At 71.0% G+C, this 57,453-nt stretch carries 40 protein-coding genes and 12 tRNA genes (1 of these 52 running past the window's edge); 16 read left to right on the top strand and 36 right to left on the bottom strand.

The window, feature by feature from the left end; translation table 11 throughout:
- Together OV090_RS20885 and OV090_RS20880 are read right to left on the bottom strand one after the other, a co-directional pair.
- A protein-coding gene (locus OV090_RS20885) for an ATP-dependent 6-phosphofructokinase (protein WP_267705697.1) crosses the window boundary here: on the bottom strand, positions 1–1,043 show its 5' portion. The gene continues 58 nt to the left of window position 1, outside the view; 1,043 of the gene's 1,101 nt are visible here — the first part of the coding sequence; its start codon is at positions 1,041–1,043; the stop codon falls past the left edge of the window.
- 7 nt (positions 1,044–1,050) lie between these two features.
- A complete protein-coding gene (locus OV090_RS20880; RefSeq protein ID WP_267705695.1) occupies positions 1,051–2,082 on the bottom strand; it encodes an aspartate-semialdehyde dehydrogenase in 1,032 nt (343 codons plus the stop codon).
- Positions 2,083–2,276: 194 nt separating this feature from the next.
- Between OV090_RS20880 and OV090_RS20875 the strand changes: the two genes are divergently transcribed.
- The 3 genes from OV090_RS20875 to OV090_RS20865 all read left to right on the top strand — a co-directional run bounded on the left by OV090_RS20875 (position 2,277) and on the right by OV090_RS20865 (position 8,151).
- Positions 2,277–6,686 (top strand): protein kinase, encoded by a 4,410-nt coding sequence (locus OV090_RS20875; RefSeq protein WP_267705693.1) that lies wholly within the window; start codon positions 2,277–2,279, stop codon positions 6,684–6,686.
- Positions 6,687–6,749: 63 nt separating this feature from the next.
- Positions 6,750–7,256, top strand: coding sequence for a GNAT family N-acetyltransferase (locus tag OV090_RS20870; RefSeq protein ID WP_267705692.1), 507 nt, complete (start codon positions 6,750–6,752; stop codon positions 7,254–7,256).
- A 58-nt stretch (positions 7,257–7,314) separates the two neighbouring features.
- Positions 7,315–8,151, top strand: a complete 837-nt coding sequence (locus tag OV090_RS20865; protein ID WP_267705690.1) for a hypothetical protein — start codon at positions 7,315–7,317, stop codon at positions 8,149–8,151.
- 7 nt (positions 8,152–8,158) lie between these two features.
- On the opposite strand, the gene OV090_RS20860 is transcribed toward OV090_RS20865, so the two are convergent.
- The 3 genes from OV090_RS20860 to OV090_RS20850 form a co-directional block, all read right to left on the bottom strand.
- Positions 8,159–9,010, bottom strand: a complete 852-nt coding sequence (locus OV090_RS20860; RefSeq protein WP_267705688.1) for an MBL fold metallo-hydrolase — start codon at positions 9,008–9,010, stop codon at positions 8,159–8,161.
- 209 nt (positions 9,011–9,219) lie between these two features.
- Positions 9,220–10,155, bottom strand: coding sequence for a nucleoside hydrolase (locus OV090_RS20855; protein WP_267705686.1), 936 nt, complete (start codon positions 10,153–10,155; stop codon positions 9,220–9,222).
- Between the two features lie 197 nt (positions 10,156–10,352).
- Complete coding sequence (locus OV090_RS20850) at positions 10,353–10,583, bottom strand: hypothetical protein (RefSeq protein WP_267705683.1); 231 nt, start codon at positions 10,581–10,583, stop codon at positions 10,353–10,355.
- Here OV090_RS20850 and OV090_RS20845 point away from each other — a divergent pair.
- Positions 10,582–11,655: an ADP-ribosylglycohydrolase family protein gene (locus OV090_RS20845; protein WP_267705681.1), complete on the top strand. Its 1,074-nt coding sequence runs from the start codon at positions 10,582–10,584 to the stop codon at positions 11,653–11,655. The two genes, OV090_RS20850 and OV090_RS20845, sit on opposite strands and share 2 nt — an antisense overlap.
- Before the next feature lie 159 nt (positions 11,656–11,814).
- Entirely contained in the window at positions 11,815–12,249 is a 435-nt protein-coding gene (locus OV090_RS20840) for a hypothetical protein (RefSeq protein ID WP_267705679.1), read from the top strand.
- A 71-nt stretch (positions 12,250–12,320) separates the two neighbouring features.
- Here the strand turns inward: OV090_RS20840 and OV090_RS20835 are convergent, their stop codons facing one another.
- The 4 genes from OV090_RS20835 to OV090_RS20820 form a co-directional block, all read right to left on the bottom strand.
- The gene (locus OV090_RS20835) at positions 12,321–13,685 is read right to left on the bottom strand and encodes a HAMP domain-containing sensor histidine kinase (protein ID WP_267705678.1); all 1,365 of its coding nucleotides are present in this window, start codon (positions 13,683–13,685) and stop codon (positions 12,321–12,323) included.
- Positions 13,682–14,347, bottom strand: a complete 666-nt coding sequence (locus OV090_RS20830; RefSeq protein ID WP_267705676.1) for a response regulator transcription factor — start codon at positions 14,345–14,347, stop codon at positions 13,682–13,684. The genes OV090_RS20835 and OV090_RS20830 overlap by 4 nt, the downstream gene beginning before the upstream one ends.
- Positions 14,348–14,385: 38 nt before the next feature.
- On the bottom strand, positions 14,386–17,478 hold the full coding sequence (locus OV090_RS20825) for a CusA/CzcA family heavy metal efflux RND transporter (RefSeq protein WP_267705674.1): 3,093 nt from the start codon (positions 17,476–17,478) through the stop codon (positions 14,386–14,388).
- A gap of 81 nt (positions 17,479–17,559) precedes the next feature.
- Complete coding sequence (locus OV090_RS20820) at positions 17,560–18,984, bottom strand: HTTM domain-containing protein (RefSeq protein ID WP_267705672.1); 1,425 nt, start codon at positions 18,982–18,984, stop codon at positions 17,560–17,562.
- Positions 18,985–19,565: 581 nt separating this feature from the next.
- Between OV090_RS20820 and OV090_RS20815 the strand changes: the two genes are divergently transcribed.
- The gene (locus tag OV090_RS20815) at positions 19,566–20,537 is read left to right on the top strand and encodes a PQQ-binding-like beta-propeller repeat protein (RefSeq protein WP_267705670.1); all 972 of its coding nucleotides are present in this window, start codon (positions 19,566–19,568) and stop codon (positions 20,535–20,537) included.
- A gap of 28 nt (positions 20,538–20,565) precedes the next feature.
- Here the strand turns inward: OV090_RS20815 and OV090_RS20810 are convergent, their stop codons facing one another.
- A complete protein-coding gene (locus tag OV090_RS20810; RefSeq protein WP_267705667.1) occupies positions 20,566–22,011 on the bottom strand; it encodes a pyridoxal-dependent decarboxylase in 1,446 nt (481 codons plus the stop codon).
- A gap of 96 nt (positions 22,012–22,107) precedes the next feature.
- Here OV090_RS20810 and OV090_RS20805 point away from each other — a divergent pair, with 96 nt between their 5' ends.
- The gene (locus OV090_RS20805) at positions 22,108–22,440 is read left to right on the top strand and encodes a PepSY domain-containing protein (protein ID WP_267705665.1); all 333 of its coding nucleotides are present in this window, start codon (positions 22,108–22,110) and stop codon (positions 22,438–22,440) included.
- Between the two features lie 88 nt (positions 22,441–22,528).
- On the top strand, positions 22,529–23,629 hold the full coding sequence (locus OV090_RS20800) for a TauD/TfdA family dioxygenase (protein ID WP_267705663.1): 1,101 nt from the start codon (positions 22,529–22,531) through the stop codon (positions 23,627–23,629).
- Here OV090_RS20800 and OV090_RS20795 read toward each other — a convergent pair.
- Together OV090_RS20795 and OV090_RS20790 are read right to left on the bottom strand one after the other, a co-directional pair.
- Positions 23,626–25,074, bottom strand: coding sequence for an aspartate aminotransferase family protein (locus tag OV090_RS20795; protein WP_267705661.1), 1,449 nt, complete (start codon positions 25,072–25,074; stop codon positions 23,626–23,628). The two genes, OV090_RS20800 and OV090_RS20795, sit on opposite strands and share 4 nt — an antisense overlap.
- Before the next feature lie 2 nt (positions 25,075–25,076).
- On the bottom strand, positions 25,077–26,402 hold the full coding sequence (locus OV090_RS20790; protein ID WP_267705660.1) for an MFS transporter: 1,326 nt from the start codon (positions 26,400–26,402) through the stop codon (positions 25,077–25,079).
- A 57-nt stretch (positions 26,403–26,459) separates the two neighbouring features.
- Here OV090_RS20790 and OV090_RS20785 point away from each other — a divergent pair, with 57 nt between their 5' ends.
- A complete protein-coding gene (locus OV090_RS20785) occupies positions 26,460–27,818 on the top strand; it encodes a BamA/TamA family outer membrane protein (RefSeq protein ID WP_267705658.1) in 1,359 nt (452 codons plus the stop codon).
- Positions 27,819–27,829: 11 nt separating this feature from the next.
- Here the strand turns inward: OV090_RS20785 and OV090_RS20780 are convergent, their stop codons facing one another.
- The gene (locus OV090_RS20780) at positions 27,830–28,303 is read right to left on the bottom strand and encodes a biopolymer transporter ExbD (RefSeq protein ID WP_267705657.1); all 474 of its coding nucleotides are present in this window, start codon (positions 28,301–28,303) and stop codon (positions 27,830–27,832) included.
- Positions 28,304–28,395: 92 nt separating this feature from the next.
- The gene (locus OV090_RS20775) at positions 28,396–29,217 is read right to left on the bottom strand and encodes an alpha/beta hydrolase (RefSeq protein ID WP_267705656.1); all 822 of its coding nucleotides are present in this window, start codon (positions 29,215–29,217) and stop codon (positions 28,396–28,398) included.
- Between the two features lie 216 nt (positions 29,218–29,433).
- Here OV090_RS20775 and OV090_RS20770 point away from each other — a divergent pair, with 216 nt between their 5' ends.
- From OV090_RS20770 to OV090_RS20750, 5 genes are all read left to right on the top strand, one after another.
- The gene (locus OV090_RS20770) at positions 29,434–32,133 is read left to right on the top strand and encodes a PAS domain-containing protein (RefSeq protein ID WP_267705655.1); all 2,700 of its coding nucleotides are present in this window, start codon (positions 29,434–29,436) and stop codon (positions 32,131–32,133) included.
- Between the two features lie 100 nt (positions 32,134–32,233).
- Positions 32,234–33,709: a catalase gene (locus tag OV090_RS20765; protein WP_276599928.1), complete on the top strand. Its 1,476-nt coding sequence runs from the start codon at positions 32,234–32,236 to the stop codon at positions 33,707–33,709.
- Between the two features lie 6 nt (positions 33,710–33,715).
- The gene (locus tag OV090_RS20760) at positions 33,716–34,549 is read left to right on the top strand and encodes an alpha/beta hydrolase (RefSeq protein ID WP_267705653.1); all 834 of its coding nucleotides are present in this window, start codon (positions 33,716–33,718) and stop codon (positions 34,547–34,549) included.
- 19 nt (positions 34,550–34,568) lie between these two features.
- Positions 34,569–35,411 carry an MBL fold metallo-hydrolase gene (locus tag OV090_RS20755; RefSeq protein WP_267705652.1) on the top strand — a complete coding sequence of 281 codons (843 nt, stop codon included), beginning with the start codon at positions 34,569–34,571 and terminating at the stop codon, positions 35,409–35,411.
- 113 nt (positions 35,412–35,524) lie between these two features.
- Positions 35,525–35,920 (top strand): hypothetical protein, encoded by a 396-nt coding sequence (locus OV090_RS20750; RefSeq protein ID WP_267705651.1) that lies wholly within the window; start codon positions 35,525–35,527, stop codon positions 35,918–35,920.
- A 272-nt stretch (positions 35,921–36,192) separates the two neighbouring features.
- On the opposite strand, the gene OV090_RS20745 is transcribed toward OV090_RS20750, so the two are convergent.
- The 21 genes from OV090_RS20745 to OV090_RS20645 form a co-directional block, all read right to left on the bottom strand.
- Positions 36,193–36,265: transfer RNA gene (locus tag OV090_RS20745), tRNA-Pro, on the bottom strand.
- 7 nt (positions 36,266–36,272) lie between these two features.
- A tRNA-Glu gene (locus tag OV090_RS20740) sits at positions 36,273–36,343 on the bottom strand.
- A 26-nt stretch (positions 36,344–36,369) separates the two neighbouring features.
- Positions 36,370–36,441 (bottom strand) — tRNA-Val (locus OV090_RS20735).
- Between the two features lie 109 nt (positions 36,442–36,550).
- A tRNA-Trp gene (locus OV090_RS20730) sits at positions 36,551–36,622 on the bottom strand.
- Positions 36,623–36,643: 21 nt separating this feature from the next.
- Positions 36,644–36,716 (bottom strand) — tRNA-Arg (locus OV090_RS20725).
- Positions 36,717–36,806: 90 nt separating this feature from the next.
- Positions 36,807–36,878, bottom strand: a tRNA-Arg gene (locus tag OV090_RS20720).
- Between the two features lie 107 nt (positions 36,879–36,985).
- Positions 36,986–37,057 (bottom strand) — tRNA-Val (locus OV090_RS20715).
- A 16-nt stretch (positions 37,058–37,073) separates the two neighbouring features.
- Positions 37,074–37,146, bottom strand: a tRNA-Thr gene (locus OV090_RS20710).
- Between the two features lie 216 nt (positions 37,147–37,362).
- Positions 37,363–37,433: transfer RNA gene (locus OV090_RS20705), tRNA-Gly, on the bottom strand.
- A 130-nt stretch (positions 37,434–37,563) separates the two neighbouring features.
- A tRNA-Asp gene (locus OV090_RS20700) sits at positions 37,564–37,637 on the bottom strand.
- Positions 37,638–37,893: 256 nt separating this feature from the next.
- Positions 37,894–37,980: transfer RNA gene (locus OV090_RS20695), tRNA-Asn, on the bottom strand.
- Between the two features lie 174 nt (positions 37,981–38,154).
- A tRNA-Met gene (locus tag OV090_RS20690) sits at positions 38,155–38,225 on the bottom strand.
- Positions 38,226–39,778: 1,553 nt separating this feature from the next.
- Complete coding sequence (locus OV090_RS20685) at positions 39,779–40,195, bottom strand: hypothetical protein (RefSeq protein ID WP_267705650.1); 417 nt, start codon at positions 40,193–40,195, stop codon at positions 39,779–39,781.
- Between the two features lie 7 nt (positions 40,196–40,202).
- Positions 40,203–44,909 (bottom strand): RHS repeat-associated core domain-containing protein, encoded by a 4,707-nt coding sequence (locus tag OV090_RS20680; RefSeq protein WP_267705649.1) that lies wholly within the window; start codon positions 44,907–44,909, stop codon positions 40,203–40,205.
- Entirely contained in the window at positions 44,903–46,135 is a 1,233-nt protein-coding gene (locus tag OV090_RS20675) for a hypothetical protein (protein ID WP_267705648.1), read from the bottom strand. The genes OV090_RS20680 and OV090_RS20675 overlap by 7 nt, the downstream gene beginning before the upstream one ends.
- A gap of 8 nt (positions 46,136–46,143) precedes the next feature.
- Positions 46,144–48,393: a type VI secretion system tip protein TssI/VgrG gene (tssI, locus tag OV090_RS20670; protein WP_267705647.1), complete on the bottom strand. Its 2,250-nt coding sequence runs from the start codon at positions 48,391–48,393 to the stop codon at positions 46,144–46,146.
- Positions 48,394–48,701: 308 nt separating this feature from the next.
- Positions 48,702–49,730 carry a fibro-slime domain-containing protein gene (locus OV090_RS20665; protein ID WP_267705646.1) on the bottom strand — a complete coding sequence of 343 codons (1,029 nt, stop codon included), beginning with the start codon at positions 49,728–49,730 and terminating at the stop codon, positions 48,702–48,704.
- Between the two features lie 165 nt (positions 49,731–49,895).
- Positions 49,896–51,146, bottom strand: coding sequence for a DUF4785 domain-containing protein (locus OV090_RS20660; protein WP_267705644.1), 1,251 nt, complete (start codon positions 51,144–51,146; stop codon positions 49,896–49,898).
- 47 nt (positions 51,147–51,193) lie between these two features.
- Positions 51,194–52,024 (bottom strand): hypothetical protein, encoded by an 831-nt coding sequence (locus OV090_RS20655; protein WP_346660393.1) that lies wholly within the window; start codon positions 52,022–52,024, stop codon positions 51,194–51,196.
- A 204-nt stretch (positions 52,025–52,228) separates the two neighbouring features.
- Entirely contained in the window at positions 52,229–53,884 is a 1,656-nt protein-coding gene (locus OV090_RS20650; RefSeq protein WP_267705642.1) for a glycosyltransferase family 39 protein, read from the bottom strand.
- Positions 53,885–53,890: 6 nt separating this feature from the next.
- Positions 53,891–54,364, bottom strand: coding sequence for a hypothetical protein (locus OV090_RS20645; RefSeq protein ID WP_267705640.1), 474 nt, complete (start codon positions 54,362–54,364; stop codon positions 53,891–53,893).
- Positions 54,365–54,577: 213 nt separating this feature from the next.
- Between OV090_RS20645 and OV090_RS20640 the strand changes: the two genes are divergently transcribed.
- Positions 54,578–56,149, top strand: coding sequence for an alkaline phosphatase PhoX (locus tag OV090_RS20640; RefSeq protein ID WP_267705638.1), 1,572 nt, complete (start codon positions 54,578–54,580; stop codon positions 56,147–56,149).
- 42 nt (positions 56,150–56,191) lie between these two features.
- Positions 56,192–56,572, top strand: coding sequence for a hypothetical protein (locus OV090_RS20635; RefSeq protein ID WP_267705635.1), 381 nt, complete (start codon positions 56,192–56,194; stop codon positions 56,570–56,572).
- Positions 56,573–56,628: 56 nt separating this feature from the next.
- On the opposite strand, the gene OV090_RS20630 is transcribed toward OV090_RS20635, so the two are convergent.
- Positions 56,629–57,390 carry a hypothetical protein gene (locus tag OV090_RS20630; RefSeq protein WP_267705633.1) on the bottom strand — a complete coding sequence of 254 codons (762 nt, stop codon included), beginning with the start codon at positions 57,388–57,390 and terminating at the stop codon, positions 56,629–56,631.
- Positions 57,391–57,453: the final 63 nt, after the last annotated feature.

The following is a 57,453-nucleotide window of genomic DNA, read 5'->3' as shown; positions in this document are numbered from 1 at the left end:
GGGTCGACTGCCCGCATCTTCTTGACGGCGAGCTCGAGCGGCACGGTGCGGATGTCGGGCGGCTGCGACGAGACGAGCACGCTCCGCTCGCCGCGCAAGGCGGCCTCGACGGCCTCGACGCCGAGGCGGCTGGCGAGCAGGCGATCGTAGGCGGTGGGCGTGCCGCCGCGCTGGATGTGACCCAGCGCGGTGACGCGGAGCTCGAGCTCGGGGACGATGGCGGCGATCTCCTCGGCCACGCGCTGGCCGGCGCCGCCGAGGATCGACGACGGGCCGAGGCGACCGGAGGCGACCGGGCGCTGCGTGACCTCGCCGCCGATGCAGGCGCAGCCCTCGGCGACGACGACGAGGGCGAAGTGGCGGCCGCTGGCGAGGGTGCGCTGGAGGTCGCGGGCGACGTGAGCGGGCGCGTAGGGGAGCTCGGGAATGAGGATGACGTCGGCGCCGCCGGCGATCCCGCTGTGCAGGGCGATCCACCCGGCGTGGCGGCCCATGACCTCGAGGATCATGGTGCGGTCGTGCGACTCGGCGGTGGTGCGCAGGCGGTCGAGCGCGTCGGTGACGACTTGTACCGCAGTGCCGAAGCCGAACGTCTCGACGGTGGCGTCGAGGTCGTTGTCGATCGTCTTCGGCACGCCGATGACCGTCAGGCCGCGGCGCGTCAGCTCGAGCGAGATCGCCTGCGAGCCGTCGCCGCCGACGTTGATCAGGACGTCGATGCCGAGCGCCTGGGCCCGCGCCAGCAGCTCGTCGCCGCGGTCGCGCGTGGAGCCGTCGGGGTCGCGCCAGGCGAACGGGCTGCAGCGGTTGGTGGTGCCGAGCACGGTGCCGCCGCGGCCGAGGATCGGCGCGACCTCGACGGGGGTCAGCGCGCGCACCGTGGCACCTGTCCCTTCGAGCAGGCCGTTGAGGCCGTCCTCGACGCCGAGCACCTCGAGGCCGGCGGCGTGGGCCCGCAGGACGACGGCGCGGATCACCGCGTTGAGGCCGGGGCAGTCGCCGCCCCCGGTCGCGATCGCCAGCTTGCGCGGAGTGGTCGTCATCTGTCCTTCAGGGCAGGTTGCCCGGGGCCTGCAGGGTGGGGTCGACGGCGGGGAACCAGCGGGCGGCGATCCGCACCGCGTTGGTGGCGGCGCCGAGGCGCAGGTTGTCGGCGGCGACGGTGAAGCAGACGGTGGTCGGGTCGTGCGGGACGACGCGGACGCGGCCGACCAGAGCGAGGTCGCGCTCGTGCACGGTGGCGAGCGCGGACAGGCCGGCGCCGTCGGCGGTGGGCACGACGCGGAGGAAGGCGCCGCCGGCCCACGCGGTGGCCACGGCGTCGAGCGTGACGGGCCGCTCGCAGGTCAGCCAGACCTGCTCGTAGTGGCCGACGGCGACGGGGACGCGGCAGGCCTGGGCGGAGATCGGTAGGTCGGCGAAGGCGAGGATCTTGCTGCTCTCGATCATGAGCTTGCGCTCCTCGGCGGAGAAGCCGCTGTCGTCGGTCTTGCCGTTGTGCGGGACCGTGTTGCCTGCGTACCCCGAGGGCGAGAAGGCGGCACCCAGGCGGTTGTGCGCGGCGTAGCCGACCTGGGCGTCGAGCAGGAACTGGTCGAGGGCGGCGATGCCGGCCCCGCTGATGGCCTGGTAGGTGGAGACCGCGAGCCCGCGGATGCCGAAGTGGCGGCGCAGCGGGGCGAGCGCGAGCGTCAGCGGGATGGTGGTGCAGTTGGGGTTGGCGACCAGTCGGACCTCGTCGGCGACGAGTCCGTCGTTGACGCCGGCGGCCACCAGCGGGACGGCCGGGTCGCCGCGGTAGGCGTTGGACTTGTCGATCACCCGATAACCGAGGGCCAGGAGCCGCGGCACGTAGCGGGCGCTGTGCTCGTCGTCGAGCGCGACGAACGCCAGCTCGCCGCCGGTCGCGTCGACCGCGTCGAGGTGGTTCGCCGCCTTGACCTCGAAGCGGCGGCCGTCGACCTCGAGCTCCTGGTCGCGGCTGGCGTGGAGGGCGAGCTGCGCGCCCGGCCAGGCGCGCGGGATGAGGTGGAGCAGCTCGCGGCCGACGAGGCCGGTGGCGCCGAGGATGCAGACCCGCATTGTGCGCGGCAGTGTAACACGGGTCGCCCACCCGCGCGCGCTCCGCGGGGAACGGCCCGCCGAGGCCGTGCGGACGGTCGTCGGACATGTGACCCGAAAGACATGTCGAAAAAGACATATTGAGGGCGCCCGCCCGGCGCCCGCCCGAGAGCTCCGACTTTCAGCGCGTCGCCGTGGACGGGCATACTCGCCGGGTGAGCGAGCGGGTGAGTGACACCGCCGAGGCCCGGCCGGCCTCGGGAGAGCCGTCGCGTATCAGCCAGGCCGATACGCTGACGAGCGAGGGCTCGCCGAAGCCGGGCAACGCGACGCACGACGAGCTGCCCGCCGACATCCGCCTCGGTCGCTTCACCCTGCTGCGCGTGCTCGGCCGCGGCGGGATGGGCGTGGTCTACACCGCCTACGACGAGCTGCTCGACCGCATCGTCGCCATCAAGATGGTCCGCAGCGACCGCGACGACGCCCACCTGCTGGCGCGAGTGCTGCGCGAGGCCAAGGCGCTGGCCAAGCTGTCGCACCCCAACGTGGTGCAGATCCACGACGTCGGCGAGAGCGACGGCCAGGTCTTCATCGCCATGGAGTACGTCGACGGGCCGACGCTGCGCGCGTGGATCGAGGCGCGGCGCGAGGCGGGGGCGCGCTGGCACGAGCTGCTGCCGGCGCTGATCGACGCCGGCCGCGGGCTGCAGGCGGCGCACTCGGCCGGCCTTGTCCACCGCGACTTCAAGCCCGACAACGTGCTGGTCGGCGCCGACGGCCGCGCGCGCGTGCTGGACTTCGGTCTGGTGGCCGCGCGCGGCGAGCCGCCGCCGACGCGGCCGGGGACGCCGCTCAGCAGCACGGAGCAGCTGCTGACGCGCACGGGGGCGATCCTCGGCACGCCGGCGTACATGTCGCCCGAGCAGTGGCTGGGTCGCCAGGCCGACGCGCGCTCCGACCAGTACAGCTTCTGCGCCGCGGTCTACGAGGCGCTGCACGCGGTGCGACCGTTCTCCGGCGGCCACGCGACCGAGGTGCTGGCGGCCATCTCGCACGCGACGCTCGAGTCGAGCCCCCGGGCGCTGGCGGTCCCGGCCACGATCTCCGCGGCGCTGCGGCGCGGCCTGTCCTTTCGGCCAGAAGCGCGGTTCCCCGACATGGCGGCGCTGCTGGCCGCGCTCGACCACGACCCGGGGGCGACGCGGCGACGCGGGCTGCGGGTGGTCGCGGTCGTGGCGGTGACCGCGGCGGTGGTGATCGCGGGCGCGCTGCTGTGGCAGGGGCTGCAGCAACGCTGGCGCCGCGAGCAACGCGAGGAGGACGCGGCGGCGGCGCTGGCCGAGCTCGAGGCGCGCATCGCCGAGGCGCGGGCGGACCACGACCGCGCGGCGGCCGAGCGGCTGTTCGCCGGCTTCCTCGAGGAACCTGTCCACAAGGACACACGGGCGATCGCCCGCGCGTGGCTGGCCGAGGCGGCCCGCCGCAGCGAGGACGGCGACCCGCGGGCGGCGATCTCGGCCCACGCGCGCGCGTTCACGCTGGCACATGACCCAAAGGACAGCCGCGAGGCGCTGCTCGGGCTGGTCGGGCTGTTCCGCGCCGAGCTGGCGTGGGACGGCCTGGCGCAGGTGCTGGCGCTGCTCGACGAGCGCCACCCGGAGGCCGCGGGCGACCTGACCCTGGCGTCGGTGCGCGGCGACGTCGCGCTCGCACGCCGCGACTTCGCCGCGGCCGCGAGCCGGCTGGTCGGGCCCAAAGCGGCGCTGGCGGAGGCGTTGGCGACGGCCCATCACACCGCGTTCACCGACGTGCGGCAGGTGTTCGGGCGCGTCGGTGACGAGGTGTGGCTGCTCGCGCAGGGGGCCGGCGCGCCGGTGCTGCACGCGGCGACCGCCGACGCCGCGCTGACGCCGAAGTGGCAGCACGCGTTCCCGGACGGGACGAACCGCGTCGAGGTGGTCGACCCGCTGGCCGGCCAGGCGATCGCGTGGGAGGACGGCCTGGCGCTGTACACCGCGAAGCCGGGCGGTGGGCTCGAGCGGGTCTTCACCTGGCCCGAAGACCAGATGTTCTCCGCGGCGGCGGCCGACCTCGACGGCGACGGCGTCCGCGAACTGTACGTCGGGACAGGTACTTCGTGCCAGATCTCCAGCCTCGTTCCTGATGGAGGCGGCGGCTTCACTCACCGCGTCGTGTACGACGTCGGCGACAGCGTCGAGTCGGTCGTCAACTCGATGCTCGTCGCCGACCTCGACGGCGATGGGCGCGACGAGTTGGTGGCGGCGTTCGGCGGCTGGCGGGCCTACGACGTGCGCGTGCTCCGGCTGGCGCCGGGGACCGGCGAATTGGTGACGGTGGCGCGCGACAAGATCGGCCAGGTGTTCGGGCTGGGGGCGCTGCGCACGGGCCAGGGCGAGGCGCGGGTGGTCGCCGAGGTGTTCCACCGCGAGCCCAACCCGCTGGTGTTCCCCGCCGACGAGCCGCATGGCGCACCGACGGGGACGTACCTGCTTGCGCTGGCCGGCGACGGGCTGGTGCGCCGCGCTCACGTGCCGTTCGTGCGCGCGCACGAGGGCGCGCGGGCCGACGGGGTCCACGGCCAGCCGCTGGCCGGCGACGTCGACGGCGACGGCCGCGGCGACTTCGTCAATCACTACTACGAGCGCGGGTCCTTCCACTCGGTGATCCAGCTGCAGGACGAGCGCGGCGGGTTCGTGCCGGCGGTGCTCGACGGGATCGAGGTGCTGCGGCTGGCGCAGCTCGACGACGACCGCGCGGAGGAGCTGCTGGCGCGAGTGCAGGCGCCGACCGGGGCGGCCGAGCTGTGGCTGCTCGGGGCCGGCGAGGAGCGCCTGGCAATGCGTGGGCCTGTCTTGGAGGACATGTCCGATCGATCATCCGTGAGCGACGCTGCGCTGCGGCGGGCGTTCGCCGGGGCCGACGATCTACGCCGGCTGGGTCTGCTGGCCGAGGCCGCCGAGGCCTACGAGGCGCTGGCGCGACGCAGCCCGCCGGGGGAGCTGCGCGAGCGGGCGCTGCTCGACGCGGCGAGCCTGCGCGAGCGCCTCGGCGACGACGGGGCCGCGCTGTCGCTGTACGACGAGGCAGGCGAGGGGACGGACGCGACCGCGGCGCTGCAGGGGGCGTTCCGCTCGCACCTGCGGCTCGGCGAGTACGACCGGGCCCTGCGGACGCTCGAGTCGTTGCGCACGCGGCCGGGGCTGGCCGCGAGCGAGGCGGCCGAGCTGCTGGGGCAGCGCGAGCGGCTGGTGCGGGCGACCTACGAGCACCCGCCGATCGACATCGGCTTCGACCGGCCGCTGGCGCCGGCGTGGACGATCGGCGATCCGCTGGCGCTGCGCCGGAGGCCGCTCGAGCAGGCGCTGGAGATCCGCACCGCCAGCGCGGGGGTGCTGGCCGAGCTGCCGCTCGAGTGGGACGGCGAGACGATCGATCTGAGCATCGATCTCACTGTCGAGCACAGCGAGTGGAGCTCGCACCTGGTGCTCGAGCTGGCGCCCGAGGCCGAGCCGGACCGGCCGGTGCTGCGGCTCGGGGTGTCGACCCACGGGACCAGCCGCGGCGGTCAGCCGACGCTGCGCGAGTACAAGTGCCAGGCGGGCGGGCAGGTGCACTACGTCAATCACACGCCGTCGCTGCTGAGCCCGAACCCGGCGGTGCGCTCGCGGGCGCGGCTGCGGGCGTTCGCGGTGGCGCCGCTGGGCGAGTTCGGCTGCGCGCTGACGGACCTCGAGCGCGACGAGTCGCGGACGCTGCGAGAGCCGCTGCCGACGCGGCTGGGGCCGCCGGGGCGCTATCGGCTGCGCCTGCGCGCCGGGGCCGACGTGCCGGCGTGGTTGGCGGCGCAGGTGCATCACGTGGCGATCCGCGGGGCGCGGATCGTCGAGCCGGCCGCGGGCGATCCGGAGCGCGCGCGATTGCTGGCGGCGGCGGTCGAGGGCGACGCGGTGGCGGCGCTGACCGCTGCCGGGCCGGCCGGGCCGCGCGAGCAGGCGCTGCAGGCGTTGCTGCTGGTCCGCACCGGACGCGCCGGTGAGGCGCTGCCGCTGTGGCAGGCGCTGCTCGACAGCGAGGACGCGGCGGCCCGCGCGTCGCTGCACACGCTGCTGCGCGGCTACCACGCGGAGGTCGGACCTGTCCTTCGGGCCATCTCGGAGCCGCGCTACCTCGACCTGCTGGCCGAGGCGTGGCGCAACACCGCGGTCAATCACGAGGGCGACCCGCGGGTGGCACCTGGCTTTTTGGACATGCTGTCAGGCCTGGCGGCGGAGCGGCTGGCGCCGGTCGGCAGCGGGGCTGCGGCGATGACCCGCGCGGGCGACCTGCTGAGCTGGCGGGCCCGCCTGCAACGCCGCGCGGGCCGTCCGGCCGCGGCGCGCGAGGACTTCAGCCGCGCGCTCGAGCTGTACCGCCGCGCCGACCTGGCAGTGTCGCTGCGCGCGAGCATGCTGCTGCTCGACCTGGCGTCGCTGGCGGCCGAGGAGGGCAATCGCACGGGCGCGGCGGAGCACGTCGCGGCGGCGCGAGCGGCGTCGGACATGCCGCTGCTGGTCGAAGACATCGTCCGCGCCCGACCCGAGCTGGCCGCGCTCGTGGGACTGTAAGAGCGAGGCGGCCGGTGCTTCGGTGGATCCCGAACCCCAGTCCCTGATACGAGAGACGTGAATATGACCTACGCGATCCGCCCCGTCCGCCTCGCCGAGATCGAGGCGGTCCGCGCCATCGAACGCGCGTCGGCCCGGCGCTTCGTCGGCATCATGGACGAGCTGGTGGACGACGAGCCCTCGCCCGCGGCAGTGCTGGCGGCGCGGATCGCCAGCGGCGGGCTGCTGGTGGCCGAGTGCGAGGGCGCTCCGGTGGCGTTCGTGATGTTCCGGCCCGTCGAGGACGGCCTCTACATCGAGCAGATCGATGTCCTGCCGGCGTTCGAGCGTCGGCGAATCGGCGCGGCGCTGCTAAACGCGGCCGCCGAACAGGCGCGTCTGATCGGCCTGGTTCGCCTGACGCTGTCGACGTTCCGCGACGTGCCATGGAACGCGCCGTACTACCGGCGCCTGGGCTTCGTGGACATCGCCGACGCTGCGCTGACCGAGGGTCTCGCGGAGATCCGGCAAGAGCATGTGGCCCGCGGGCTCGACGAGAGCCGGCGGACGTTCATGGCCCGACCGGTCTGAGCTCGCGCGGCCTGGGCTCGTGGCCAGCGATGACATCGGATATCTTTTAAAAACGAATATGCGCTTACGTCTGACTTTGCTCGTGATGTCTCTGGTCGGGATCGGGCTGGCGATCTTCTTCGCCGGCGGAGCACCGTCGACGGCCGATGGCTCGACGACCGAGGGCGCGGGCCCGCGAGCCGAGACCGAATCACACTCGGCGCATGGCACGGTGACGGAGGCCGGGGATGTCTCCCCATTATTGAATCGCAGGCTGGCTGGCTTTACGGAGGGGCTCGTCGAGCTGCTGTCGCAGGTGCCGCAGCCGCCGAGTCACGAGCAGGCGCAGGTGGCGGGGCAGGTGATCGCGCTGTTCAACGAGTTCGACCTCGACGCGGCCGCGGGTCTCTTCGAAAGACCGTCGGCAGGCCTGGAGGAGTGGGTGCAGTGGTTGCGGGCCCGCGTGGGCGAGTGCGGGGCCGGCGAGCCGATGATGGTGAAGGACGACGCGGTGCGCTACCGCTACACGTGCGAGCACGGACAGCTCGAGGCGCAGTTCTCCCTGTCGCCGGAGACCGGCAAGATCCCCGGCCTCATGATGGCCGCGCGGGGCATCGAGCTGGCCGAGCCGGTGCGCGAGGCCGCCGAGACGGTGATGCGGCTGTACGACCAGTGGGACCCGGCGCTGTTTCGCCGCAGCTTCAGCGAGAAGTTCGAGGAGGAGAAGATCCGCCGGTTCCTGCTCGACGTGCGCTCGAAGCACGGCGACTGCTCGCTCGGCGAGCCCGACCTCGTCAGCGTGCGCGGCACGTTCATCCACCTGAACTGCGAGCGGTCGGTGCGGCTGATGAAGGTCGAGCTGATGCAGGAGGACGACCGGATCCAGATCCTGTCGATCCGCGACCCGCGGCGGTGAGCGAAGCTCACGGCGGAGTGACGGGCAGGCCGCGGTTCGGGCGGAGGATCGAGCGCACGAAGCCGGCGCGGGAGATCTCGCCGCCGGAGCCGAGGTCGGCGATGTCGGGCCCGAGGCCTTCGTAGAGGGCGGCGGCGAGGGCCCGCGGGTCGCGGGTGTCGAGGCGGTCGGCGGCCTCGCGGACCCGCTCGGCCTCGCGCTCGATCCACTCGGCCATGTCCGAAAGGACACGTGCGCCGTCGGGCTTGATCCTGCCGTGGGTCGGCAACACGACGAGGTCGGGGGCGCGGGCGGCGATGCGGCGCAGGGAGGCGACCATGTCGTCGGCGGCCGACTCGAACCAGCCCTCGAGCGGGCGCGAGGTGTAGAGGTCGGCGGTGAGGGCGTAGGTGGCGGCGCCGTCGCGGGCGACGAAGGTGATGTGATGGGGGGTGTGGCCGGGGGTGAGGACCGCCTCGAGGGCGACGGAGCTGTCCTCGAAGACGGCCCCGGGGTCGTACGGCTCGACGGGGCCGCTGGGCTCGGGGTGGCCCCAGAAGATGGCGCGGTACTCGGGGATCCGCGCGGTCGTGGTGACGATCGGGACGTGATGGCGCGGGACGAACACCGGCAGGTCGCCGAAGGCGCGGCGGATCGCGGCGATGTTGCCGACGTGATCCTCGTGCTGGTGAGTGCAGACGATCCGCCGCGGCGGTCGTCCGCGCAGGAGCGCGAGCAGCTCTGCCGTGGCGACCGTGCCTCCCGCGTCGATCAAGGTGTCGCCGAGGCGGTAGACGGAGTGCTGGCTGCGACCGGTCGGCGTGTCGAAGGCGAACGACAGCCGCTCGAAGGGCCCGTGTGTGGTGCGCGCGACCTCCACGCTGCTGGCGTTGTAGCACGCCAGGCCGCGCGAGGGTCACGCGAGGCCGGGCGCGAAGGGGCGGTGACGGCGGGAGGAGGAGGTGGGGGCGAGGTTGCGGCCTATCGCGAGGTCGTCGGCCCGGCGTGTGAGGTCAGGTCATCTCGCGCGGTCGTCGGCCCGTGAGCGTGACACGGAGGAGAGCGCGCGAGGATCGGCGACCTGTCCTTTCAGACAGCAGGCTCGGCGCCCGCGGCCAGCAGCGTGCGCACGAAGCGGTCGTGGTCGTAGCCGGTGATGATCCACGTGTTCGAGCCCGGGCTCGGGCGTGAGCCCCAGCCGCCGCGGGCCCGGAACAGCTCGACCTCGGCCCACTCGCCGATCGCCTCGTCGATCGCGCAGCAGGCCGCGAGCGGATCGTGGAACTTCTTACCCTCGGGCGACTTGTCGAGGTAGACCTCCATGCCCTGCCAGATCCGCTGCAGCGACGGGCTGCGGTGCTTCACCGCGGCCACGGCGGAGTGCATGTCGGCGTCGTAGTACACGCCGTGGCACACGTTCTTGGAGACGAAGCGGCGCACGCCGATGCCCGGGTGGACGAGCGCGGCCTCGGCCGAGCGCGGGTCGCCGTTGAGGTTGTAGGTCGGGCAGGTGACGAGGCCGCGGAACTTGTCGAGCTGGCGCTCGGGCGGGACCACGCCCTCGCCGGCGAAGCCGCCCTGGACGACGAGGCGCCCGACGCGGAAGTTCGGCAGGCGCATGGCTGCGCCGAGGTTCTTGAGCGGCGCGCCGGTGACGAGGGTGGTCGATTCGTCGCAGTGCGCGTGCAGGACCTCGCCGCCGGGCGCTGCGTCGCGCGACGACGGGATGTCGCCGTAGGCCTTGTAGTGCCACGAGGACACGCACACGCCGCGCGGACCGTGCCGGCCCTCGCCGGGGTCGCCCTGCTCGCGGACCGAGCGCGGCTGATGATCGAGGTTGTGCGCGCCGACCGGGATGTCGCGGCCGAACCATTCGAGCGCGCGGCGGACGACGCCGACCTGATCGGGCGTACCGGGCGTGACCGCGACGGCCTTGAGGTTGACCTGCGGGTGACCGAGCAGCAGCAGCAGCGTGAGGAAGTCGTCCGGATCTCCGGTCTCCATGTCCCAAACCACGTCGATCATCGGGCCTCGCTTTCGCGGCCGAGGATGATGCCGGTGCGGGCTCAGAAGCGCAACGTGAGGCCGCCGGGCGCGAGCGTGAACCGCCTGGGGACCGGGCGATCGAGCGCGGGTGACGTCCGCGGTGCGGGTGATCGGGCTCGGGTCACTCGGTCGCGGGACAAGTTGCGCTGGCTCGGGTCATCGATTTCGACGAATTGTCAGGCGGGTCTGCGCGACGAATTGTCAGCGGCCGCGAGCGTCGGCGCGACGAGGAAAGAGGGCGCCGCGATGATGGGTATGCGGCCGAGGCCCGGATGGTCGCGGCGCTGCGCCGCGTCACGATGGCACGCGGCGGCGGCGATGCGCGTGAGCTCGTGACGTCCTGTCCACGAGCGGTCGCGCGAGGACGTGGCTCGCGAATTGCTGTGGAGCGAGCCGGAGGTGCGCATGGAGTTGAGAGACGCGATCGTCGGCTGCCTGCTCGGGGGTGCGGTGGGGGACGCGATCGGCCTGCCGTGGGAAGGTCTGTCGCGGGCGCGGGTCGGCGCGGCGGTCGGCGCGGGGCCGCTGCGACACGCGCTGATCGGCGCGCGGGGGATGATCAGCGACGACACCGAGCACGCGTGCATGACTGGGCAGGCGCTGCTGGCCGCGCCGGACGACTCCCGCGCGTTCGCCCGCTCGCTCGCGTGGCGGCTGCGCGGGTGGTTGCTCGGCCTGCCTGCCAGCGTCGGCTGGGGCACGCTGCGCGCGCTGGTGCGGCTGTGGCTCGGGTGGTCGCCGGAGCGCAGCGGGGTCGACTCGGCGGGCAACGGGCCGGCGATGCGGGCCGCGATCCTCGGCGTGTGTGTGGGCGACGACCCGGTGCGGCTCGAGATGTTCGTGGCCCGCTCGACGCGCATGACCCACGCCGATCCGCGGGCGCTCGCCGGGGCGCTGGCGGTCGCGCGCGCGGCCGCGGCGATCGTGTACGACGACGCGGCCGACGACCCCGCGGGCCTGTTGTCGGCGCTGGCGGAGGCGACCGACGACCGCGAGCTGGCGACCGCGCTGGCGCTGGCGGCGGCGCACCTGGAGCGCGGCGAGACGGCGGAGGCGTTCGCCTGCTCTTTGGGACAGGTGCACGGCGTGTCGGGCTACATCCACCACACGGTGCCGGTGGCGCTGTACTGCTGGGCGAGCGCGCCGCGCGACGTGGGCGCTGCGGTCGAGCTGGCGGTGCGCCTCGGCGGGGACACCGACACAGTGGCGGCGATCGTCGGCGGGCTGGCGGGCGCGGCCGGCGGTCCCGGGTCGATCCCGGCGCCGTGGCTGTCGGGGCTGCACGAGGCGCCGCGCTCGGTCGCGTGGATCTCCCGGCTTGGCGACCGCCTGGCCCGCTGCTTCGGCCAGCGCCCTGCCCGCAGCGACGAGGGGCCGCTGCCGATCTCCTGGCCGGCCCTGCTGCTGCGCAGCGTGAAGTTCACTGCGATCGTGCTGACCCACGGGGTCCTTCGCGTGCTGCGACCGCGTGGGGCGTGATGGAGCGGCGATGACATGTCTTTCGAGGCATGTCCCCCGGGCCATGGGGCGGGCGAGGCGCCGCGAGGGGCGCAGACTTCCCCATGAAAAAATCTTGCGGGCCGATGTCGATTTGGCCGGTCCGGCTTCGACGTGGAGGTGACGGACAGGAGAACGGCCATGGAAGACCACGGAATGTCACGGATCACGGAGTCGGGCCCGGTCGCGGCGGTGCTGCGGCGGGTCGGGCCGGTGCTGGCGGGGCTGCTGACCACGGTGGTGCTGTCGGTGGCGACCGACGCCTTCATGCACTCGAGCGGGATCTTCCCGCCGCTGGGGCAGCCGATGCACGCGGCGCTGTTCCTGCTGGCGCTGGCCTATCGCTCGGCCTTCGGGGTGCTCGGCGGGTTCTTGACCGGCCGGCTGGCGCGGCACCGGCCGATGCGCCACGTGGCGGTGCTGGGGAGCATCGGCGTGGTGCTCAGCACGCTGGGGGCGATCGCCACCTGGGACGCCGGGCCGGAGTTCGGACCCAAGTGGTACCCGGTGGCGGTGGTGCTGACCGCGTTCCCGACGACCTGGTGGGGCGGCCTGCTCGGCGCGCGCCGCCGGTGACTCAGGACATGCCCTTCCGGACATGCTCTTAGCAACATGCCCTTGCGGGCATGTTGATTTTTAAAAATGTCTCAGGGGGCGCGCTGGAGCGTGACCGCGAACACCGCGCCGGGGCCGTCCTCGGCGACGACGACGACCTGGCCCCCGTAGGCGTGGGCGATCTCGCGAGCGATGGTGAGGCCGAGGCCGGTGCCGCCGTCGTTGGCGCCGCGCTCGCGCGTGCCCCGGTAAAAGGCCTCGAAGATCTGCTCGCGCTCGGCTGCGGGGACGCCGGGGCCCTCGTCGCGCACGCGCAGCTCGACGCGGGTGGGGCCGGGGCGGCAGCGGACGCTGACCTTGCCGCCCGGCGGGGTGTGGCGGACTGCGTTCTCGAGCAGGTTGCGGATCAGCCGTACCAGGTCGTGGGCGCGGCCGACGACGCGCGCGCCGGGGCCGTCCCACTCGATGGTCACGCCCTTGGCGTCGCTCTCGTGGCGGACCAGAGCGATCGCCTCCTGGCCGAGCTCGGCGATGTCGACCGGCTCGCCGACCTCGTCGCCAGCGGCGCCCATGCGGGCCACCGCCAGCAGGTCCTCAGTGAGGCGGCGCAGGCGCGAGGTGCTCTCGAGCGCCTCGCGGATGGCCCGCTCGTACTCGCTGGCGTCGCGCGAGCGGCGGAGCGCGTGCGACAGCTCGCCGTAGAGGGTGGTGAGCGGCGAGCGCAGCTCGTGGGCGGCGTTGGCGACGAAGCGCTGCTGCAGGCCGAGCAGCAGGCCGAGGCGCTCGATCATCGCGTCGATGTCGCGGGCCAGCTGGACGATCTCGCGATCGCCGTGCTGGAGGTCGATGCGGGCGGCGAGGTCGCCGGCGGCCACGCGGCGGGCGACCTCGGCGATGGTGCGGTGGTCGCGGGTGAGGCGGTGGACGACGGCGAGCGCGACGAGGACGGTCCACACCAGCGCGACCGCGAAGCCGGTGGCCATGGCGCGCTCGAGGAAGCGGGCGTCGCCGTCGAGGTCGGCGCGCGGGGCGGCGAGCAGCAGCGAGGAGCCCTCGTGCGAGGGCAGGTCGACGTGGACGGCGCGCAGGTGCTCGTGCGCCGACCACAGGTCGAAGCAGTTGCCGTCGGGCGGCGGCAGCTCGGACAGCGCCGGCGGGTCGCGCTGCCACGACAGGGTCTGGGCGATGACGCGGTCGCCGGGGCCGTAGATGACCGCGTACTTGGTGAGCGGGCCGACGTCGTTGGCGAACGGGCCGGGGCGGTTGGAGATGGCGAGCTCGTCGCCGCCGAGCTTGTCGGCCTCGGCGGCCTCCTCGCGGGCCTCACGGACGAGGGCGAGGTCGAGCTGGTGCTCCTGGCTGGCGTTGACTGCGAGGGTGACTGCGATCGACGCGGCGCCGAGCGTGACCAGGGTGATGGCCGAGGTCGCGACGACGTAGCGGACGCGGAGGCTCATGGAGGATCGCGCCGCAGACGGTAGCCCTTGCCGCGCACGGTGTCGATCATCCACGCGTGGTCGCCGAGCTTGTCGCGCAGGCGGCTGATCTGGACGTCGATGAGGTTCGAGCCGGGGTCGAAGTGCGTGGCCCACACCTGGGTCAGCAGCTCCGAGCGAGCGACCACGCGGCCCTCCTGGCTCGCCAGGCACAGCAGCAGCGCGTACTCGCGGCCGGTCAGGTCGACCGGCTTGTTGTCGAGGGTGACGACGCGGCGCAGGCGATCGATCTCGAGGGCGCCGACCTGCAGCCGGCCGAAGCCCTGGGTGCGCCGCAGCAGCGCGTTGATCCGCGCCAGCAGCTCGTCGATCTCGAACGGCTTGACCACGTAGTCGTCGGCGCCGGCCTCGAGCCCGAGCACGCGCTCCGAGACCTCGCCGCGCGCGGTCAACATGATGATCGGGGCGACCGAGCCGGCCCGCCGCAGCTCGCGGCACACGGCCAGGCCGTCGATGTCGGGCAGCATCCAGTCGAGCAGGACGATGTCGTACTCGACCGAGCGAGCCTGGCGCACCGCGTCGGCGCCGTGGGTGCACTGGTCGGTGACCCAGCCCTCCTCCGAGAGGACGCGGGCGATGAACAGCGCGACCTTGACGTCGTCCTCGACGATCAGCGCCTTCATGGGTCTGGAAGCATACACGGCGGCTTTTTCTTCTGACATTACAGCTTCGTCATGTTCTCGCTGGCCCGGCGCTCGCGGCGAAGCACCAGCCGCAGCAGCGCGGGCAGCAGGAAGAGGGTGAGGATCGTCGAGGCGCCGATGCCGAACACGACAGTCGTCGCAAGCGGCCGCTGCACTTCGGAGCCGGCGCCGGTGGCCAGAGCCATCGGCAGGAAGCCCAGCGCTGCGACCGCGCCGGTGGTGAGGACGGCCCGCATGGTGTGCGAGGAGCCCTTGAGCAGCGCCTCGTCGAAGGGGTGGCCCTCGTCGAGGGCGCCCCGGACCTCGGAGGCGAGGACGACGCCGTTGAGCACCGCGACGCCGGCGAGGGCGATGAAGCCCACGGCCGCCGGGATGCTGAACGACATGTCGCGGAGGATGAGGCCGGCGAGGCCGCCGATGAGGGCGAACGGGACCAGAGCGAACACGGCGGCGGCGTAGCGCACGTCGCGGAAGTTCCAGAGCAGCATGCCGAAGATCAGCGTCAGGCAGATCGGCACGACCACCGCGAGGCGCTGGCTGGCGCGCTGGAAGTTCTCGAACTGGCCGCTCCAGGTGACCTTGTACGGCGGGGTCAGCGGCACGCTCTCCTTGACGGCGGCCATGGCGTCGCCCACCCACGAGACGAGGTCGCGGCCGCGCAGGTTGACCTCGACGCGGACGACGCGGACGCGGTCCTGACGGCGGATCTGCGCCGGACCCTCGGTCTCCTCGATCGTGGCGACCTCGGACAGCGGCACGCGGTGACCGTCGACCGTCTCGACGAACAGGTCGCCGAGCGCCTCGGGCCGGGGCTCGCGCGGCGGCACCAGCAGGCGGGCGTCGAAGCGGCGCTGGCCCTCGTAGACCAGGCCGATCGGCAGGCCGACGCGGGCGGCCTCGACCGCGAGCAGGGCGTCCTCAAGGGCGACGCCGTAGCGGGCCAGGCGGGCGCGGTCGGGCTTGACGGTCAGCTCGGGCATGCCGAGCACCTGCTCGACGCGGAGGTCGCCGGTGCCGTCGATCGGGCGGATGGCGCTGGCGATCGAGTCGGCGATCCGCTTGAGCTCGAGCAGGTCGGGGCCCAGCACCATGATCTGGATGTCGGCGCGCGAGCCCGAGATGATCTCGTTGTTGCGGTCCTCGATCGGCTGCGAGATCGACACGAAGGTGCTCGGCACCTGCGACTCGATCGCGTCCTTGAACACGACGCTGAGCGCGTCGAGGTCGTGAGCGGTGACCCACTCCTCCTTGGGCTTGAGCGGCACGACGATGTCGGTCTTGTCCTTGCCGGCGGGGTCGATCGCGACCTCGGCGCGGCCGGTGAACGCGAGCGTGGCGTCGACCTCGGGGAAGCCGAGCAGGACCTTCTGCACCTCGAGGTCGAGGCGCTTGGCCTCGGTGAGGTTGATCGAGGGCGGGCGGCGCAGGCTGACCACCATGTCGCCCTCGTCGATGCGCGGGACGAAGTCGGCGCCCTTGCCGGCGAAGATCCCGCCGGTGATGAAGAGGGTGGCGGCGGCGCCGGCGAGCAGCGGCCAGCGCATCTTCAGCGCCCACGGCAGGCTGCGCTCGTAGCCGCGGGTGAGCACGCGCAGCCAGCCGCTGGTGCCGTGCTTGGCCGGCGGGACGAACAGGGCCAGCAGGGCCGGCAGGAACGCGACCGAGTAGACCAGCGCGCCGAACAGCGCGAACGCCATGGTGGTGGCCATCGGCTTAAACAGCCGGCCCTCGACGCCCTCGAGGCTGAGCAGCGGGATGTACACCAGCATGATGATCGCCACCGCGAAGGCGACCGGGCGGACCACGCGGGACAGCGAGGCGGCGTAGGCGTCGGCGCGCTCGCGCGTGGTCAGCTGCTGGCCGGCGAACGCGGCGATCAGCGCCTCGAGCAGGACGATCGGGCCGTCGACGAGGAAGCCGAAGTCGATCGCGCCCAGCGACATGAGGTCGCCGGCGACGCCGGCCCAGTGCATGCCGAACAGCGCCACCGACATCGAGGCCGGGATGCCGAGCACGCACACGAGCGCGCCGCGCACGCTGCCGAGCAGCACGATCAGCACGAGGAACACCACCGCGGCGCCCTCGAGGATGTTCTTCACCACCGTCGACAGGGTGCGCTCGACGAACTCGGCGCGGTCGTACACCGCCTCGATGACGACGCCGGCCGGCAGCTCGGCCTGGACCTCGGCGACGCGATCCTTGACCGCGTAGATGACGTCGCGGCTGTTCGAGCCGAGCAGCATCATGATGACGCCGGCGACCGCCTCGTCCTCGCCCATGTAGGTGACGATGCCGTGGCGCAGGGCCGCGCCGTCGCGCACGCTGGCGACGTGCTTGACGAGGATCGGCGTGCCGTCGGGCGCGACCTTGAGGACGACGCTCTCGAGGTCCTCGACGCCGGTGTAGGTGCCGACGGCCCGCAGGGTGAAGGACTCGGCGGTGCGGTCGATGTAGCCGCCGGAGATGATGGCGCTGGCCGACGACAGCGTCTCGCTGAGCTCGCGCAGGGTGAGGCCGTAGGCGGCGAGGCGGTCGGGCTGGACGATGACCTGGTACTGCTTGAGCTCGCCGCCCTGGGTGTTGACCTCGATGACGCCGGGCACGCCGCGCAGGCGCGGCACGATCTCCCAGTCGAGCAGCGTCCGCAGCTGCTTGCGCGAGTGCACCGGCGAGCGGACCACGAACTGATAGATCTCCCCGAGGCCGGTGCTGAGCGGGGCGATCTGCGGCGTCGGCACGCTCTCGGGCAAGTCGCCGCGCGCCTGCAGCATGCGCTCGAACACCAGCTGGCGCGCGAACCACGGGTCGGTGCCGTCGCGGAACACGACCGTGATCGCGCTGAGGTCGGCGCGGGAGACCGAGCGCAGCTCCTCGAGCCCGGGCACGCCGTTGAGCGCGTTCTCCATCGGGAAGGTCACGTTGCGCTCGACTTCGGGCGCTGACAGGCCGGGGGCCTCGGTCAGCACGCTGACCTGGATCGTCGAGATGTCAGGCAGCGCGTCGATCGGCAGGCTGCGGGCCGCGAGGCCGCCACCGATCAGGAGCGTCAGGAGGAGACCCAGCATCAGGAGACGGAGCTGGATCGATTGATGGATGAGCCAACCGAGCATGGGCAGGACGCGGACGAGGGTGATCGTCCGCGTAGCCCAGCGATTAGCTGCAACGGTGTTTCTCGGTCGATTAACCGCGGATTACATCTCTGACAGGCGCGCCTGGGCCGCGGTCTCGAGCGGCGCCTCGGGGCGGATCCACGTTGCCGGAAGCAGGCTTCGTTCGACCTTCATGAGGTCGACTTCGGGGTCGATCAGGAACTGGGGTTCGCGTCCGTTGAGCGAGACAGGGGCGAGCGCACGGAGCTCGACATCGGGGATGCCCTCGGCGCGCAGTTGCTCACCGAGGTGATGCGCGAGCTGCAGGATCATCTCTGGCCGGCCTGTCATCTCGGACAGCTGCCACTTTTTGACCCGGCCGCGCAGGTCGATCTTCCACGACTCGCCGGTCGACGGGTCGGTCGCCTGGAAGCTGACGCTGCCGCCCTTGTCGCGCAGCTTCATGCGCCACGAGAACTTGTGGCCCTCCTCGGTCCACGCGACGTCGCCGGGGTAGAGCCAGTGACGCAGCGGGAACAGCAGCTGCCATGCAGTGTAGACGCCGAGGAACGCCAGCAGGCACTTCTGCGCGCGGCTCGGCCGGGTCGGCAGCGGCGGCGGCGGTGCGGTGGGCGTGACCTCGGCGGGCGGGAGGCGCAGCAGCCGGCCGAGGAAGTCGCGGAAGCGCCGCGGCCAGTCGGGCGGGAAGTACATCAACGTCGCCGCCGCCATCACCCACGGGAAGATGCCGATGGTGAAGATGTTGCCGTTGATGAAGTGGAAGCCGAGCGCCGCGACGAACGCGTACGGCCGGGTCCGCCGCCACAGCATGGCCGGGACGATCAGCAGGTCGAACAGCAGGCCGCCGTAGCTGAAGAAGTAGACGACCCACTCCTGCGTCATCAGCGGGCCGATGAGCGGCCGGTCGGCGCGCTCGGCCAGCCACATGCGCATCGGCTCGCCGCGCAGCCAGTCGTGGTTTACCTTGGCCAGGCCGCCGTAGACGTAGGGGATGCCGATCTGCAGCTGCACCAGCCGCAGCGCCCACGCCGGCACGGTGTCGCTACGCAGCTTCGGCCGCAGCCAGGCGTCGATCGAGAAGGCTCGATGCGCCGGCACGAAGATCATGATGAAGGCGATCAGGCACAGCAGATAAATATGGTTCAGGTAGCGCGCCTGCTCGAGCAGGAACATGTAGCTGAAGCCGAGGAAGAACACCGTGGCGGCGGCGCGGTAACACAGGCCGATCGTGACGCACAGCGCGGCCAGGCCGAGCACGCCGAAGTGGACGTACATGCCGTCGCCTGGCCACGGCTGGACCCAATCGAAGCCGTAGTACGAGAAGTGGAACGTCGGGTCGATGTAGTAGCGCTCGATCCGCGGGATGTAGCGCACCACCTCGGCCATCATCAGCACGCCGAAAGCGACGCGGAAACAGACCAGCGAGGCGATGTCGACCGGGCCGAACAGCCGCGCCCACAGCGGTGCGCGGGGCGGAGGAGGCTCGGGGTGTTGGCGGTCTTCCATGTCCGTTGCGATAGCGCCGATCGCCAGCGTTAGAATGTTCTTTGGGCCACACCTTCGGCGGGCGCCACGCTCGTCCACACGGACACAGTTCTACCAGCTCTTCGCGGCCGCGCGCGCCGACTTGCGCGGACGTCATGCTGTGCGCCGCGTGGCCACACCCGTTCTGCGAGGGTCTTCCCCCGTCCGCGAGCGAGCGCGCCGGTCTCCCCACGTTCCGGCACCCGTCGCCGTGCGGAGCCGAGTGACCCGCTGCACAGGCGGAGGCGAGGTTCTGAAATCACATGTTCTTCGGGACATGTCGCTCGGGGCGGGGATCGGTGTGGGCCGGCGCTTGCGACTCGGCGTGGTGCCGAGGTTCGCCTCGGGTGATCGCGGCCGCTTCGCCGCGCCCGCGGCGCCGGGGTTCTACGCGCTCGGGTGCGTCGCGCGAGCGAGAGAACTTCACGTAGTTCCGCCGGCTCGTCCCGGAGCCAGGTCGTTCGCGTGCCGATCGAGCACGAGGTCGCGACCGCGCGTGGTGACGGGAGCGCGCATCGCCGGCGCAGGCCGGTGGCTCCGCGAGATCGGCTAGAGTGCCCGCCATGCAGGATGCACGCGGAGGTCGGAGGAGTCGCGCGGGTGGGGCCGTGCTGGCGCTGTTCGCCGTCACCGGCTGTCTCGGCGGCGCCACCGAGCGCGAGCCCGAGTTGTACAGTTATTGGATGGGCGGGCCGCCGATCCTCGGCGACCTCAACGGTGACGGAGTCGAGGAGCTCGTCGGGTGGTTCATGGACGACGGCGTGGTCGCGCTCGACGGCACTAACTACGAGCCGCTGTGGCGCCGCCCGGATCTCGAGATCGAGCGCTCCAGCGACGGGCGGCTCGGGGTCGTCGCCGGCGGCGCGGTGGTGCTGGCGCAGCCGCGTGGGCTGGCGATCCTCGACCCGGCGACCGGGACCACGCGCACCACCCTCGCGCTGACCGACGAGGTCCAGCGGCTGTGCGCCGAGGGCAGCAAGGTCGGCGTCCATCAGATCGATCATGTGCGCTTCGTCCTCGACGCGGCGACCGGTCAGCGCGACGACGCCGCGAAGCCGCCGGCCTGCCTCGACCCTGCGACCCGCCCGATCCTGTGCGAGACTCCGACCCACGCGCGCTGCGAGGGCAATCTCTCCACCAGGAAAGCGCGGCTGACCGATCCGGTCACCGGCGACTCGGTCGGGGTCGAGGTCAAGGATCCCGGGACGCCGGAGGTGACGCTCGTCGGTTACGACGGCGCGGGCCAGCAGACCTGGCGTCTGCTCTACGATCCGAAGGGTCGCAGGGTCGAGGCCATCGAGCTCGTCGGCGGCACCTTCCTGATCCGGCAGAGCACCACCACCGCGCTCGACGCCCGCACCGGGGCCGTGGTGTGGACCTCGGCGTGCGGCGGCACCAGCGGCTACGCGATGGTCGGGACCGCGACCCGCGTCTATTACGAGTGCGACGGGCCCAAGACGTCGCACGCCCTGCGCATCGTCGACCGCGCGACCGGGACCGTGCTCAAGACCCTCGGCCGGCCGCGCGGTGGTTGATGGGACATGTTTTAAGGGACATGTCCCATCAGGCGAGCGCCTCGCGGCCGCAGGCGTCGACGATCTCGAGCGTCGCGTCGACGTCCGCGATCGTCGTGGCCGGGTTGATGAACAGCAGGCGGAAGCAGTTGGGCCCGCCGTCGACCGGCTGGAAGCCGAGCATCGCCTCGCCGCGGCGCAGCATGGCGGCCTTGATCCGCGGGGCCAGGGCGTGCAGCGTCGGATCGACCTCGGGGGTGCGGCCGGCGAAGGGCCGCAGGTCCGGGGGGATCCACCAGAAACACACGTTGACCCACGAGGGCGGCGCGGCCAGGCAGAAGCGCGGGTCGCCGGCGATCCGCGCGGCGCAGTGATCGGCGAGGCCGACGGCGTGGTCGATGCGGGAAGCGAAGCCGGCCTCGCCGCGAGTTTTCCAGACGAGCCAGGCCTTGAGCGCGTCGACCCGGCGGGCGCACTGGAAGGTGGCGTCGCCGCTGTCGAGCTCGGCATACGGCTTGTCGGGCTGGAACAGGTAGCTGGCGCCGGTGGCGAAGGCGGCTCGTAGCGCACCTGTCCCGCGGACCAGGAAGGCTGCGCACTGCTGGGTGACCCCGAGCATCTTGTGGAGATTCCACGCCAGGGAGTCGGCCCGGGCGACGCCGTCCATGAGGTGCGCTTGCGCGGCCGAGAACAGCGCCGAGGCGCCGAAGCTGCCGTCGACGTGCAGCCACATCCCGTGACGCTCGGCCAGCTCGGCCAGCTCGGCCAGCGGGTCGAAGCCGCCGAGCACCGTGGTGCCGGCGGTGGCGTTGACGAAGAAGGGCCGCTGGCCGCGGGCGAGCGCTTCGTCGATGGCGGCAGCGAGGGCGTCGGGGCGCATGCGGCCGCGCTCGTCGCAGGCGACTTTGATAATGGCGCGCCGGCCGAGGCCGAGCAGCACGACCGATTTTTCGAGCGAGTAGTGGGCGTGGGTCGAGGTGAAGGCGACCAGCGGCGCGCCGTCGTGGCCGCGCTCGCGCGCCTCGGGGTCGATCCGCAGGCGCGCCAGCTGCAGCGCGTAGAGGTTGGAGAACGAGCCGCCGGGCACGAACACGCCCTCGTGCGCGGGCCAGCCGGCCAGCGCGGCCAGGCGCGCCAGCACCTCGCGCTCGATCAAGGTGAACACCGGCGCGGCCTCGTAGGTGGCCATGGTGGTGTTGAGCGCGGCGCCGAGGAAGTCACCGACCACCGCGATCGGGTCGGCGCCGGCGAAGTTCTGGTTGAAGAACCGCGGGTGCAGGGTCCGCACCGAGCGGGCGATGATCGCCTCGATCGCCCGGGTCAGGGTCGCAGGGTCGAGCGGCTCGTCACCTGGCCCGAGAGACAGGGGAGCTCCGAGCGCGGCGAAGGCGTCGGCGTGCGCCTGGGGTCCGACGAGGTCGGTGATCCGGACGTCCCGCGCTTCCGCCTCCCGCAGGAGGTCGAGGATCGGTCGCACGAGCGCGTCGAGGTCCACGTCAGGCACTTTCGCGGGCTGGGCGCGGGGACGTCAAGGCGGGCCTTCATGAAGCTTTAACAGGTGCTCCGGCGCCGCAGACGACATGCTGCCGGCATGCACACCTTCGTGATGTCCCTCTTCCTGTCGCTCGCGCCGGCCTGCAGCCACGCGGCGACCTCTGCAACCGCCACCACCACGGCGCCGGCGGCGAGCGCGTCGCGCGAGGCCGCGGCGAAGCCGAAGATCACCGCCGAGGCCGCGCAGGCGACAGCGCTGAAGCAGGTGCCCGGGACGGTGCTGGCCTCGGAGCTCGAGCGCGAGCACGGGCGGTGGATCTACAGCATCGAGATCCTGCCGACCGACGGCGCCCAGCCGCGCAAGGAGGTCGAGGTCGACGGTGACACCGGGGCGATCCTCGCCGTCGAGGACGAGGACCGCGACGATTGAGCCCTCGCCATTCTGCGTCAGAGGGCCGCCCAGGGCCACGAATTCGGCCCTTGACGGCCTTGTCCATTTTGCTGAAACTCGTTTCAGCATGACAGACGCACTCCGGGACGCGGTCGAGCTCCACGGCGACTGGTTGCGCGTGCCGCTGGGCGGCGGGCACGCGGCGGATTTTCATTATCGGTGGCTGCGCCACAACTGCGATCGCGAGCGGCACCCGCACACCCGCGAGCGGACGCGCTGCTCGTCGGAGCTGCCCGACGACGTGCGGCCGCGGGTGGCCTCGCTGGCCGGCGACGCCCTGTTCGTGGTGTGGGAGCCCGACGGCCACGAGAGCCTGTACCCGCTGGCGTGGCTCGACACCCACGCCTACGCCCGCGACCGCGTCGACGTGCCGGCGCCCGCGGCCGACCTCGCGGCGATCGAGGTGTCCGCGGTCGACCTCCCGCTGGGGCGCCAGATCGCCGCGGCGCTGGCCCGCGTGCGCCAGCAGGGCGCGGCCGTCGTGCGACGTGACCCTTCGGACAGCCGGTCACCCGAGGCGCAGACCGAGGCGATCGTGACCGCCTTCGAGGCCGCGGGGCTGCGCGCGGTGGCGACTCACTTCGGGCGCATCGAGGACCTGCGCACCGACAACACCACCAACCAGAACACCGACCAGCTCGGCTACACCGACGCGCCGATCCACCTCCACACCGACCAGCCGTTCCTCGACCGCCCACCGCGCTACCAGGTGCTGCAGTGCATCCGCGCGGCCGACCAGGGCGGCGACAACCTGCTGGCCGACGCGCGCGCGGCGTTCCGCCACCTCGAGGCCCACGACGCCCGCGCCGCCGACCTGCTGGCCACCGTGCCGGTCCGCTTCGATCGCAAGCAGCAGAACTTTGCTCGCGTGGTCGAGTCGCCGATCGTCGCGCGCCGCGGCGACCGCGACTTCCTGGTCCGCAGCTCCTACTTCACGCTCGCGCCGCACCGCCTGCCGTTCGCGCAGATGGGCGAGTTCTACCGCGCGCACGACCGCTTCATCCGCCTGGTCCGCGACCCGCGGCACCACGTGCTGGTCGGGCTGCAGCCGGGCGACTGGCTGGTCTACGACAATCACCGCACGCTGCACGCGCGGACCGGCTTCACCGGCCCGCGCTGGCTGCGGGGCATCTACTTCGATCACGCCGACCCCGCCGGCGCGACCTAGGCATGCGTGTAGAGGTCGTTGACGAACGCGATGATCGCGGCCTCGCGGGCCTGCGGCGGCAGGGCGTCGAGCAGGCCGTTGATCGCCGCCATCTTGTCGGGCAGGCGGCCGCCCTGGACCCCGGCGAGCGCGAGCGCCTGCATGAATGTCTCTTCGGACATGTTCGAAAAGTCCAGCGCGGCGGCGGCCTGCAGCAGCATGGCGAGGCCCGGGTCGGGCGGGCTCGTCTGGACCTCGGCGACCGCCGCGCGCAGGTCGGCGAGGAAGCGGTCCTTGACCGCGAGGTGGGCGGCGCTGATCGTCAGGTGCAGGTTGGCCGGCGAGCCGAAGCCGGAGAACTGCGGCTGGATCAGCCAGCCGCGCAGCTTCATCGCGTCGGCCAGGGCGAACAGCGGGAAGTCGGGGCGCGCGCCGGTGAAGGCGACCAGGCTCATCTCCGGCTCGCCGAGCACGCGCAGGCCGTCGATCTCGCGCAGGGCGCCGACGATCGCGCGCGTGGCCTCGAGTGTCCTTCGGGCCAGGTCGAGGTAGCCCTGATCGCCGACGGCGCGCAGCAGGGTCCACGCGGCTGCCAGCGGCCCGCCCGACTTGGTGCTCTGCACGGTCGGGTTGATCACCGTGTAGCCGGTCCAGCCGGCGCACGCGTACATCTGGTGCCGGCGCAGCGCCTTGTCGCGGTACACGATCACCGACGCGCCCTTGGGTGCGTAGGCGTATTTATGAAAGTCCATCGACACCGAGGTGACCCCGGGGACCGAGAGGTCGAACTCCGGCACCCGGGCGCCGAGGCGGCGGAAGTACGGCAGGAGGAACCCGCCGATGCAGCCGTCGACGTGGAACAGCAGCTCGTGCTGCAGCGCCAGCTGGCCGATCTCGGCGATCGGGTCGACCACGCCGTGGGCGTAGCTCGAGGCCGAGGCGGTGAGGAGGATCGTGTTCGGGGTGATGGCGGCCGCGATCGCGGCCACGTCGGCGCGGAAGCTGACGGGGTCGATCGCGGTGGGCACCAGAGTGACGTCGAGGTAGTGCGCCGCCTTGTGCAGCGCCGCGTGGGCGGTCGCCGGCACGATGATCTCCGGCGCAGTGATGTTCGGCCGGTGCACGCGGGCCCACTCGCGCGCGGTCTTGACCGCGAGCATCAGGCTCTCGGTGCCGCCGCTGGTGAACGAGCCGGCCGCCTCCGGCCCGCCGCCGAGGTGCTGCGCTGCGAAGCCGACGACCTCGTTCTCGAGCCGCAGCAGGCTGGGGAAGGCCGTCGGGTCGAGGCCGTTGCTGCCGAGGTACATGCGGTACGCCTCGGCCGCGAGCTCGCTCGCGGCGCGCTCGCCCGAGTCGTAGACGTAGGCGAAGGCGGCTCCGCCTTCGGTGGGCAAATCACCCGCACGCAATTCGGCGAGGGCGGTGAAGATCTGGTCGCGGGTCCATCCGGTCTCGGGCAGCTTCATGGTCAGGTCGCTCGGTTCCTGGCAGATTCGACGTGGTGAAACAGCAAGGGGAGACTGAGCAGGGCGCACGCGGCCGGGACCACCGCGGTGGCCACGATCACGCCGACGAGCGCCGCTTCGGGCTGGCTCACGAGCTCGCCGGCGCGTCGCTCGACGAACCCGGTCGAGGCGAGCACCTGGCTCACGAGCCATGCTCCGAGGGTCAGGCCGCCCTTCTCGCCGACGAACCACAGGCCGGTGAAGATGCCCTCGCGGCGCTGGCCGGTGACGGCCGCGTCGTCGTCGATGAGGTCGGGCAGCATGGCGAACGGGAACACCTGCAGGCCGGCGAAGCCGACCCCGAGCAGCCCGACCTGCGCGGCCACCAGCGCCAGCCGGCCCTCGGCCGCGCTGAGCAGGCTGAGCGCGAACGCGGCGAACACGAGGACCGCGGCGATGTAGCCGACGCGCTTGCCGAACCGCCGCGACACCGCCATCCACAGCGGCATGGCGACGATCGCCGGGCCGACCAGCGACACGAACAGCACCGTGACCGCCTCTTCGCCGCCGCGCAACGTGTAGTGGCAGAAGTACGGCACCGCGGCCAGGATGGCGCCGATGCCGATGCTCTGCACCGCGAAGCCGACCAGCAGCCGACGGTACGGCCGGTGCGACAGGGCCACGCGGATCTGCTCGCGCAGCCCGGTGGTCTCGGCGGGCGCGGGCAGCTGCGGCGCGTCGCGGGTGCCGAAGAACGCGACCAGCATGGCGACCGCGGCGATGATCGCCAGAGTCACCGCCATGACCTGGTAGCCGGCCGGGCCGCCGCTGTTGGCCTTGATCAGCATCGGCGCCAGCGCGCCGCCGGCGAGGATGCCGATCGGCAGGAAGGCCATGCGATGGGCGACGACCCGCGTGCGTTCGTGGTAATCGGCCGTCATCTCGGCCGGCATCGAGGCGTAGGGGATCTGAAACAGAGTGAAGGCGCCGGTGGCCCAGATGAAGGCCAGCAGCACCCACGCGAAGCTGAGCGACGGATCGCCGACCGGGGCCGAGAACAGGGCGATGAAACCCGGCGGCAAGAGCAGCGCGCCGGCCAGCAGGAACGGCCGGCGCCGGCCCCAGCGCGAGCGCGTGCGGTCGGACCAGGCGCCGACCAGCGGGTCGGTGGCGATGTCCCAGATCCGCGGCAGCAAGATCGCCAGGCCGGCGAGGCTCGCGGCCACGCCGAGCGTGTCGGTGAGGTAAAACAGCAGCAGCAGGCCGGGCACGGTGCTGAACAGCCCCGAGCCGATCGAGCCCGCGGCGTAGGCCAGGAGCAGGGGGCGCTTCAAGGGCGAGCTCGACACGCGCCGACCTTACCACAGCGAGCCCGCGCGTCACCTGTCTTTGGGGACATATATGCAATGTGTCTGCGCCGGCTGCCCGCGCTGCTGGCCGTGCTCGTCGCGTGCGCGACCCTGACGCACGCGCCCGTGGCCGCGGCCCGCAAGGAGAAGATCAAAAAACCGAAGAAGCCGAAGGGCCCGCCGAAGCCGGAGCGCATCGAGATCGGCGCGCTGCCGGCCCTCAGCTACGACAGCGACCTCGGGCTCGGCTTCGGCCTCATCGCCAGCGTGGCCCGCTTCTCGCCCGGCTATCGCCCGTACCGCTGGCGCCTCGAATTGCTGCTGTCGGCCAACGCCAAGCGCGCCCCGGGCAGGGGCATCGAGGTGCCGTTCCACGACGACTACCTCAACATGGACTTCCCCGGGCTCGCCGGCGACCGCCTGCGGATCACCGCGCGCGTCGGCTTCCGCAAGTTCGCCAACACCGGCTATTACGGGTTCGGCAACGACTCGGCGGCGACCGAGCCGTGGGAGGGCATCGACCCCGACCAGGACCTGATGGCGTATCAGGCGGCGCGCCGCTACCACCGCTTCGATCACATCTATCCGCTGCTGCTGTTCAACGCCCGCATCAAGGTGTGGGACCGCTCGACGGCGCTGCAGCGCCGCCGCATCGAGGCGCTGGTCGGGCTCAACACGACCTACAACATCGTCCGGCCGTACCCGGGCAGCCTGCTCGAGCAGGACATCGCCCTCAAGGCCACGGAAACGCCCGACGGCAAGGCGCTGGGCAACCTGCTCCAGGGGACAGATCCACACGCGCTCGTGGTCCTCAGCGCCGGCGCGCTGTTCGACACCCGCGACCACGAGTACACGCCGACCCGCGGCACCTTCACCGAGCTGACGGTCCGCGCCTCGCCCGGGGTCCAGCAGGGCCTGCGCTACGCCGCGTTCACGATCAACAGCGCGTGGTACAAGTCGTTCATCGGCGAGTACCTGTCGTTCGCGATCCGCGGGGTCGCCGACGTGATCGCCGGCGACGCGCCGTTCTACGAGCTGACGCGCTTCGGCGCGCTGATGCCCCGCGACGGCCCGGGCGGCGGCTGGTCGCTGCGCGGGGTGCCGCGCCAGCGCTACGCCGGCAAGATCAAGCTGATCCAGAACCTCGAGATCCGCAGCATGTTCTGGAAGTTCACGATCAAGAACAACCACTTCGCCGTCGGCGCGGTCGCGTTCCTCGATGCTGCGCGGATCTGGGCCGACTTCGGGCGGACCGAGCTCGGCGGCGTGGGCATCGACGGCGGCACCTTCAAGCTCGGCACTGGCGGCGGCCTGCGCGTGCGCTGGGGCGAGACCTTCCTGGTCCGCTTCGACGGCGCCTACTCGCCGACCGACAAGACGCAGGGCTTCTACGTCGACGTCGGCCACGTGTTCTGAAGGACAGGTTCTCAGGGCTTCAGGGCGGGGTCGGCGACCATGGCGATCTTGGCGACGCCCGCGGTCTTGGCCCGGTCCATGACCTCGATGACGCGGGCGTACTCGACGCTCGCGTCGGCCTTGACGTGGAGCGAGAGGCCGGGCTGGGCGCCGAGGTGCTCGCGCAGCAGGGCCTCGAAGCGGTCGAGGTCGACGGCCTCGTCGCCGACGCGCAGGCCGTCGGCCCTGACCTCGACGACGACGCTGGTCGGCGGCGCGTTGGTGCTGGCCGGCGGCAGCGACGGGAGCTTGGCGATCTGCTCGAGGCGGCGCCGCTCCTCGTCGAAGGACTTCATGCGCGCCGTCAGGGCCGCGGTCTCCGCCTCGAGGCGATGCACCCGGTCCTCGAGCGCCTGGACGCGGGTCTTCTGCGCCTCGACGGCCTTGGAGTCGCAGGCGAGGAGCGGGAGGCCGAGGCCGAGGAGCAAGGCGCGCGGGCGAGGCATCGCCGCCAACATCGCACGTTTGGGTCCCCGGCGGTATCGGCCTTACATGTCCCCGGGGACAGCAACGGCGCGGCGAGCGGCCGCGCCCGCGCTCAGCGGATGCGCGCGACGATCCACGCGACGATCTCGGCCAGCACGCCCTCCTTGCCGTAGTCGGCGAGCAGGTCGTGGTAGTGGCCCTCGTACAGCTTGAGCGTCTTGTCCGTCGAGCCGGCGGTGTCGTAGAAGCGCTGGCTGCCGCGCGGCAGGGTCACGCGGTCCTCGGTGCCGTGGAGGATGAACACCGGCAAGGTGATCAGCGGGAACTCGCGCTTGAGCCGCTCGTCGGCGCGGACCATCTCTGCGACGGTGTACGCCGGGTAGCCCATGCGCTCGATCAGCGGGTCGTTCTTCATCGCCTCGACCACCGCGGGGTCGCGCGAGAAGCCCTCGTCCTCGAGCTTGAGCACGTGGGCGTGCGGGGTGATGTGGCTCAGGCCCTTGAGCACCGCGAGCACGAAGTCGGGGGCGGGCACCTCGTGGGCGAAGCTCTCGCAGATGAAGCCCGCGAGCTCGCTCTGGTGCTCGAGCGTGTAGACGCTGGAGATCACGCCGCCGGCGCTGTGGCCGAGCAGGAACACCTGGAGGCCGGGGTTGCGCGCCTTGGCGAGCTTGACGAGGGTGTGGACGTCGCCGACGTAGTCGCCGAACTTGCCGACCTCGAGCCGGTCGCCCTCCGACACCCCGTGGCCGCGCAGGTCGAGCGCGTAGACGGCGAACCCCTGCTCGGCGAGCTGGCCGCCGGCCCACTCGTAAAGGCCGCCGTGGGCCTTGAATCCGTGGACGATCACCACGACCGCGCGCGGGTTCGCGGGCTGCCACGAGCGCAGGTGCAGCTGGGTGCCGTCGTTGGCTGCGAACTTCTCTTGCTTCATCTCGACGTTCCTTGTGATTGAGGGCGACTCACGCATCGCCGAGCGTCAGCGTGGCAGGACCTGCTGCGCAGGCATGGGAGTCGTACCCGTATCGCCGCGTTCTCGGGCCGGGAAAACCCGACCAAGGTCGGGTGCCGCGAATCGACCGCGCGCCGGCGCAGAACCTCCGGAAAGCTGCTTCCGGGGAGCGATACGGGGTAAGCTCCGAGGGGTTCCATGAGTCTCACTTTGCGCGGGCCTGCGGGTGACATTCGTGTCGATGACGGCGACGGCGGCGAGCCGCGGCTGGCGCGGACGCACAGCGACGCGTGGGGCATCGCCACGCTCGAGCACGAGTGGTCGCTGCGCGACGACCTCGACGCGTCGCTCGCGTTGCGCCCGCTGACGCTGGTGCGCGAGGGCGAGGCGGTCACTCTGACGGTCGCCGACCCGGGCGGGCGCTCGCTCGCCGACCTGCTCGGCGCGCCGTGGGAGGTCGCGGCGAGCCTGCGCGTGGCGATCGGCCTCGCCACCGCGCTGGTGCGGCTGCACGCGCGAGGCCTCGCGCACAACGACGTCCGCGCGGGCAACGTGTGGACGAACGCGGCCACCGGCGAGTGCTGGCTGACCGGCTTCGGCGCGGCGGCGCGGCTCGGCGCGGTCGTGTCCGATCGATCGATCGACGTGCGTTGTGACCTTCGCGGCTGCGGCTCGCTGCTGCACGAGCTGCTCGTCGGATCGCCTTCGCAAACTGCGGAGCGCGACCACGAGCGAACGACGGCGCTCGAGCGGATCGTCGCCCGCCTGAGCGAGCGCGACGGGGCCGGTTACGCGACCGCCGGGCAACTGCTGGCGGACCTGCGGCGCTGCGCGGCGGCGAGGCAGCGCCACGGTCGCATCGAGCCGTCGCGGCTCGACGTCGACGACGCGCCCGACGCGTTCGCCCGCCCCGGCGCCGACGAGCTGCTGGCGATCATCGACGCGGTCCCGGGCCTCGTGTGGCGGGCGCGCGCCGAGGGTGCGATCGACTTCTCGAGTCGAGGCTGGCGCGGTTACGCCGGCAAGGGCGACGCGGAGCTGCACGGGTGGGCGTGGGCGATGAGCGACCTGATCCACCCGCTCGACCGCGCGGCCTTGGTGGAAGCGTGGGCGCGGCTGCTCGCGTCCGGCGAAGAGGGGCGTTTGGAGGCCCGCCTGCGCCGCTTCGACGGCCACTACCGGTGGTTCCAGATCCACGCGGTGCCGCTGCTCGACGCCCGCGGCGAGGTCGCGACGTGGTGGGGCCTGGGCAGCGACATCGAGGAAGAGAAGCAGGCGCGCGCGGGCGCGGCCGGCGAGCAGCGCTTGCTGGCGATGATCGTGCGCGGCGAGCCGACGTCGGCGATCCTCGAGGGCGTGGTGCGGCTGGTCGAGTCGAGCGCCTCGGGCCTGCGCGCGTCGATCCTCCTGCTCGACCCCGAGACCGCGACGATGCGCCACGCGGCCGCGGTGAGCCTGCCGCGAAGCTACGTCGAGCGGATCGACGGCACGCCGATCGGGCCCGCGGCGTTCGCCTGCGGCACCGCGGCGTGGCGCCGCGAGCCGGTGTTCGTCACCGACATCGCCACCGACCCGCTCGGCGCGCTGTTCCGCGAGCACGCCCTCGCTCACGGTTTGCGCGCGTGCTGGTCGATCCCGCTGCTGGCGACCGACGGCAGGGTACTGGGCGCGTTCGGCATCTACGCCGGCGAGCCCCGCGGACCCGGCCCGTTCGAACTCGAGCTGCTCGAGCGGTGCGCCCGCGTCACCAGCATCGCCATCGAGCGCAGCCAGTCGGACGAGGCGCTGAAGCGCAGCGAGGCCTACCGCATCGAGGCCGAGCGGCTCAGCCGCACCGGCAGCTTCGGCTTCGACCTGCGCAGCCGCGAGTTCAACTTCTCCGAGGGCATCAGCGAGCTCGTCGGCCTGCCGCGCTCGCCCCGGCCGACCTTCGCCCAGGTGGCCGCGCGGGTCCACCCCGACGATCGCGAGCGCATCGCCGACCTCGTGCGGCGGACGCTGCGCTCGGGCGGCGACTTCGACTACGAGCACCGGCTGGTGATGGACGACGGCGCGGTCAAGTTGATGCGCGTGGTCGGTCGCTCGCGCATCAACGCCGACGGCAACTTCGAGCTCGTCGGCGCCGCGACCGACATCACCGCGAGCCGGCGCGCGGGCGACGAGCTGCAGCAGGCGCAGGCGGCCCTGGCCCACGTCGCGCGGGTCACCACTCTGGGGGAGCTGGCGGCCTCGATCGCCCACGAGGTCAATCAGCCGCTGGCGGCCATCACTGCCGACGCCGGCGCGGCGCTCAACTGGCTGGCCGCCGCGAAGCCTTCGCCCGAGCGGGCGCGCGAGTCGTTGACCGCGATCATCGACCACGGCGAGCGCGCGAGCCAGGTGCTGCAGCGGATCCGCTCGCTCCTGTCGCGCTCGACCCCGAGCCACCACGCGTGCAACCTCAACGACGTGGTCCGCGACGTCGTCCCGCTGGTGGCGCCGCAGCTGACGCTCCACGGCGTCGTGATCCAGCAGGCGCTGCTGCGCGACCTGCCGCCGGTGATGGGCGATCCGGTGCAGCTGCAACAGGTGGTGTTGAACCTGCTGGTCAACGCCGGCGACGCGAGCAAGGACGTGCCGCGAGAGCGCCGCCGCGTGGTGATCCACTCGTTCGTCGAGCGGCGCGAGAGCGGCTCGTTCGTGCACGTCGCGGTCGAGGACGCGGGCGTCGGGCTCGGCGGCGGGGCCGACCGCGCGCGCCTGTTCGACGCCTTCTACACCACCAAGGAGAACGGCCTCGGCATGGGCCTGTCGATCAGCCGCTCGATCATCGAGCGCCACGGCGGCAAGTTGTGGGGAAGTGCCAACGAGACCCACGGCGCCACGTTCCAGTTCGCCATCGAGGCCGCCCAGGTCTGAGCGATCGGTCGCGCCACGAGCCCGCGAATGCGGCGGGCGCAGGCACCCGACCTTGGTCGGGTGTTCTGGCGCGGACATGACTGCGATACATCCGTGTCCGATGTCCAAGCCCAAATTGACGCATGCGACGGGTGCGCCCGTGGTCGACAATGTCAACATTCAAACGGCGGGTCCGCGCGGGCCGGCGCTGCTGCAAGACATCTGGCTGATCGAGAAGCTCGCGCACTTCGACCGCGAGGTGATCCCCGAGCGACGCATGCACGCCAAGGGCTCGGGCGCGTACGGCACGTTCACCGTGACGCGGGACATCACGCGCTACAGCCGGGCCAAGCTGTTCGCCGAGGTTGGCAAGCAGACGCCGGTGTTCATGCGCTTCTCGACGGTCGCCGGCGAGCGCGGGGCCGCCGACGCCGAGCGTGACATCCGCGGCTTCGCCGTCAAGTTCTACACCGAAGAGGGCAACTGGGACATCGTCGGCAACAACACGCCGGTGTTCTTCTTCCGCGATCCGCTGCGCTTCCCCGACCTCAACCACGCGGTCAAGCGCGACCCGCGGACCGGCATGCGCAACGCCGACAACAACTGGGACTTCTGGAGCGCGCTGCCGGAGGCGCTCCACCAGGTGACGATCGTGATGAGCGAGCGCGGCATCCCCCGCAGCTATCGCACGATGCACGGCTTCGGCAGCCACACCTTCAGCCTGATCGACGCCGCCAATGAGCGCGTGTGGGTCAAGTTCCACTTCGTCAGCCAGCAGGGCATCGACAACCTGACCGACGCCGAGTCGGAGGCGGTGATCGGCAAGGACCGCGAGAGCCACCAGCGCGACCTGTTCGAGAGCCTCGAGGCCGGCCGCTTCCCGCGCTGGAAGTTCTGCATTCAGGTCATGACCGAGGCGCAGGCGCGCTCGCACAAGCACAACCCGTTCGACCTCACCAAGGTGTGGCCGCACGGCGACTATCCGCTGATCGAGGTCGGCGTGCTCGAGCTGAATCGCAACCCCGACAACGTGTTCGCCGAGGTCGAGCAGGCCGCCTTCTCGCCGGCCAACATCGTCCCCGGGGTCGGCTTCTCGCCCGACAAGATGCTGCAGGCGCGCCTGTTCTCGTACGGCGACGCGCAGCGCTACCGCCTCGGCGTCAACTTCAACCAGATCCCCGTCAACGCCCCCAGGTGCCCGTTCCACAGCTTCCACCGCGACGGCGCGATGCGGGTCGACGGCAACCTCGGCGCGACCAAGCACTACTGGCCCAACCGCCACGGCGAATGGGACGACAACCCGGGCGCCGGCGAGCCGACGCTCGCGGCCTCCGGCGACGTCGCGCACTGGGACCACCGCGTCGACGAGGACCACTGGGAGCAGCCCGGCAACCTGTTCCGCTTGATGACCCCGGGGCAGCAGCAGGCGCTGTTCGCCAACACCGGCCGCTCGCTCGGCGGCGCCTCGCTCGAGGTGCAGCGGCGACACGTCGCCAACTGCACGAAGGCCGATCCCGCCTACGGCGCCGGAGTGGCGCGCGCGCTGGGCCTCGACCAAACTGACGCCGCGCCGCCGGCGAACGACAGAAAGGATTGAACCGTCATGGCCACGATCACAGTCAAGGATGGAACGCAGATCTACTACAAGGATTGGGGCACGGGCCGCCCGGTGGTGTTCAGCCACGGCTGGCCGCTGACGGCCGACGCGTGGGAGGACCAGATGGTGTTCCTCGCGGCGCACGGCTTCCGCTGCATCGCCCACGATCGCCGCGGCCACGGCCGCTCGAGCCAGCCGTACGACGGCAACGAGATGGACACCTACGCCGACGATCTGGCGCAGCTGATCGAGCACCTCGACCTGAAGCAGGCGACCTTGATCGGCCACTCGACGGGCGGCGGCGAGGTCACCCGCTACGTCGGCCGCCACGGTACGAAGCGCGTCGCCCAACTCGTGCTCGTCGGCGCGGTGCCGCCGCTGATGCTGAAGACCGAGGCCAACCCCGGCGGCCTGCCGGTCGACGTGTTCGACGGCATCCGCGCCGCAGTCAAGGCCGACCGCTCGCAGTTCTTCAAAGACCTGCCCACGGCGTTCTACGGCGCCAACCGCCCGGGCGGCAAGCTGTCCGACGGCGTGCGCGACAGCTTCTGGCTGCAGGGCATGCAGGCCGGCCTCAAGAACGCGCTCGACTGCATCAAAGCGTTCTCCGAGACCGACTTCACCGAGGATCTGAAGAAGGTCGACGTGCCAACGCTGTTCATCCACGGCGACGACGACCAGATCGTGCCGATCGGCGCGAGCGCGCAGGCGGCCCACAAGCTGGTCAAGGGCTCGCAGCTCAAGGTCTACGCGGGCGGCGACCACGGCCTGCCGACCTCCCAGAAGGACCGCGTCAACGCCGACCTGCTGGCGTTCTTGCAGAGCCGCGCGGCGTCGTGAGCCCGCCAGGAGCCGCACGATGGAGCTGACGTACCTCGGCACCGCGACTCTGGCGATCCGCATCGGCGAGACGCGGCTCCTGACCGACCCTGTGTTCGACGCGATCGGCACCACCTACGACTTCGGCCTGTGGTGTACGCCGCGCTCGTGGTTCGCCAGCGAGAAGCGCTACGAGACGCCGGCGGACCCGGCGTCGCTCGGCCGCTTCGACGCGGTGCTGCTCAGCCATGACCACCACGCCGACAACCTCGACCTCGCCGGTCGCGCTCTGGTGGCCGACGAGGCCCGCGTCGCGCAGGTGATCACCACCATCCCGAGCGCGCGCCGACTGGCGCGGCCGCTGGCGAAGCACGACGCCCCCGGCCGCGGCCTCGGGCTCGGCGCGCGCGCCGTCGGCCTCGCGCCCGACGCCCGCACCCGCGTCGGCCCGCTGACGATCACCGCGATCGTCGCCCGCCACGGCCCCCGCTACGCGCCGCAGGTCCACGAGGTCACCGGCTTCGTCGTCGACGTCGACGATGGACCGCGCGTGTGGATCTCGGGGGACACCGTGATGTTCCCCGCCCTCGCGGCCAGGCTGGCCGAGCTCCGCCGCGAGCGACCGGTCGACCTCGCGGTGGTCCACTGCGGCGCGGTCGGCTTCCCGCACGCGCTCGGGTTCCGCCACGCCCGCTTCACCTTCGACGCGACCGAGGCGATCGCCGCCTGCCGCCTGCTCGACGCCAAGTCGATCCTGCCGATCCACCGCTCCGGCTGGGCCCACTTCCAGCAGCCCGAGACCGACCTCCGCAGCGCGTTCGCGGCCGCGGGTCTGGAGGAGCGCGCGCGCTTCCTCGAGCTCGGCGCGACGCTCACGCTATGATCATAGCTTGAATGGATGCAGCCGACGCGGCGCTCGGCGTCATCCACTGCGCGGGCGTCGCGAAACGCGCGGAACCGTCCGCGGCCGCGCGTGGGTCGTGGTACGCTTCGGCGATGCAGATCGGTCACGGCCCTCCCTCGGTTCGCCAGGCGATGTTCGGTGGTCACGGCGAGGTGCTCGTCTGGGACCTGCTCGCCGGGCAGCCCGCGCCGCCGTTCACGTCGGTGCTCTCGTGCGTGCTCGAGGCGGGCGGCCACGTCGGGCGCCACGTGCAGCAGCGCGACTCGGAGATCGTCATCGGCCTGACCGGCTGCGGAGAGGCCACTGTCGACGGCCGCGCGCAGCCGTTCGGCCCCGGTACGGTGGTGTTCTTGCCGTTCCGCTCGTCGCTCGAGCTGCGCAACGAGCGAGCCGACGCCCCGCTGCGCTACCTGATCGTCAAGGCGACCCCGGCTGCTGCCGAGCCGAAGCCGGCGCCGGCGCGTGACGACGAGCCGCCGGAACAGTGACGGGCGCCCGCGCGACGGACGAACGGGAAAACCGTGGAAGAGGAAGAGAAGTCGTAGTCCGCGCCCGGAGAGTTGAACTCCGAAGGGCTCGCTTATCAGACGAGGTGTGGCACCGTCCACTGACGCGGTAAAGAGACCCGGGCCGCGGCAGCACCCGCGACCCGGGAGAGAGTTGGTCGGAGACCGGGGCGTCGCACCCCGCCTACGTGTTCCCGAAACACGCTTCGCACTCCGCGATTCGTCTCCGATGAGGATTTCTTTCTGCAAAGAAATCGAGGTGGTGCGAGTCGAACGCACAATCTCATGCTCCCCGAGCATGCGGCTTACCCACAAGCCTTCACCTCGTATGAAATGACCCTGCGGAGTGACGATCTCCGGTCTCCGCGTCGAGAGCGCGGAATTCTGCCGTTGAACTACAGGGCCAGGTTATCTGCTGTTTTTAAGAAAATTGCCCACGGAGGGTGTCGAGCCCCCGACCTGCGATTTGTAAGAACGCCGCTCTCCCGTTGAGCTACGCGGGCTTGCGAGACAAAAGACGGCGCGCATCGAAGCGCGCGGGTGGGCTAGAGGGTTCCGCCCCCTCACCTGTGCTGTCACAGAGCACCGCTCTTCTCACGAGCTTTAGCCCAACAGGGGAGCCGGGACTCGAACCCGGTTCGCAGGATTTGGAGTCCCGCATGTCACCATCAACACCTCTCCCCTACAATGATGGAATCGACGAAGCACTCGCGGCAGGAGTCGAACCTGCGTCCCTTGGTTTAGAAGACCAATGCTCATCCGGCTGAGCTACGCGAGCATGGCAGCCCCGCCGGGAGTCGCACCCGGTCCTCGACCTTCGGACGGTCGCGTGCAATCTGATACACTTCGAGGCCAGGCGTCGTAAAAGTACTCTCGGATGGAATTGCACCACCGTCTCAGGTTCCGTAGACCTGGGCCCTATCTTCTAGACCACGAGAGCGAGAAGGATCATCGAACGAGGAGAGTACTCTCGGGTGGAATTGCACCACCGTCTCAGGCTCCGTAGACCTGGGCCCTATCTTCTAGACCACGAGAGCAAGCAAGTGTTGGTCCATCGAGGAATCGAACCTCGTACCTCCTGCGTGTCATGCAGGCGCTCGACCGGGAAGCTCCTGGACCATTTTTTTAAAGAAAGAGCCCCGCCCGGGGATCGAACCCGGCGACTCCGCGCTACGAGGGCGGCGCATCACCATTGATGCTTGGGGGGCAAGAGGTCCCGCGCGGGACCGCGGCGGAGCCCTCGCCGGGTAACGCTCCCGGACTGCGCTACATACCAAGCAGCGCCCTCCCTTGGAGCAAGGGCAAGTTACGGTAGAGCAGCTCCCCGGGGTCGCACCGGGCCCTCGTGGTAGGCAACCACGCGTCTCACTGACAAGACCTGAACTGCAGTTTTCGTTTTAAAGCAGCGCGGCGCGCTGCACGAGAGCCGATGGCAGGAATCAAACCCGCGTCTTCACCTTGGAAGGGTGACGCCCAGTCACTAGGCCACATCGGCGAGAGAACCGTGACACTCATACGAATCACGGAGGAGAAAGATTCACGAAGGATAAGGGACGGAGAGGCTCGAACTCTCCTGGCGAGGTTCAAAGCCTCGCGTAGCACACCGCGCGCGCCCCTGCTCGAGACGCCACCGGCGGGGTTCGAACCCGCGATCTCCTCGCTGACAACGAGGCGGGGACTCCAGCTCCCCTACGGCGGCAAACGGCCTCGAGTCGGCAAGGCCACCGGAATAATGAAAAATATCGCAGATACGAGCTCCCCGAGAGTCGAACTCGGTCGAGCGCACGCGCTCGGCATACGGATTAAAAGTCCGCCCCATTCCCGTCCTGGCCGGAGCCCGGGGTCGATAGAGTATTCATACTTCAATAAAATAACGACGAGCCGAGCTGGTAACGATCCAGCCTGAAGCGGGGTAAGAATCCGCTGGACATCCATCTGTCCCATCGGCCCAAGAGCGGAAGCGGCAAGAATCGAACTTGCATCGAGTGGGCTATGCCCAGGCAGATTAACAATCTGCTGTCCTACCATTGGACGACGCTCCCAGGTGTCGGTGCGAGCACGGCTCCGACCGCCGTGTGTCGTGCTGAGCGCTCGCTGTGACGTAACAGGCGCCGTTACGCCGCCAGTGGACCGCTCGGGTACCGCCCCCGATGTAAACACGAACCTTGCAAGGGTTCGCCAGCGCCTTCGCTCGCAGCCCAATTGTCGTCAAGGGATGGTGCGGCAGGTAACGAACCTGCGTATGGCGCCTTATGAGAGCGCTGCCTGTCACTCGGCCACGGCACCCCTTCGCGCGGCATCGACGAGACGTCGAGGCCGCGGCACGAATTGCGTCGGCTGGTGTCGATCCAGCAAGCCTCGGGTCAGAGCCGAGGGTCGGGGCCGCCCGACGACGCAATCTTCTCTTCCTCTTCCACGATTCAGTTGTAAAACAGCGCGCGTCGAGGACGCGAACCCGGCCCGAGCGGCCGATGCCGGCGTCGTGAGACGCCGACCCGAGGCGTGACCCCGGACTTCCGCACCCGGAAGCGAGGGCGACCTGGAAGAAGCTCGCAGACGAGACGTTGGACCGACGCGCCGCAAACTGAGCGTCTGGCGGCGGTTTGTTTTGCCGCCAGTTGGACGCTCGCCGACTTCGTGGCCGCGGACGATTGCGGTGCTCTACGTCAGCACCCGCGACCACGTCGCCACGGCCTAATACGCTTGCCCATCGCATCGTCGGCGACGGGCTGTTGCGTATCTTTCGTGGTGACGGCGATCGGTGCCATGACGCAGGTCCTTGCCACCACTTGAGCACGCGGCAGGCCAGGAGTCAACCGCGCAGGCAAAGCGCGTGATTTCAAGAGGTTGCCGATTGGGCTCGGGGAGACTCCGGTGCGAAATGCTATCCCATTGAATCGGATTGTATCGATACGTATCGCAGGGCCTCGGCCGCAAGGTCGCCGAGGTTCGGTCCCGCCCTGCGTGCCTCTTGGACGAGGCGCGAATGAGGACGCCACGGGCGAACATGAGCCCGTCGCTGAGGTTGGCAAGGGGCGCTCGGAGTGCAGCGGCCCAGCTTCGAATTCGCTCGCTGCGGCCAAGCCGCGTTCGTGGACGGGCGGCGCGACCTCGAGACCACGGTGATGCTTTTTATAAAAGTGTGTTTCGCGGATGGAGTAAGCCCACCTGCGAAGGATCGGCCAGCAACGCCGGGTCACTTCTGTCGCGTCTCCCGAGACCAGCAGCCCTTCCTCCCACGAGGCGGTTTCGAGGTCTTCGACGAGATGGCCGGGCTTCTCTGAGTAATTCACGAGACAAGTAGATCTTTTCGAATTCGACTCGGAAGGGATTCTTCGCCTCGCGTAGCTCGGCCAGGGATGGACCGCGAAACAGCGAGGAGCCGATCGCGGCGAAGGGCGGGCGAAGAGCCTGAACGAGCTCTCGCAGCGACGACACGCTCTTCTTGGCGCTCTCTTTCATGAGATGGAGCTCGACGGCGTGCTCGGAGAGCGAACATGCCACGGAGCTCAAGCCGAGCCGAGCACGACGCTCGTGTGCGCCTTTCCGGACGAGGCTCCGAGGCGGTTCGAGCAGTAGCTCGATCGGCACCCGGTCTCTCGGCAGATCGCCGAAGCACTCGTCAAGCTCGATATCCGCGCACGACCGAAGCTCGCCTGGCGTCAATGCCTCTTGCACTGTTAGCGCTCGCTTGACTCGCCATCCATAAGCCGTGTGGAATTCGACGATCCCACGTATGCGGCGATCCAACTCATCGCCCGCCAAGAGGGTGATGACCGGCCAGAATTCTCCCTGCCGTCTCATGACGCTCCTTGGACCCCTCCGACGGCCGCCCCCAGATCAGACAGCAGGCGCCGTCCGCGGGCACGTTGCGCAGCCGCGTAGGACCTCCGCGTAGGTTGGATCTCGCTGACGCTCTGCGAGCGAGAGCAGCCACTCGGGCACGCCTTCCAGCGGTTGGATGAGCCCCAGGAGGGCGAGCATCGACGCGCGAATGCCCTCTGGGGCGTCGTCGGTCCAGTCTTCGCGGATCAGGGTGAAGATCCGGCGCTTCTCCTCGGTGGACAGCGTGCCGCCGCACGACGCGAGGAAGAGTGACTTGGCGGTGTTGCTCAAGAGCTCGAAGTAGGGCTCCGCGTGTTGATGACGTTCTGCGTCTCCCACCGCCAGCACTTCCTGTGCAAAAAGTTTGAGCTCGGTGCAGCTCGCGCTGAAACGGATGTCTTCGAAGCGTTCGTCGAGGGATTCGAGCGTCATCGTGGCCTCAAAACGGAGAGTTCTTCAGGGGAATGTGCACGCTGTTGGTGTCCGGGTTGTGATCCCAACGGTGCCAACTCCCTTGCTCGGTCAAGGCGGAGCCGACGCCGCCTTGGACCTTCTCAAGCGTGGTGGTGGGCCCGGAGGCTGCGTTGGAGGTCGGAGAGAGATTGGCGGCAGGATTCGCGCCGTGGCCGTGGCTCCCGTAACGCGTCCCTGCGGGAGAGCGCTTGTCGAATCTGAAGCCGCCAGTCGGAAACTTGCCGGAGTTCGGCCTCCACAGGTTGGAGGGCTTGCCGGGGTTCCAGTCGGCCATGGTCCTGTTCCACTCCATCAGAGATGGATAGTCGATGCTGCCCGTTCGAGCCGGCTTGCCCTGGACCGACGTCGTCACGACCTTCACGAGTTCGGCAGGATCGTCCGGTCGCTTGACGAATCTCCCGTTCTCACTGCGCCACCGCTTCGCTCCGCGACAGAAAGTCTTCTCGAGCCCGAGCGGGTCGAAGGAGCTCAGGGGATCGGGGACGTAGGCGTAGAAGGCGAGGCCTGCCGCGAGGCCCAGCGGATCCTGGCTGATGTACTGGCCGGCCTCGGGGTCGTAGTAGCGGAAGCGGTTGTAGTAGAGGCCGGTCTCCGCGTCTTCGTATTGGCCGGCGTAGCGGAACGGGCAGAAGTTTCGTTCGCCCGCGAGGTCGCGGACGCGGCCGTGAATGTCGAGTTCTGCGGACCAGACCGGGCGTCCCTCGGTGTCGAAGGCCGCCATCGGGGTGCCGAGGTGATCGGCGACGAGGCTGGCAGCCTCATGTTCGCGCGAGGACAGGCGCGCGACGGGCGTGAAGGTGGCGGGCTCGAAGATCCAGGTGAGCAGTTCGAGAGCTTCGGAGCTCGGAAGATGCCCGCTGTTGTCGAGCGTTCGCTCGTTCGCCGGATCGGTGGGCGAGCGCGGCTGCAACTCGAGCGCGTCCGGCGAGAGGGTCCACTCGTGGAGTGGGACGTCGCCGTCCCACAGCCAGCGGGTGCGTCGATAGTTTTCCTTAGAAGACTTGCTGGTGCGGCGGCCGAGCGCGTCGTACGTGAAGGTGAGGCGCTCACCATCGGGGCGGCGCACTTCGGCCAGGTTGCCGCTGGCGGTCCAGCGGTAGAGCCATGTGCCGGCTCCATCGACCTTTTTGATGAGGTTGCCTTCGCAGTCGTACTCGAAGGCGGTGCCCTCGGTTTTCAAGAGCTGGCCGGCAGGGCCGTAGGTGCGGCGGCGGCGTTCGTCGTCGCGGAAGAGGTTGCCGGCCGCGTCGGGGAGGCGCAGTTCCACCTGTCCCTGGGGATAGGTCGCGGAGACGAGGAAGCCGCGCTCGTCATGCTCGTATTCGACGGCGCCGCGGTAAAGGTCGTCGACGCGGCCGAGGCGCGCGCCGGTGGTCCAGGTGTGGCGCCGACGATGATGCGCGAAGGTGTGCGTGCGAGCGCCGAGGCGCGCGGGAGTGAGGTGCTCGATGGTGTGCTCGGTGGGCAAGCCGAGCGGGTCGTGCTGCCAGCACGAACGGATGCCGCCGGGGAGGTCGCGCTGCGACTCGAGCCCGCCGGCCTCGCGGCGAAAGGTGGCCGACCACGCGCGCTCGCCGGCATCGATCCGCAGGACGGCGCCCATCACGTCGCGCGAGAGCTGCACGCGCGCGCCGAGGGACGAGCGCAGGCGCGAGCGCAGGCCGTCGGGGCCGAGCTCCTGCGCGACCCAGTGTTCGCCCTGCGCCTCGCGGACGACGCGCCCGAGGGCGTCGCGCTCGAAGCGGACGATGACCGGCTCGGCGTCGGGCTCGACATGCACGGCCTCGAGCATGGCACCGTCGACGCGGTAGGTGAAGACGTCGCTGCTGCCGTCCGAGTGGAAGACGCCGGTGAGTTGACCGGCGGCGTCGCGCGTGAAGGCGGTGCGGAGGCCGCCGGGACGGAAGACCTCGGTGACACGCCCTGCCAGGTCGCGGCGGTAGATCCGTCGCAGCCCGTCGAAGCCGTGCTCGGCCTTGATGTCACCCGCGGGGTCGAGCTCGAAGCGATAGACCGCGCCGGCTTCGTTGGTGATCGCGGTGAGCCGCTCCTCGGTGTCGTGGGCGAAAACCACGGTGCTGCCGGCCTCGGTGCGGGCGACGAGGCAGCCCATGCCGGTGTAGGTCATGCTGACGTCGCGGCGGGCGTCGCTGACCTTCAGGACTTGTCCTTCGGGATCGTAAGAGTAGGTGCAGAGGTCGCCGTCGGGGAGCTCGACGCCGACGAGGCGATCGAGCAGGTCGTAGTGGCGGCGCTCGAGGTTGCCGCGCGCGTCAGTCCATGCGACGGGACGTCCGCGGCGGTCGTACGCCCACTGCTCGGTGGTGCCGTCGGGGCGCTGCACGCGAGTGAGATCGCCGGCGGCGTCGTGGACGAACCGCACCGCGCGGCCGGCGGGGTCGATCACCGCGGCGGGGTGCAGGCTTTCGTAGAGGTAGGTGGTCGTCTGCCCGAGCGGATCGGTGCGGGTGGCGAGGCGACCCCGCACGTCGTGGGTGTAGCGCCAGCGTCCGCCGAGAGCGTCGACCGCGGTGAGCGGGAGCCCGGTCGCGCCGTATTCGACGCGGAGCTCGGCGCCGTCCGGACCGACGACGCGGGTGCAATTGCCTCGGGCATCGTACTCGTAGCGGGTGACGTGGCCGAGCGGATCGATGTCGGCGGTCTTGCGCAGGTGCTCGTCGAACTCGAAGCGGGTGATACCGCCGCGCGGGTCGGTGATCTTCACGACCTCGCCGCGACCGCCGGCGACGTAGACGGTGGGCTCGCCGCACGAGTTGGTGACGACGGTGACGCGGCGCTGCTTGTCGTAGACGAGGGTATGATCATAGATGCCGCCGTCGCCCCAGGTGTGAACGCAGGCGGCCCCGGGCTCGGGGCCGTCGTATTCGAAGTGGAAGCTGAGGCCCGTCCGCAACGTGTGGCGGACGAGGCGGTGACGATGGTAGGCGTACCGGGTGGTCTGACCGAGGGCGTCGACGACCTCGGTGAGGTCGCCCTCGGGCGAATAACGGTGCTCCAGGTGGCGGACGAGGCCCTCGCGGTCGGGGTGCGGGGCGAAGATGCGGTGCAGGCGGGACTGGCGATCATAGGCGAGGCGGTACTCGCGGCCGGCGCTGTCACCGATCCGATGCAGGCGAGCGCGGGCGTCGTAGTCGCAGACAATCGAGTGACCGGCGAGGGTGCGCACTGCGACGAGGCGGGCATGACCGAGTTCGGTGGAGGTGTCCCCGGGGACAGGCGCGAAGTCGTGCAGGCGACCCGCGGCGTCCTCGATGGTGTAGCGGCCGTCGCCGTCGCTCGAGAGGGTCAGGCGGTTGCGGGGGTCGAACAGCCGTAGCGGTCGATCGACGCGCGCGTCGCGAGGGAGCTCGAAGCAGAGCTCGCGGCCGTCCTCGGCGCGGTAGACGAACTGCCGGTTCTCGCGCCAGACCGCCTGATCGAGGCTGTGCGACCAGCCGTGGCCGATGACGGAGTCGCGGGTGCTCCAGGTGGAGCTGTAATTGCGCTCGAAGCCGAAGCGGAGCGGGCCGGTGAGCTCGAGGTCGATGTCGTCGGTGATGACGCGGCCGGCGATGACGTCGACCGGATGACCGGTGAGGAAACAATCCTGCTTGTGCAGAGTGTTGTCGATCCGCCCGGGTTTGAAGTTCCCGCGGGCCCGGGCGTGCAGCGCGTCGGCGAGGTTTTGATCGCGCGTCCTCGACTTGAGACCGCGCGCGAGTTTTCCCAGGGCGCCGATTGCTACGCGCCAGGGGGACATGGGGAAGCCGCCGATCTGCACGTCCGAGGCGCCGGTGATGATGGCGCCGAAGCACGGCGGCGTGCCGGGGTCCTTGCCCATGAGGAGGCGCGCCGCGAGAGCGACGGCGTCGACGGCGGTCTGGGCCGCTTGCGTGGTCGCGCCGAGGGCGAGTCCAGCGCTGACCTCGGTCATCGCGGCGGCCATCGTGGTATCGCCGGCTGCCGCGTATTCGCGGCTGTCTCGCGCGCACGCGCGCGATTGCTGGTGCTGCAAGACCGCAGACGCGGCGCCGAGGGCCAGCGGGAGGCTGGTCAAGGCGCTTGCGGCCACTTTGGCGGCGGCGCGGGCGGGCGGCAGCGGGGTCTGGCAATGGCGGGTGATGTCGAGCGATCGCGCGGCCCGGCCGCCGCCGATGAACACTTTGCTCGAGCCCGTCATCACCTGAAACGGAGGTGCAAGCGAGCCGCAGGTGATCGAGAGGCCGAGGTCGCCGGCGCGCGCGGCCGGGAGACCGCCGATCAGGACGGAGGTGCAGCCGCCGAGCATGACCGGGCCGACGCTCGGCAACGGAATGGGCATGGCGGGCGGATGCGAGTGCAGGTGCGGGGCGCCGAGGTGGAGCGAGGCGAGGGTGGCGGCAGGCAGCGGCGGAACCGCGGCGCCCACCGGGGCGGTGAGCAGGGCGAAGCCGGTGCCGAGGAGCTCGACGGGGATGTTGAGCAACGCGAGGCTGCCACCGATGAGGCGGGTGGCAGTGGCGAGCGGGGTCTCCTGGTCGCGTTGTCGCTGCTCGGCCGGCGAGCGCGGGGCGATGAACGGCGCGGCGCGGACGTCGACGACCTCGTAGAGGGCGCTCAGGATCCCTCCGGTCTCGTCGCTTGCGACGGACGTGTTCCGGGCGGGACGGATCTGGCCGCCGACGATCAGCATGGCCGGGCCTCCTGCAAACGTGCGGCGACGGCCGCCTGTTCTTCGAGACAGGCGCGATGCCGGGCGCGATCGCTGGGTTGGTGATGGGAAGCCAGGCGGCCGAGGATGCTGTGGAGCCGCTGCGGGTAGTCGATGGCGCGGCAGAGCTCGGCGGCGTCGTTCCACACGCGGACGGCCTGCGTGCCGGCGCCGCGGGCCCCATGGCATACACCGAGCGACTCCTGCACGTCGGCGCGGGTGTGCGGCCGCAGCAACTTGGCGGCGAGCGTGTCGGACAATTGATAATAGCCCTCGGCGTCGAGGTGCTGGGCGAGGGCGAGGCAGGTGTCGGCCAGGGCGACGGCGAGCTGCAGGGTCACCGGAAAGGCCGGGGTCGCGGCTGCTTCGAGCAGCGCGGTCTCGTAGGTCCGGCGGGCCTGAACAAAATCGCCGCGAGCGCGCTGGACGTCGCCGAGGCCGGCCCGCGCGAGGGCGGCCAGGGCAGGGCTGCCCGTGCGGGCGTGGAACTCGGCGCAGCCGCAGAACTTCTGCTCGGCGTCGGCGAGCCGGCCGTGGCCGAGGTCGAGCCAGGCGAGCTCCATGAGCGCCTGGATCCGCGCAGCCGCCGGACGCTCGGGGTCGCGGACGGCTGCGGCGGCGGCGGCGACGGCGTCCTCGGGCGTGAGGTCGAGGCTGTATGCGAGGACATGTTCATCGAGACATGTCTTCGCGGCGGTGAAGTGCGCGGGACGAGCCCGATCGTCGCGCAGCACCAGGCGCACGCGCGGGTGCTGTGAGGCGCGCAGCAGCGGCTCGGCGAGCTCGAGGCAGAAGTCGGCCGGCAGTCGGGAGGGAAGGAGGGCGATGACGAGGCGGTGATCGCCCGGCGGGAGCAGAGCGAGGATGTGGTCCACCAGCGCGCGGAGGCGCGTGGCCGGGGCGGCAGCGGGGTCGCGCGCGAGGGCAGGCAGGTCGGGCAGCGCGGCGCCGGGGCCGAGCTGCTCGGCGAGGTTCGCCTGCTGCACCGCGAGGTTGTCGGCGAGGGCGTCGACGAGCGCGGAGGTGGAGGGTGCGGCGTCGGTGAAGGTCAGGAAGAGGTCGGAGTCGGAGCGCTCGTCGAGGCGGGCGAGGACCTGGGCGACGTAGAGCGTCTCGACGTCGTCGCAGGCGACGACGAGGACACCCGGGAGGTCGCGCTCGACGAGGCCGGCAAGCAACGATTCGAGCTCGGTGAGGACGGCTTGCATGCGGGACCTCAGTTGATCTTGATGAGCGCGCCGGTGATCTCGTGGATCCCGATTGCAGCGCTGGTGATCCGCGGCGCGGAGATGGTGACGCCGGCGGGATCGAGGGTGATGCTGGTGGCGCCGACGCTGAGGACGATCTTTTCCAATGCGGACAGGCGGATCGTGCCGCCGCTGATGTCGACGAGCTGCGGGCTCGTCACGCACACCTCGTTCGGCGCGGAGATCTCGACCTTGGTGGTCTTCGAGCTCATGGTGACGTCGGTGTGGCCCCTCAGGGCGAGGGTCTCCTTCCAGGCGATCAGCTCGGTCTGGGTCTCGCCCTGGAGCGAGAGCAGGGAGTCGTGCGAGCGGAGCAGCATCTGCCCGCTGCTGATGAGGTGCATCCGGCCATGGCGCGAGGAGAGCTCGACGTCCAGCTCGGCGGTGGTCGTATGGCCGCCGCGGTGCACCTCTACGGCATCGTTGCCGTGTTCGACGATGACCTTGTGATCGCCGCGCACCGTGGTCGTGCACTTGCCCTCGAGGACTTCGGTGTTCAGGTCGCCTGTGCAGACGGTGACACCGGCGGGGCCGCCGACCGCGAGCCAGTGGCGTCTATGGACCCGGATGTCCTGAGAGCCGAGGATTTCGACGAACTGGTCGCTACCGACCGTGCTCTTGTGGTCGTGCCGGACGACCTCCCGCAGGTTGCGCTGGGCGTGGACGAAGATCTCCTCGCGGCCGCGGGCGTCCTCGACCCGCAGCTCGTTGAAGCCGTCGCCGCCGGGCGTGCTGTCCGATTTGAAGGTGGTGCGCGTCTTGTGGTCGGGCAGCGCGTGCGGCGGGCGGTTGAGGCTGTTGTAGACGCAACCGGTGACGAGCGGGCGATCGGGGTCGCCGTCGATGAACTCGACGAGGACTTCCATGCCGACGCGCGGGATGGAGATGGCGCCCCAGCCGGCGCCGGCGCTGGCCTGGGCGACGCGGATCCAGCAAGACGCGGTGTCGTCGGGCGGGGAGCGGCGATCCCAGTGGAAGCGGACCTTGACCCGGCCGTGTTCGTCGGTGTGGATCTCCTCGCGCGGCGGGCCGACGACGATCGCGGTGTGCGGGCCGTACACGCGCGGACGCGGCGGAGCCTGGGGCGCGCGCCAGGGCCGGTCGGCGCGGACGCACTCGAAGGTGTTGACGTAGCGCGGCTCGGTAGCGCCGCTGGCGAACTGGTCCTGCTCGGGGGCGTCGCCGCGGTGATGGACGCGGATGATGAGGTGGTCGCCGTCGAGCTGAGGCCGCGGGAGGCCGCGCAGGGCGACGGTGTGGCCGGGGAGCATCTCGAGGACGTCACTCTCGCCGAGGCCGAGCTCGGCGCCAGCGCGGTGCGCCTCGAGCTCGCGGCGGGCGCGGGCGCGGCCGTCGTCGTGTTGAAGGCGATGCTCGTCGTGGTGATGGCGCGTGCGGACCCGACCCCGAGCGTCTCGGCCGTCGTCGACGCGGTGATACGGGGCGGACTCGACGTCGCGCCAGTCCCAGTCGCGCTGCTCGACCGCGGTGGTGGTGAGCCGGCCGTGCCAGTCGAAGGCGGCGAGGGACTGACAGCGCGCGGCCCCGGTGTGCCTGGCGACGTAGGGCACTGCGCGGAGCGGGAGCTCGAGCTCCTGGGCGCGCGTGGTGCTATCGAAGATGACGAGGGTCTCGCCGGAGCGATCGGCGGCGTGGGTGAAGAACCAGACGAGGCCCTCCTCGTGCATGAGGCGAGCGGCGAATTCGAGGTCGGACTCGCGGTACTGGACGCAGTACTCGCGGGGGCGGTGCGTGGCCTCCTCGACGCGCATGTCGAGGCCGGCACCGAGGTCGCGCAGGGCGGTCGCCAGCACTTCGCGGAGGATCTGCGGGGCCGTCCGGTCCTGCCAGAATCGCGTGTCTGTCTGTTGGGACAGGAGTTGAAGGGCGGGCGCGACCTCGAGGCGCAAGGCCAGGCGACCGGAGAAGACGCCGAGAGTGCGGGCCTGGGTGACGAGGCCGTGGACGAGGCGGCCGTCGACGCCGCGGCAGAGCTCGAGGGTGCAGCGGGCGCCGAGGAGCGCGGGGACGTCGAGGTCGACGCTGGCGGTGAGGAGGTCGACCGCGAGCGAATAGGGCTCGCAGAGGGCCTCGCGGAGGGTGAAGCGACGGACGTGCCATTCGACGGCCGGGGCTTCTTCACAGGTGAAATAGAACTCGGCCGGTGGGAGCGGCTCGGAGCCGAGAGTCGCCTGGGGATCGGGATTCAAGAGGAGCATGAGCGTGGAGGGCGATCCCGCGCGGGACCGCCGAGGCACGCTCGTGCAAGGTCGAGGCCGAAGGCCTGCAGGGGCCTGGGCGGCGATTTTTAAGCGTCAGGCGGCAGGGAGAGTTGGGGTGGCCAACCGTGGTTGGGACGTCCAGTTGGGCCCCGCTGCTCCGGGGACCGCCGGCGTGTTCGGCGAATCGCGTGCCGCCCGGATCCGCTGCCATGATGGCATTTCGTGGCCCGTATGCGTGGTCTTCAGAATGGGCCCTGGGGTCGAGGTATTCGACCGCAGGGCCCCATACTACCCCTTGGGTCGCGTCACATCGGGACGGCGCAGATCGTGGTGTCGATGCGGAAGTTCGACTGCACGGTGTGGCGCTCGGCGTGGAAGACGTCGAGGGGGTACGTGTTGCCGAGCTCGAGGCCGAGGTCGTCGAGGTCGACGGTGCCGGTCGCCACGCCGTGGACGCCGCCGAGGTCGATGACGAGGTCGCCGTCGATGAAGACCCACACGTCGTCGTCGCCCTGGAAGGTGAAGGTCTCGCCGCCGGTGTACTGGAACTGGGTGTGGATCTCGGTCGTGAAGTGGAAGTTGTGGCCCTGGCCCTCGTTGCCCCACAGGATGTTGTCGACCGGGAAGAAGTCGTTGTTCGTGTAGGAGAACAGGCCCGGCTGGATCTCCGTCAGGTTCAGGACGATCTGCGTCTTCTGGTTTACGTCCTGCACGTCGGTGTACCACTGCGCGAAGGTCGGTGCGTCCGTCAGCATCTTCGGGTTGCCGACCGACGCGAACACCGGCTTCTTGTTGGGGCCGAGGGTCGATTGCACGAGGCCGTCGACCTGCCCGCAGCAGTAGTCCTCCATGTCGGGGTGCGCGAGCTTGAAGTCGCGGATGGTCGCGGTGAGGGTGTCGCCGCAGCCGACCGGGTCGCCCGTGGTGTTGCCGTCCGTCGTGCTCGTCGAGGTGTCGTCGGTGGTCGAGCTGGCGGTCTCGCCGTCGGTGGTGCTCGTGGTCGACGTGGTGGTGTCGGTGGTGCCCGTCGTGGTGGTTTCGGTGGTGGTGTCCGTGGTCGTCGTGCCGGGCGTGGTCGTGGTCGTGGTGTCGGTCGCGCCGGAGTCGGTGATCGCCTCGGTGGTGCTGGTCGAAGTGGTCGCCTGCGTGTCGCTGTCGCTGTTGCTGCCCTCGCTGTCGCTCGTGCCAGTCTCGGTCGCCCCGCCCGTCGGTCCAGTGGTCGGCACGGTCGACGAGGTGGTGGGGTCGGCGGCGGTGGTCGACGAGCTGTCGCTGAGGCTGCCGGTGTCCCCCTGGGTCGCGGGGCCGCCACAGGCGGCGACGAGGAGGGTCATAACAGCGTGAGTTAGGGCGAGGTGTTTTGAACTCATAGCTGCTCAGGATACCGATCGCCCTGACGGGCGCAACAGGCCGAGGCAGCCGAATGGCTCGTGGATCCGGCCGCCTCAGCGAGCGCCGGACCACACGGGCCGAGCGGGTGGGATGTCCCGAGGGACAGGTCAGCGTCGCGCGGGCGGGAGCGCCAGCGCGCGCGCCTGCCGGTGGACGGTCGCGAGTCGACCCTGGTCGACGAGGCGGAGGTCGCGGAGCTCGTAGGGCCCCTGCAGGCCGGCGGCCTTGAGCGTGGCCTCGTCGAATTCGAGCACGAGCTCGCCGGGGCCCGCTTCGAGCCAGCGCGCGGCCTGACCGACGCCGATCGGCTGGAGCTTGCCGGAGCGGTTGGTGCCGTGGAGGACGCCGCTGGCGGCGAAGCGGCTGGCGGCGCCGACCTCGACCTGGAGACGAATGCGCAGACGTCCGTCGGCCGCGTCCTCGACGGCGACGCCGCCGGCGTAGCGGGCCGTCGGTGCGGCGATCGACACCGCGTTGGTGGCGGTGCGGCGGACCGGGACGCCGCGCGCGGTGACGCCCTCGGCGTGGATCTGCAGGGTGTGCAGGACGCCGGGCGCGGCGGCGCGACGCGGGGCGGGGACCTCGGCGCGATAGCTGCCGTCGGCGGCGCGGGTCAGGTTGAAGCGGGTGGTCTCGCCGTCGGGGGCGATGAGCTCGCCGCCGATCGACCTGGCCTTGAGGACAGCCTCGCCGTCGCGCAGGTGGGCGCGGACCTGCAGGCGGCCGCCGACCAGCGCGAGGTCGGCGTCTGGCTCGAGGGACAGGTAGGCGCCGGCGTCGCGCTCGAACACGTGGACGAGCAGGGGGCCGCGCACGCGGGCGCGGAGGACGAAGGCGCCGGCGCCGAGGTCGGGGCGCAGGGTGAACATCGCGGTGCCGGGGGCGAACGAGGCGCCGGCGCTGCGCAGGTGGGTCGGGTCGGTGAGCGGGCGCAGGGCGTCGATACCGGGGTAGACGCGGCCCTGGGGGTCGACGAGCTCGAGCGCGTCGACGGCGATCGCGGCGCCGTCCTGCGGGCTGAGCTTGAGCAGCGCGCCGGGCTGGCTGATCGGCAGCGGGACGCCGGCGGCGAGGGCGGCGACGTCGACGCGGCGCCACCAGGCCCGGCTCTCGGCGCGGTGCGCAGTGGGCCGGTCCTGCAGGTCGTCTGCGGACTGTTCGATGGGCCAGCTCATGGTCACCGGCGCGCGATCGATGCTCGCGGACACTGCGGGGACGTCGGTGGCGAGCTGGTCAGCGGCGAGGTCGCCGGGCGCGGGGGCCGACAGGCGGGCGCCGGGGGTCGCAGGCGCGGCAGCGACGGTCGGGGCGGCGAGCAGCACTGCGCCGAGCGAGAGGAGACGGAGGCGGGTCAGCATGACGGAGGTTCCTCGAGAAAGATGAGAGTGCGGCGCGAGTGGAGCGATCAGACGTCGTTGCGCAGGACGACGTCGAGGCCGAAGCAATTGCGCCGGCTCTGGTTGTGGCTCAGCGGCTCGGCGCCGGTGGCGAACTCGGTGTCGTACAGCCACACGTAGCCGGCGCCGCCTTGCGAGGAGCACTCGAGGAAGCCGTCGGAGCAGTCGTCGAGCCAGTTCTGGGTGGTCTCGAGGCCGACGTTGAGGGTGTAGCCGCCGCAGTAGGAGTCGGAGTCGAGCGGGGAGGAGTCGACGTCGGTGCCGACCACGGCCCAGAACTGGCGCGGCAGCGCGGGCCGACCGGCGGTGCCGTAGAGGTAGTTGCTGTTGTAGAAGGCCATGTGGCTGGTCTGCTGCATCGTGACCGCCTCGCTCTTGTAGCCGAGCAACCAGCCGAGCGACTGCTCGAAGCTGTTGCCGGCGGTCACCGCGTCGGCGAGCGGCGTGCCGAGGCTCGAGGGCGCGAGCGCGTCGACCCACTTGATGGTGTTGATGATCTTGGGGTAGCGGCTATCGTAGGTGGGGTTGGAGAGCATCCACCGCAGCACGTTGCCGCCGTTGGAGTGGGTGATCACCACCATCGAGGTGATCTTCTTGTTGTTGATGAAGGTGGTGAGCTGGCCGGCGAGGCAACCGGCAGCCTCGGGGTCCCACACGTATTGTTCGAAGTCGCAATTGATGACGACGTAATTGGCGGGGTTCGTCAGGCCCTGCCGCACCGAATCGACGAAGGGGGCGGTCCAGTAGTCGGCGAGGGCATTGGTCTGCTTGCCGGTGCCGTGGACGAAGGCGACGCCGAGGTTGGCGTGTGCGAGGCCAGGGAGGGCGAGGACGGCCATGCAGGCCAGGGACGACAGCACGCTGCTACGCATGAGGCAGGGACACTCCAGCGCGCATCAGAGCTGGAGTGCGCGCCGGACGTCAATCGAAAAGAGGCGCGAAGTCGCCCCTTCTGCATGGGCGGGCGCGTAGCTGCATTCGCGGGAATCCGAGCTGTAGATTCCTGAACTCGGCTACGGGGAATGCTGACAGCGAGTCCGGGGTCAGGGCCGCGGTGAGAGTTCGAGCAACGCCAGGCAGGGGCGGCCGGATTCGCAGGGGAAGTCGTGGCGGGCGACGATCTTTCGAGAGGCCGCGGGCAGGGCGGAGACGAGGGCGCGCTCGCTGGCGGCGTTGTCGGTGAAGGGGCCGTCGAACAGATTGGGGCCGGTCGACAACACCACGAAGCGGGCCGGATAGGTGTGGAGGATCTCCCGCCACGCCGAGATCGTCGCTGCGTCGTCCCCGCGGCGGAGCGCGCGATAGGCGTGAATCGGCGGGTGTGGTGAATGCGACGCCCAGGCCTCGAGCATGCCGACGTGATTGTAGGTAGTGGTGACGGTGTCGCCCTCGCCCGGGTGACGCGCGGCGAGGGTGGCGGTCAGCTGGCGCTGCGCGTCGCCGCTGAGCATCGGATTGGTGACGGCCTGCTCGGCGGACAGGAGGGCGCCGCACTGCCAGGCGCGGGCGGTCAGGAGGGCGGCGACTGCGAGCGCGGCCGATCGCGGCGAGCGCAGGGACTGCAGCTGATGGGCGACCGCGAGGACGAACAGGGGCTCCAGGGCCATGCCGAGCTGGAACTGCTGCGGGTCGCCGTACAGCCAGGCGCCGAACAGGGCGTTGCCGAGCGCGGCAGCGACGAACAGGCACTCGCCGTCGCCGGCGCGGGCGCGCCACCAGCGGGCCAGCGCGAGCGCGAGGACGGCTGTCCCGAAGACCAGGCCGGGCAGCGGCGCGCGCGAGAGGTCGGCGACCAGCGGCAGCAAGATGGTGTCGGGGTCGGCGACCCAGGCGAGCTGGGCGGCGAGGGTCGCAGGGGCGGTGGCTGTCCGATGGGCCAGGTCGGCGAGGGGCAGCTTGGCGGCCGGGGCGGTGCCCGCGTGCAGGGGGAGCGCGAGCTGGACTGCGAGCGCGAACAGCAGCGGGATCGCGGCGCCGAGGCCGAGGGCGAGCGCGGGGCGGCGCAGGCCGGCGCGGCGCTCGGGGTGGACGAGCAGGAGCAGCAGCGCAGGCAGCAGGGTGGCGGCGATGGTGGCGCGGCAGAGGATCGCGGCGGCGAGGACGAGGCCGAGGCCGAGGCTGCGGGCGGTGGTGAGGGGGCGCGTGGCGAGCACGAGGGCGGCGAGCATGGCGACGCGGCTGGCGAGCTCGAAGCCGTAGCCGGTGCGGGCGAAGAAGAAGAGGCCCGGGGACAGGACGCAGGCGAGCGCGGCGGCGCCGGAGAGCGCGAGGCCGAGGCCGAGGCGGCGGGCCAGAGCGAACACGAGGCCGATCAACGCGAGGCCGAGGAGGACCGAGCTGCGGCGGACGCCGGTGATGCCGTCACCGAGCGCGGGGGCCAACGCGAGGCCGGCGTAGGTACCGAGGGCGCTCTGGTGGCCTTTGATAAAGACGGGCCAGGTGCGGGCGTCGCCGACGTAAGCGAGCTGGGGCCACTGCGCGGTCGAGACCCAGCCGCGGCGATCGGGCTGGTCGTGCGGCGGCAGCAGGCGCACGCCATTGCTGTCGGCGCCGGCGAGCACGACGGGGTGGCGCGGCAGGTAGGGCGTGATCTCCTCGGCGATCACGCCGCGCTCGCCGGCGCCGGGCCACGCGAGCGCGAGGTGGACTGCGGCGAGGCCGACGAGCAGCGCGGGCGCGGCGAGGCGAGCGAGCTTCATGCGGGCTCACGGGGTGAGCGGGCCGAGCGGCGGCGGGCCGGCGGCCTCACGGGCCCGCAGCGCCTCCGCCAGGGCTGCGGAAGCGGCGAGGGCCGCGGGCGGGGTGGGGCTGTCCGCAGGGACAGATCGGGCGAGGAACAGCGCCAGGTGAGCGGTGCGGGCGAGCGGGCGCGGGCCGTCGTCGACGAGGCGGGTGACCGCGAGCTCGAGGTCGGGCTGGTCGGCGGCGCGCAGGGTGAAGACGACGGCGCCGCCGCGCGGCTTTTCGACATGTGCGATCGACCATGTCCCGAGCGACATGCCCGGAGCGACAGGTCCGAAGAAGGCCCACAGGGCGGTCTCCTCGGCGGCGGTGCCGGCGCCGCGGGGGGCATCGGCGCCCGTGCAGGCGGCCGCGCGCGAGAGGACGCAGACGCCGAGGGTGAGGGCGCCGTAGGCGAGCAGCATGCCCAGGAGGCTGGCGCGGCCGAAGGCGGGCACGAGAGGGCGACTATAGCACCGCGCGAAGAGTGACGACACGGGACAACATGTCTCATAGGGCAGGTTTGAGGGCGGCGGGAGGCGGGCCGCCGCGTGGCTCCTGGGCTGTCGCAAAGGCCAGGTGAAAGGGGCGAAGCCGGCCACGGTGGGCGGTGATGATCATCACGGTAGGGGCCTTGAAGGGGCGGCGGGAGGTGGCGATGATGGTCGCGTATGAAGCGGATTTCCCCGGCGTTCGGGCGGCGCGGGCTGTTGCGCGGCGGGGCCGCGATCGTCGGATCGTCGGCGCTTCCGTTCACGTTCACGTATCACCGTATCGCCAGGGCGGCGAAGTACGGCGAGCTGGTGCCCGACCCCGACGGCATCATCGATCTGCCGCCGGGTTTTACTTATAAAATTCTCACGCGGCTGTTCGACCCGATGAGCGACGGCTATCGCTCGCCGGGGCTGCCGGACGCGATGGGCGCGTTCCCGGGGCCCGACGAGGACACCGTGGTGCTCATGCGCAACCATGAGCTCGGCGTGCTCGACATCCTTCACACGCCGTTGCACCCGGAGCAGCAGGCGCCGCCGGAGTCGTACAACCCGGCGGCCTCGGGCTGCGTCACCCGGCTGGTGATCGACAACGAGACGCTCGAGGTGAAGTCGAGCAACCTGGTGCTGTTCGGGACGCTGCGCAATTGCGCCGGCGGCAAGAGCCCGTGGGGCTGGTTGTCGTGCGAGGAGACGACCGACGGCAAGCACGGGTACACCTATCTGTGCTCGACCGAGGCGACGAGCGTGCAGCCGCCGCGGCAGATCGCCGGCTACGGGCGGTTCAAGCACGAGGCGGCGTGCGTCGACCCGGACACGCTGGTCGCCTACTTGACGGAGGATCGCGGCGACAGCTGCCTCTACCGGTTCGTGCCGGACGACAAGGCCGATCCGTTCACCGGCAAGCTGCAGGCGCTGCGGGCGGTCGAGATCGACGAGTTCGCGACGTCGGACATGGAAGTGGGGCAGGTGGTGCCGATCGCGTGGGTCGACGTCGACGAGCCGACGCCGAGCGACGACAGCGTGCGCGGACAGTCGCAGGCGAAGGGCGCGGCGATCGTCAAGCGCGGCGAGGGCATTTATTATTGGCAGGGCGCGGTCTACGTGTGCTCGACCAGCGGCGGTCCGGTCGGCGGGGGACAAATTTTCAAGCTGGTCGACGGACCCGCGGGCGGGACGCTCGAGCTGCTGGCGCGCTCGGACGACCTCGAGGTGCTCGACCACCCGGACAACATCGCGGTCGCGCCGTGGGGCGAGCTGTTCATGGCAGAGGACGGCGACGGCGAGGACTACGTGCGGGTGCTCGACGCCAAGGGGCAGGTGTTCGACTTCGCCCGCAACGCCAAGAGCGACAGCGAATTCTCCGGGGTTTGCTTCTCGCCCGACGGCAAGACGATGTTTATCAATCTGATGTTCGACCACCTGACCCTGGCGATCCGCGGGCCCTTTCCCGAGTTCACGCCGCCGCCGGAGACGACGGGCGGTGAGACTGAGACGGAGACGGGGGCGGACTCGGAGTCGGGCGGGAGCGCGGCGCCGACGACCGGGGGCGTGAGCTCGACGAGCGCGGAGGCCAGCACGACCGCGGAGAGCACCGGCGCCGACGCGACCGGTTCGGCGAGCGGCGGGGCGCTGGACGACGACGGCGGCTGCGGCTGCAAGGCCGATGCTGGCGGGCCGGGGTTCGGAGAGGTGCTCGCGGCCGCGGGGGCGCTGGCGCTGCGCCAGCGGAGCAGCGGTTCGGGGGGATGAACTTCGGGGCATGTTCTGAGGGACATGGATGGGGGCACTGCGATGTCATCCACGCTCACGATCGCGTACGTGTCCGGACACCTCGACCTGACGGAGGAAGAATTCGCGGCGCACTACGTGCCGCAGATCGAGGCGGCCTGCGCGGGCGAGTGCTGGTTCGTGGTCGGGGACGCGCGTGGGGCGGACCTGCTGTTTCAGCGCCACGCGCAGGCGAAGGGGCTGGCGGTGACCGTGTTTCACATGTTCGAGCGGCCGCGGCACAACGTCGGCGAGTTCGCGGCGGTGGGCGGCTTCGGCTCGGACTCTGCGCGCGACGAGGCGATGACCGCGGCGTCGACGATCGACATCGCGTGGGTGCGGCCGGGGCGCGAGCGCAGCGGGACGGCGAAGAACCTGCTGCGGCGGGCGCAGGCGAGGCAGTGACGATCGGGCGGCCGGGAGCGAGTTGCCGCCGACCGGAGCTGGAAAATGAATGCCGCTCAGCCTGCCAGGTGGGCGGGGAAGCTGCGGACGGTGAGCAGGTGGTGCAGGGCGCCGCGCGGGGTGGCGGGCAGGCGCGAGAAGTAGCGCATGGTCGAGGTGAGGTCGCCGAACACGCGCTCGAGCTGCATGTAGCGGGCGTCGCTCAGGACCTCGTCGCACAGCAGCGGGGTGGCGACGCGGCGGCGGAAGGCGCGGAGGCGGGTGAGCAGGCGGGGGTGATACTCGGGATCTTCGACGGTGGCGGCGAGCTCGGCGGCGCGGGCGTGGGTGCCGGCGAGCAGGGCCTCCAGCTCGGCTTCGAAATTTATTAAACCGTCGGGGAAGGACTCTAGCAATTGCAGGTCGTAGTCGGGGTTGGCGTGGACGACCTGTAGAAGATGGTGGGCGACGGTGTCGCAGGCGCTGTGGAGGCCGAGCGGGTCGATCATCGAGGCCGGATCTTCGAGGGTGCGCAACAGGGTGTGGAAGCCGAAGTGGATGTTCTTTTGTGAATAGTAGGTGGCGGCGCAGGGGACGAGGAAGAAGCGCAGCATGTCGATCGCGCCGACCATCCGCTGGATCGCGGTGGGCAGCGGGGCCTCGAGGCGGCCGAGCGCGTGCAGGTGCTGCAGACGCCGATCGACGGCGCGCGCGTCGACCCAGCCGCGCAGCGCGACCGCCAGGCGGCCGAGCTTGTCGCGCCAGTGGGCCGGGCGGCCCACTGCGCGGCGGAGCAGCTGCAAGGTGGATTCGCGCAGGCGGGGGGCTTCGGCGGGCATGATTTGGGAATCATGGCCCGCATTGGGCAGGCGCGCCTACCGCCGCGCGCCTGCCGGAGTCAG

Source organism: Nannocystis sp. RBIL2, assembly GCF_026626745.1.
Taxonomy (GTDB): Bacteria; Myxococcota_A; Polyangia; order Nannocystales; family Nannocystaceae; genus Nannocystis.
This window is presented reverse-complemented; position numbering and strand designations above follow the sequence as displayed.

Coding starts and splice junctions, on each gene's coding strand:
- OV090_RS20770 (WP_267705655.1), top strand. CDS start 29,434: ATGAGTCTCACTTTGCGCGGGCCTGCGGGTGACATTCGTGTCGATGAC.
- OV090_RS20850 (WP_267705683.1), bottom strand. CDS start 10,583: ATGCGCACCTCCGGCTCGCTCCACAGCAATTCGCGAGCCACGTCCTCG.
- OV090_RS20765 (WP_276599928.1), top strand. CDS start 32,234: ATGTCCAAGCCCAAATTGACGCATGCGACGGGTGCGCCCGTGGTCGAC.
- OV090_RS20760 (WP_267705653.1), top strand. CDS start 33,716: ATGGCCACGATCACAGTCAAGGATGGAACGCAGATCTACTACAAGGAT.
- OV090_RS20880 (WP_267705695.1), bottom strand. CDS start 2,082: ATGCGGGTCTGCATCCTCGGCGCCACCGGCCTCGTCGGCCGCGAGCTG.
- OV090_RS20775 (WP_267705656.1), bottom strand. CDS start 29,217: ATGAAGCAAGAGAAGTTCGCAGCCAACGACGGCACCCAGCTGCACCTG.
- OV090_RS20830 (WP_267705676.1), bottom strand. CDS start 14,347: ATGAAGGCGCTGATCGTCGAGGACGACGTCAAGGTCGCGCTGTTCATC.
- OV090_RS20650 (WP_267705642.1), bottom strand. CDS start 53,884: ATGAAGCTCGCTCGCCTCGCCGCGCCCGCGCTGCTCGTCGGCCTCGCC.
- OV090_RS20630 (WP_267705633.1), bottom strand. CDS start 57,390: ATGCCCGCCGAAGCCCCCCGCCTGCGCGAATCCACCTTGCAGCTGCTC.
- OV090_RS20820 (WP_267705672.1), bottom strand. CDS start 18,984: ATGGAAGACCGCCAACACCCCGAGCCTCCTCCGCCCCGCGCACCGCTG.
- OV090_RS20840 (WP_267705679.1), top strand. CDS start 11,815: ATGGAAGACCACGGAATGTCACGGATCACGGAGTCGGGCCCGGTCGCG.
- OV090_RS20655 (WP_346660393.1), bottom strand. CDS start 52,024: ATGGCCGTCCTCGCCCTCCCTGGCCTCGCACACGCCAACCTCGGCGTC.
- OV090_RS20865 (WP_267705690.1), top strand. CDS start 7,315: ATGCGCTTACGTCTGACTTTGCTCGTGATGTCTCTGGTCGGGATCGGG.
- tssI (WP_267705647.1), bottom strand. CDS start 48,393: ATGCTCCTCTTGAATCCCGATCCCCAGGCGACTCTCGGCTCCGAGCCG.
- OV090_RS20800 (WP_267705663.1), top strand. CDS start 22,529: ATGACAGACGCACTCCGGGACGCGGTCGAGCTCCACGGCGACTGGTTG.
- OV090_RS20785 (WP_267705658.1), top strand. CDS start 26,460: ATGTGTCTGCGCCGGCTGCCCGCGCTGCTGGCCGTGCTCGTCGCGTGC.
- OV090_RS20750 (WP_267705651.1), top strand. CDS start 35,525: ATGCAGATCGGTCACGGCCCTCCCTCGGTTCGCCAGGCGATGTTCGGT.
- OV090_RS20825 (WP_267705674.1), bottom strand. CDS start 17,478: ATGCTCGGTTGGCTCATCCATCAATCGATCCAGCTCCGTCTCCTGATG.
- OV090_RS20805 (WP_267705665.1), top strand. CDS start 22,108: ATGCACACCTTCGTGATGTCCCTCTTCCTGTCGCTCGCGCCGGCCTGC.
- OV090_RS20640 (WP_267705638.1), top strand. CDS start 54,578: ATGAAGCGGATTTCCCCGGCGTTCGGGCGGCGCGGGCTGTTGCGCGGC.
- OV090_RS20795 (WP_267705661.1), bottom strand. CDS start 25,074: ATGAAGCTGCCCGAGACCGGATGGACCCGCGACCAGATCTTCACCGCC.
- OV090_RS20680 (WP_267705649.1), bottom strand. CDS start 44,909: ATGCTGATCGTCGGCGGCCAGATCCGTCCCGCCCGGAACACGTCCGTC.
- OV090_RS20870 (WP_267705692.1), top strand. CDS start 6,750: ATGACCTACGCGATCCGCCCCGTCCGCCTCGCCGAGATCGAGGCGGTC.
- OV090_RS20835 (WP_267705678.1), bottom strand. CDS start 13,685: ATGAGCCTCCGCGTCCGCTACGTCGTCGCGACCTCGGCCATCACCCTG.
- OV090_RS20845 (WP_267705681.1), top strand. CDS start 10,582: ATGGAGTTGAGAGACGCGATCGTCGGCTGCCTGCTCGGGGGTGCGGTG.
- OV090_RS20660 (WP_267705644.1), bottom strand. CDS start 51,146: ATGCTGACCCGCCTCCGTCTCCTCTCGCTCGGCGCAGTGCTGCTCGCC.
- OV090_RS20635 (WP_267705635.1), top strand. CDS start 56,192: ATGTCATCCACGCTCACGATCGCGTACGTGTCCGGACACCTCGACCTG.
- OV090_RS20815 (WP_267705670.1), top strand. CDS start 19,566: ATGCAGGATGCACGCGGAGGTCGGAGGAGTCGCGCGGGTGGGGCCGTG.
- OV090_RS20855 (WP_267705686.1), bottom strand. CDS start 10,155: ATGATCGACGTGGTTTGGGACATGGAGACCGGAGATCCGGACGACTTC.
- OV090_RS20665 (WP_267705646.1), bottom strand. CDS start 49,730: ATGACCCTCCTCGTCGCCGCCTGTGGCGGCCCCGCGACCCAGGGGGAC.
- OV090_RS20675 (WP_267705648.1), bottom strand. CDS start 46,135: ATGCAAGCCGTCCTCACCGAGCTCGAATCGTTGCTTGCCGGCCTCGTC.
- OV090_RS20780 (WP_267705657.1), bottom strand. CDS start 28,303: ATGCCTCGCCCGCGCGCCTTGCTCCTCGGCCTCGGCCTCCCGCTCCTC.
- OV090_RS20685 (WP_267705650.1), bottom strand. CDS start 40,195: ATGACGCTCGAATCCCTCGACGAACGCTTCGAAGACATCCGTTTCAGC.
- OV090_RS20755 (WP_267705652.1), top strand. CDS start 34,569: ATGGAGCTGACGTACCTCGGCACCGCGACTCTGGCGATCCGCATCGGC.